Consider the following 56244-nt stretch of genomic DNA (forward strand, 5'->3'; position numbering starts at 1 on the left):
GGGATGGTGAACCCCTGCCCTTTGGCGGCTTCCCAGATGGTCCAGCCTTCGGGCACGGTGACGTCTTCGCCGTTCAGGTTGAAGGTGACGGTCTTGTTTGGGCTTGCGTCAAGCATGGCTCTGTCTCCCCTCAGATTTCGTCAGCGAAATGTTTCATGACCAGACGGATCGGGTTCGGGGCCGCCTGCCCCAGACCGCAGATCGAGGCATCGCCCATGACCTGACACAGATCTTCCAGCAGGTCCTGATCCCACTTGTCGGCCTGCATCAGCTTGACCGCCTTTTCGCAGCCCGCCCGGCAGGGGGTGCACTGGCCGCAGCTTTCATCCTCGAAGAACCGCAGCATGTTCAGCGCCGCATCGCGGGCAGTGTCCTGATCGGACAGAACCACCACGGCGGCAGAGCCGATGAAGGTGCCATGCGGTTGCAGCGTGTCGAAATCCAGCGGGATGTCGTCCATCGACGCTGGCAACAGGCCCGAGGACGGACCGCCCGGCTGGTACGCCTTGAAGGTCTGACCTTCAGCCATGCCTCCGGCGGCCTCGATCACGTCCAGAATGGTCGATCCGGCAGGCAGCAGGTGGACACCCGGCTTCGCCACCCGGCCCGAGACCGAATAGCTGCGCAGGCCTTTACGGCCATTCTTTACGGTGCTGTTCAGGCATTCCGGCCCCTCACGGCACACTTTCGTGACCCAATAGAGCGTCTCGACATTGTGCACGAGCGTCGGACGGTTAAAGACCCCAACCTGCGCCACGAACGGAGGACGATGACGCGGCAGGCCTTTCTTGCCTTCGATCGACTCGATCATCGCGGATTCTTCGCCGCAGATGTAAGCACCGGCCCCCCGGCGCAGGTCGATATAGCCGGATTCAACGATCCCGGCCTGTTCCAGCGCCGCTATCTCACGCCGCAGAATTTCCAGCACCGCCGGGTATTCATCGCGCATATAGATAAAGCAGGTTTCCGCCTCGACCGCCCATGCGGCGATCAACATGCCCTCAAGGAAAACGTGCGGCGTGCGTTCCAGATAGTAGCGGTCCTTGAACGTACCGGGTTCGCCCTCATCGCCGTTGACGGCCAGATAGCGGGGTCCTTCGTTCATCCGCACAAAGCCCCATTTCTTGCCCGATGGGAAGCCAGCACCACCCAGGCCGCGCAGGCCCGAGGACAGGACGTCTTCCTGCACTTTCTCCCAGTCACTGCCCTCGCGCAGCTCTTTCAGCTTGGCGTAGCCGCCATTCGCCTCATAGGCGGTAAAGGCTTCGTAATCGGGCAGATGCGCGTAGGTGTCACCGGCGGCAATCGCGACCTGCACCTTTTCGGGGGTCGCATGGTCGATATGGTTGTGGCCGATCTCCAAAACCGGCGCCGTATCGCAGCGACCCATACAGGGCGCGCGCAGCACCCGGACCCGCGAGGCGTCCAGACCATCCTCCAGCGCCTTCTGCAACTGCTGGGCACCTGCCATCTCGCAGGACAGGGAATCGCAGACGCGGATCGTCAGCGCGGGCGGCGGCGCCTCATCCTCTTTCACGACGTCGAAATGGGCGTAGAAGGTGGCGGTCTCGTAAATCTCGGCCTGACCGATCCGCATCTCGACCGCCAGGGCGGCGATGTGGTCGGCGCTGATATGGCCGTGTGCGTCCTGAATCAAATGAAGGAATTCGATCAGCAGATCGCGGCGGCGCGGGCGGTCGCCCAGCAGGCGTGCGATTTCGGCCTGCGCCTCATCCGTGAACTGCCGGCCCTTGGGCGTGTGCCGCCCCTTGCCTTTACCTGACTTCCAGACGCCCTTGGGTGCGCCCGATGGCTTGGTATCTAATGGTGCCATGATGCCCTCCGATTGAGGTTCGGTCTCTCATCAGACCAGCATATCGTCAAATCGCTTGTCGCAATCGCACGATAACGACAGCTTATCACCGCAAAGACGTCACCACCGCACGCAAAGCTTCGACCGTGGGCAGTTCGGGGTCACGTGCAAGCGTCGCCAGACAAATCGGTTTGCTGACAATCGGATCAACCAACGGCAGCACCTTTGTGCCCTTAAGATCGCCCAGCGCCCGGACCAGAACGCGGGGGACAACAGTCGCCGCCAACCCCTCGCGCGCCATGACCATCGAGGCGGTAAAGCCGCTGGTTTCCGCAACCACATGCGGATGCAGGCCCTGTTCGGCGAAAATCCGTTCAAGGATGCGCCGGTTCTGCATCTGCGGCTCAAGCAGGCTGATCGGAAAATCGGCAACCCGCGCCCAGGGGATCGGGCCGGCTTCCTTGGTCATGTGGGACGGGATCAGCAGCACATAGGTTTCCTCGTACAATGGCTGGACCTGCCGCAGATCAGTGCCGATGCTGTCACCATATGTGATACCCGCGTCCAGACTGCCCTCATCCAGCCGATGCTGAATGGCGGTCGCAGACATGGTTTCAATGCGCGTCACGATGCGCGGATGCGCCTGTTGCAACCGTTTGATCAGCCGACCGGTGAAAGCAATCGCCGTCGGGATCACGCCGAGGATCAGGGTCCCCGTAATCTCACCCTTCGAGGCAAGCACCTGCTGCTCCAGCGCCTTGGTGTCGTCAAGGATACGCCGCGCGCGCTGAACGATCATCTCACCCTCTTCGGTCAGGCCCTGAAACCGGTTGGCCCGGCGGACGATGGATACACCCAACCGGTCTTCGAGGTTGCGGATGCGCATCGAGAAGGCAGGCTGCGAAATCCCGCATTCCTCGGCCGCCTTGGCAAAATGACGATGCCGCGCGAGGGCGCTGAGCAGTTGGAGGTCGCGGATTTCGATCATGCCTCGGTTTCTTTTTTCAGTCAGAAGCGCAGAGTAGCGCGTTTACAGCCCTGTGAAAGCTCTTGTTGCACCTGCGCGCGCCGAAAAATCGCAATTTCCCCAGTCGAAGCGAACACGTTATCCTACCCGAAGTGGTCATGATGCAAGGAGGAGGTCAATGGCTAGAAAGTACATCAGCTTGGTACCGCGCTTTTGGGCAGTGGCGATTTTCCTGACCTTTGCCTCAGGAGGAGATGCGATGGCACAACAGACCGACAATTCCGCAGCAAAAAACCTGTCCCGGCAGGCCGTTGAAATGTGGGCAGCAGAGTCCTCAATTGACGAGTCAATATTCGCCGAAGGGTATCAAAACCACCAAGCGCCCTTGGCGACCGGAGGCACCGGGAGTATCGATTTAGCCACTTGGGCCAGCATAGTCGCGGAAAATCACAAAGCCTTTCCCGACCTGAAAGTCGAAATTTTTGCACAGATCGCCGAAGGCGACCGCGTATCCACCCATTGGCGTTTCTATGGGACACAGAAGGGGACTTACCTGGGCCAGCCTGCCACTGGCGATACAGTCAACTGGACCGGCGTTCAGATCGATCGCATCGCCGCTGGAAAGATTGCGGAAAGCTGGGTTGTCTGGGACTACTTCACACTACGGCACGAGTTGGGTCTTGGGGGCTAGCGCCAAAGCTTTGTTAACCCGGGCGCACGTAATGCTCAGGTATTAAACAAAAAGTGCATCACATCGCCATCCTTGACGATGTAGCCCTTGCCCTCGGCCCGCATCTTGCCGGCTTCTTTCGCGCCCTGCTCGCCATTGGCGGTGATGTAGTCGTCATAGGCGATGGTTTCGGCGCGGATGAAGCCTTTTTCGAAATCCCCGTGGATCACACCGGCGGCCTGCGGCGCGGCGGTGCCGGTGCGGATGGTCCAGGCACGGGCCTCTTTCGGGCCGACGGTGAAATAGGTTTCAAGCTTCAGCAGGTCGTAACCGGCGCGGATGAGGCGGTCGAGGCCGGGTTCTTCCAGCCCCATCTCCTCAAGGAACATCTGGGCTTCGTCGTCTTCCAGCAGGCTGATCTCTTCTTCGATCTTGGCGCTGATGATGACGTGGGCATTGCCCTGCGCGGCGGCCATCTCGGCGACTTTGGCCGAGTATTCGTTGCCGTCGACGGCCTCTTCCTCGGATACGTTGCAGACATAGAGCACCGGCTTGGTGGTCAGCAGCTGCAGCATCTTCCACGCTTTCGCATCCTCGTCGGACACTTCGACCAGACGCGCGGGTTTGCCGTTTTCCAGCATCACCTGCGCCTCGGCCAGCAGACGGTCCTGTTGCGCGGCCTCCTTGTCGTTGCCCTTCAGCTTGCGCACCAGATTGGCGCGGCGCTTTTCGATGCTTTCCAGATCGGCCAGCATCAGCTCGGTTTCGATGGTGTCGGCATCGGCCACCGGGTCGACGCGGCCATCCACATGGGTCACATCGCCATCTTCGAAGCAGCGCAGCACATGGGCAATCGCGTCGGTCTCGCGGATATTGGCCAGAAACTGGTTGCCCAGACCTTCGCCCTTGGAGGCACCTTTCACCAGACCGGCAATATCCACAAAGGTCATGCGTGTCGGGATAGTCTGTTTGGACGCAGCAATCGCCGCCAGCTTGTCCAGCCGGTCGTCAGGAACAGCCACATCGCCCACATTCGGTTCGATGGTGCAGAACGGGAAATTTGCCGCCTGCGCGGCTGCGGTCTTGGTCAGCGCATTGAACAGGGTCGACTTGCCCACATTCGGCAGACCCACGATTCCCATTTTAAAGCCCATTGCGGCCTCCTGAAGCGATACGACGGCGTCTTCTATGCACGTCGGGGAAAATGCGCAACCCGGCCTGCCAAAATGCCCGAGTCGCTTTTGCAACATCACAGCACCGTTATGACATTTGCACTTGCGTGAGTTGTGATTGCTGCTCAAAGCTTACCAAGTAACAAGTGCCGCTTATGCAACGACAAAGAAGTCCTATGAAATCACTGTTTGTTTCCGTCGCCCTTTTCCTTGCAGCAACATCCGTACAGGCTCAGTCCGTCATATTTGGCGCAGGCTATGCGGATTTTTCCAACGGCAATGGCGACGACGAGGCGATATTTTCGCTGGAATACCAACACCGCCCCTTCTACGAGGCAACTCGTTTCAACGCGACATGGGGCGCAGCGCTGACCGTGGATGCCGCTGGAGACACTCATATCGGCGCGGGCTTGATCGGCATCTATTCCTTTTCGGATCGCTGGTTCGCCGAGCTCAGTTTTATGCCGGGCTACTACAATGCCGCAAATGACGACAACGATCTGGGCGGCAATTTCCAGATCCGCAGCCTTCTGGGCGTCGGCTACACGCTGGACAGCGGTAACAGCATCTCGCTGGCCCTTACCCATAAATCCAACGCCAGCACCGAAAGCTTCAACCCGGGTGTGAACTCGCTGTTCCTGCGGTATCACTACGGGTTCTGAGGCAATCTGACCCTGCGGGATTGATTTCCGGTCAAAGTTTCTGCACATCAGGTTCAAACCTGACTGCAAGGACATCCGATGACCCGTATCGACGCCAAATTCGCAGCCCTGAAAGCCGAAGGCAAAAAGGCCTTTGTCGCCTATGTGATGGCCGGTGATCCCGACTATGAAACCTCGCTCGAGGTTGTCAAAGGCCTGCCGGGCGCGGGCGTGGATGTGATCGAACTGGGCCTGCCCTTCACCGATCCGATGGCGGACGGCCCGACAATCCAGCTGGCCGGGCAGCGGGCCCTGGATGGGGGCATGACCCTGCAGCGCACACTCGATCTGGCCCGCGCCTTTCGCGAGACCGACGACACCACGCCGATTGTTCTGATGGGCTATTTCAACCCGATTTACAGCCGCGGGGTCGATCAGTTTCTTGACGACGCCAAGGCCGCTGGCATCGACGGGCTGATCGTGGTCGACCTGCCGCCCGAAGAAGACGCGGAACTCTGCCTGCCTGCTCAGGCCGCCGGTCTGAACTTCATCCGACTGGCCACACCGACCACGGATGACAACCGCCTGCCGCGCGTGCTGCAAAATACCTCGGGCTTCGTGTACTACGTCTCGATCACCGGGATCACCGGAGCCGCCGAGGCGCAGGCCACAAATGTCGGCCCCGAGGTTGCCCGGATCAAAGCCAAGACCGACCTGCCGGTCATCGTGGGCTTCGGCATCAACACGCCCGAGAAATCGCGGGCCATCGCCAGCGTCGCGGACGGGTCGGTCGTGGGATCGGCCATCGTCAGCCAGATCGGCGCGGGCAAACCGGTGGCCGAGGTTCTGGATTTCGTCAAAACGCTCGCCGACGGGGCGCATTCGGCCTGAACCGGAAAGGCTGAGGATGCCCGTCATCACCACCATCGAAGACCTCCGGCAGATATATGAACGCCGCGTGCCGCGGATGTTCTATGACTACGCGGAAAGCGGCAGCTGGACCGAGCAGACGTTCCGCGAAAACAGTTCGGACTTCGAGAAAATCCGCCTGCGCCAGCGGGTTGCCGTGGACATGTCGGGGCGGTCGACCGCGTCGCAGATGATCGGCGAAGATGTCTCAATGCCCGTGGCGCTTGCCCCTGTCGGCCTGACCGGCATGCAGCACGCGGATGGTGAGATGAAGGCCGCGAAGGCGGCCGAGGATTTTGGCGTGCCTTTCACGCTGTCCACCATGTCGATAAACTCGATCGAGGATGTGGCGGACCACACCGAAAGACCCTTCTGGTTTCAGCTCTACACCATGAAGGACGCAGATTATGTCAGCCGCCTGATCCAACGTGCCAAGGATGCGAACTGCTCGGCCCTAGTGATCACGCTGGACCTGCAAATCCTGGGTCAACGCCACAAGGACCTGAAAAACGGCCTGTCCGCCCCGCCCAAACTGACGCCCAGGACCATCGCGAACCTGATGACCAAATGGGCCTGGGGCATCGAGATGCTGCGGGCGCAGCGGCGCGAATTCGGAAACATCGTCGGCCATGTCGATGGCATTTCGGATGCCTCATCTCTGGGGGCCTGGACTGCCGAACAGTTCGATCCCAGACTCGACTGGAACAAGGTCGGAAAGCTGATGGAGGAATGGGGCGGCAAGGTGATCCTGAAAGGTATTCTTGACGCCGAAGACGCCAAAATGGCCGTCAAACTGGGCGCGGACGCCATCGTTGTGTCAAACCACGGCGGGCGGCAGCTGGACGGGGCGCTCAGTTCGATCCGCATGCTGCCCGAGATCATGGATGCGGTTGGCGGCGATATTGAAGTGCACCTCGACAGCGGAATTCGCTCGGGACAGGACGTTCTCAAAGCCTTGGCGCTGGGGGCCAAAGGCACCTATATCGGGCGCGCCTTTGTCTATGGACTGGGCGCGATGGGGCAGAAGGGCGTGACCACCGCGCTGGATGTTATTCAAAAAGAACTGGATACCACGATGGCCCTGTGCGGTGAACGCTCGGTTGGCGATCTGGGTCGCCACAACCTGCTGGTGCCCAAAGATTTCGGCGGTCGCTGGCAAGACTGACAATCTGGATTGGGGGCGCTGCCCCCGCCGCCCTGCGGGCGACTCCCCCGGGATATTTTTGGCCAGATGAAGCAGGGGATCCTTTATTCATCTGGCTCTAAACATCCCGGAGCGCGAGGCAGAGCCTCGCAAAAAACCTAAGCGGTCAAAAACCCCTTTCCAAACCGAATGAATCAAGCTAAGGACGCGGCTTCACGCGGGCATACAGCCTTGGAGGATGCCCGCCCTAACATTGGAGAATTATCATGGCTGGAGAGATTCCTGATCTCGTAGCTCTGGAACGGACGGGGACAGGCAAGGGCGCCGCTCGTCAGGCACGCCGCGACGGCATGGTTCCGGGCATTGTGTTTGGTGGCGACAAAGACCCGCTGCCGATCCAGATCCCGTTCAACGTTCTGTTCAAGCGTCTGAAAGCGGGCCGGTTCAAGTCGACCCTTTGGAACCTGAAGGTCGAAGGCCACGAAGACGTCCGCGTCATCTGCCGTGACGTTCAGCGTGACGTCGTCAAAGACCTGCCGACCCACCTGGACCTGATGCGCCTGCGCCGGACCACCAAGATCGCACTGTTCATTCCCGTTGAGTTCATCAACGAAGAAGCAGCCCCCGGCATCAAGAAGGGCGGCGTTCTGACCGTTGTCCGCCCCGAGGTCGAACTGATGTGCACCGCCGGCGATATCCCCGAGAAGATCACCGTTGATCTGACCGGTATGGAAATCAACGACGTTGTCACCATCTCGTCCGTTGACCTGCCCGGCGGCACCAAGCCGACCATTGATCGTGACTTCGTGATCGCCAACGTCTCGGCCCCCACCGGCCTGTCGTCCAGTGACGATGAAGAAGGTGAAGAGGGTGAAGTCGCTGCCGATGAAGTTGAAGTCATCGGTCAGGACGAAGCTGAAGAATAAGTTCGGACTGCATCCGGATTGGGAAACGGGGTTCCAACGGAGCCCCGTTTTTCTTTTCCCGCCTTCGGGCTGGAATTTTCGGACAAAACCGTGCAATCACGGCGCAACGCGACGCAAAGGCTGGACGATGAAACTGTTTGTCGGATTGGGAAATCCCGGATCGAAATACGCCCGCAACCGGCACAATATCGGCTTCATGGCTGTGGACCGGATTGCCCAAGATCACGGGTTCGGCCCCTGGAAATCCAAGTTTCAGGCAGAGATTGCCGAGGGCCGTCTGGGCAGCGACAAGGTCCTGCTGATCAAACCGCAGACCTTCATGAACCGATCCGGCCAGTCCGTGGGTGAGGCGATGCGATTTTACAAGCTGGACTCCACCGACGTCACGGTGTTTCACGACGAACTGGACCTCGCCCCCGGCAAGGTGCGGGTCAAGGCGGGTGGCGGTCATGCGGGGCATAACGGGTTGCGGTCGATCCATGACCATATCAGCCCGGCCTATGATCGCGTCCGGCTGGGGATCGGGCATCCGGGTCGGAAAGAAATGGTTTCGCCCTATGTATTAAGCGACTTTGCCAAAGCCGATGCAGACTGGCTGGACGATGTGCTGCGCGGCGTGTCTGACGGGGCCGCCTATCTGGCCGACGGCGATGGCGGCAAGTTCATGAATGCGGTCGCCCTGCGCACCGCCCCGCCGAGATCGTCCAAAACACCGGCGAAACCGGACCCTCAGGCTCAACCAGCCCAGGAACAGGCAGACTCGGCCCCGGACAGCCGGTCAGCCATGCAAAAGCTGCTGGACAAGTTCAAATAGGTCAAAACCTGCGCTTCCGTAACGTTGCAATTGCGGTTTCCGGACCCGCGCGCCAATCTTCCTGCGAGGGAGGCATTGCATGAGAACAATGTTCAAGTGGCTGCTGCGCATCGTTCTTGCGCTGGTGCTGGCTGCCGTTGTGGTCGGCGTCTGGAAACGCGAAGAGATTCAGCGGTTGATGGCCGTGAACTCGCTGTTTGCGCCTGACAAGATCGTCAACAATTTCTCGCATATGGACGATGCCTTCCTGACGGTCACCCTGCCGCGCGGGGATGGACCCACGTGGGAATTGCCCTATGGCCCCGGCTTTGACTTGCCGGATGGTGCCGATTCATGGATTGACGAGCGTGCCGTGACCTCTCTGCTGGTGCTTCAGGATGGCGAGATCCGGTTCGAAGAATATTACCTCGGCACCGGCCCCGATGACCGGCGGATTTCCTGGTCTGTCGCCAAGAGCTATCTGTCGGCCCTGTTCGGCATCCTGATGGAGGACGGCGCGATTGCGTCCCTGGACGACCCGGTCGTGCAATATGCCCCGGAACTGAAGGGCACCGCCTATGACACAGCCACACTCCGCAACGTGCTGAACATGGCCAGCGGCGTGACCTTTGACGAGGATTATCTGGACTATAACTCGGACATCAATCGCATGGGTCGCGTTGTCGCGCTGGGTGGCGAACTGGATGATTTCGCCGCATCGCTGCGAGAAACTTTCGCGCCACCGGGAGAGGTCTGGCAATACGTGTCCATCGATACTCATGTGCTCAGCATGGTGATCCGGGATGCGACCGGGCGTAGCATGGCCGATCTGCTGACCGAAAAGATCATAGAACCGCTGGGGCTGGAGCAGGACGGGTACTATATCACCGACGGCGCGGGCGTTGCCTTTGTGCTGGGCGGCCTGAACTTCACCACCCGCGACTTCGCGCGGTTCGGGCAGATGATCCTGCAGAACGGCACGCGGGATGGGCAGCAGATCGTACCGGCAGACTGGATTACCGATTCCACCTGGCCCAGCGCCCCGACCGAACCCGGAGAAATCGGATATGGCTATCAATGGTATGTGCCGGTCGGCGCGCATGAGGGCGAGTTTCTGGCCCGCGGAATCTACGGCCAGCATATCTATTTCGATCAGGCGCGCGGCGTTCTGGTCGTGACCACGGGCGCTGACCGGCAGTTTCGTGACCCCGGAATCCGCGAGCTGAACATCGAAATGTTCCGCAAAATCGCGCAAAGCCTGTAAAGTGCCCTTATGCAAAAGCAAGACAGCATCAATGTTCTGGGCGGCGTTCTGGCCCCCTGCTCGCGCGATCCGCTGACCGGGTTCTTCCGGGACGGGGCCTGCAATACCTGCCCCGAAGATCAGGGCAGCCACACCGTCTGCGCGGTCATGACGGCCGAGTTTCTGGCGTATTCGAAATATGTTGGAAACGACCTGAGCACCCCACGCCCCGAGTTCGACTTTCCCGGCCTGAAACCCGGCGACAGCTGGTGCCTGTGTGCGGCCCGGTTTCTGCAGGCCCATGACGAAGGCTGCGCCCCAAAGGTGCATCTGGAGGCCACGCATCAACGCGCGCTAGAAATCGTTCCGCTAAAGCTGTTGCGCCAGCACGCGGCGGAAGGCTGAGTCTGCGCGGATCAAAAGGCCATCTGCCAGGTCAGGCTGACCGAATAGCTTTCAAAGCCGCTTTCGCCGATGCCGTCATAGAACAGATCAGCCGCCAGAGAACTGGTGTTTTCCAACCGATAGTCAAAGCCCAGATCGACGCGCCCACGGGCGGTGTCGCCGATAGGGGCGACGCCCGGTGCGGTTCCTGTGCCCGATGTACTGCTCCAGATCCCCGACAGACCGCCGGTCAGCTGCATCTGCCCGCGTTTCACGGCAATCGGATGGCTGAAATCCATGCCGAGACGGGCGGTGGTCAGGCTGAAATCCTGCTGCGGGATCAGATTCCCGAGGCTGTCCGTGTAAGCCTCCTGATCATCGCTGGCGTAGCTGACATCGAGCAGCGGCATCAGCGTCAGATCGCCCTGCTGCAACTCGCCGGTCACGCGGGACTGAATCAGCCAGCGGTCACTGTCGAAACTGTCCTCATACGTGCCAAAGGGCGAAATGTCGTTGTCGGCCTGCCCGTACAGCACGCGGCCTTCGAAAAACACCGGCTGGCTGGGAAGTTTGGCAACCACGTAAGGCCCGACCAGCCAGCCCGTTCCGTCCACGCTGGCTGCGCCGTTATCCGTTTCCGCATAATCGATCTGCAACATCGCGCCGATCAACAGGTTCTGGTTTATGCGCCGGTGTGTGCCCAAAACCGCAAGCGCGTAGGAGGTATCGAAATCGTCCTGCGAGCTCCAGTTACCCGTCAGGTTGAACCACACAGGGAATGAAGGATCGCTGGCAAAATTCAGATACCCCGCCCCTTGCGTCACCGTGGATTCGAACGCGCCGGTGCCCGAGTTCTGCAGGAACCGTGTTAGTTCGGGCTGGTTCGTGACAAGGCTGTTGGCCCGGGCGTTCTGAAAGGCCTGGATCAGTTGCTGCGTGTTCACCACCGCCTGCACCGTGCTGACCGTATTGGACGCGAGGTTTGTATTGCCGGCGGCATCGGTGAAAACACCCGCCGGAACAAAAAGTTCGATGGTTCCGTTGTTCTGAGGCGTCAGCGTCGCCACATAATTCGACCCCGATCCGGACAGGATGGCCGTGGCATTGGTGACCGAAAGATCGCTTGCGGTGAAATCCGTGCTGGGTTCACTCAGGGTGATCGTCGCCTCAAACGTCCTGCTTCCGGTCGCTGTCAATGGCCCGATCGTCGCCGTGGGCTGCGTTGTGTCCACGATGACCCGGGTGTTGATGAACTGCGTGCTCGTGACCCCGGACAACGCGAATTCATACTGGAACAGCGGTCCGCCGACCGTTTCGCGCGCGGTGAAAACGATGCCGATGTAATCGTCCGCCGCATAGGTGGAATCCGCGCCGTTCTGGCTGATAATCGTCGGGTCCAGATAGCCAAGGCTGGTCAAAACCGCCGGAGTTACCGCAGCGCCCGGCGTGCTCGCATTGCTGAAATAGAACGACCCGCCCGGAAACGCACCGGGAGAGCCCAGTGAAATAAACGCGGTCGAGATGCCCGCGTTGTTGCTGACCGCCGCAGGTCCGCCGCTGGGCGTCGAAATAGGTGTGAAGGGGATAAAGCCATCAAGGGCCGAAGCCTCTTTGCTGCTGCCCATCAGACCGGCAGCAACCACACAGAAAAGGTACAAAACCCTGCGCATAACGGACCAAACCATTCATACCTCCTACTGCACCGATCAGATGCGACACGTCAGGGCGCTCCGACTGCGCGGCCCCCGAAACAGCAACACCTTGCGTTCCCCTAAAATGGAAACTCCCCTGATCCGGCTGGTGAGAACAGCCGGTTAACGGAACGTTAATAAAATTCCAAAGCGCTGTATAGAAGGGCGTGTGATTCAACCGGTGGGTGCAGTTTGATCGCCGCAGTACCGGCGTTGGTCAGACAGGTGCAAGCTGGCGCGATACTGCCAAGTTTTTAAGGCTCGAACCGCCTGAAACAGCGCACTACCGACCGCGCCAAAGGGGTGTCTGTGCAACCCGGAACACCAAGTTTCGACCGCGATTAAGCGCTTTATCGCAACAGTCCGCCTAAAAAGCCGTCACTGAGCACTCAAAGGAAACCCAAGCTCAGATTGCGAAAAAGGCGGCAGCCGATTCCTCGGGCTGCCGCCTGCACCTTACCTGGTACCGATGCCCTCGGGTCAGTCGATCACGCGACCCTCGGTATCGGACATGTCAAAGTTCAGATACTTCGCAACCGTCTGCACGTCCTTGTCGCCCCGCCCGCACATGTTCATGCAGATCAGGTGATCCTTCGGCAGGTCGGGCGCGATTTTCATGACATGCGCCAGCGCATGGCAGGGTTCCAGCGCCGGGATGATGCCTTCGGTGGCACAGCACAGCTGGAACGCCTCGAGTGCCTCTTTGTCTGTGATCGAGACATACTGGGCGCGGCCAACGTCGTTCAGCCAGGAATGCTCCGGCCCGATGCCGGGATAGTCCAGCCCGGCGGAAATCGAATAGCCTTCGAGGATCTGCCCGTCGTCATCCTGCAGCAGGTAGGTGCGGTTGCCATGCAGCACGCCGGGACGGCCACCGGTCAGTGAGGCGCAATGTTCCATCTTCTCGTTCACGCCCTTGCCGCCAGCCTCAACGCCGATGATGTTGACCGATTTGTCGTCGAGGAACGGGTAGAACAGGCCCATGGCGTTCGAGCCGCCGCCGATAGCCGCGATTATCGTGTCGGGCAGACGTCCTTCGGCCTTGTGCATCTGCTCCTTGGCTTCCTTGCCGATGATCGACTGGAAGTCGCGCACCATCGCCGGATACGGGTGCGGACCAGCCACGGTACCGATGCAGTAGAACGTGTCGCGTACGTTGGTCACCCAGTCACGCAGCGCGTCGTTCATGGCGTCTTTCAACGTGCCACGGCCGCTCGTTACCGGGATCACCTCGGCCCCCAGCAGGCGCATACGGAACACGTTGGGCGCCTGACGCTGCACGTCATGCGCGCCCATATAGACCACGCATTTCAGGCCGAACTTGGCACAGACGGTGGCTGTGGCCACGCCGTGCTGACCTGCTCCGGTCTCGGCAATGATGCGGGTCTTGCCCATGCGCCGCGCCAGAATGATCTGTCCCAGCACGTTGTTGATCTTATGCGCGCCGGTGTGGTTCAGTTCATCGCGTTTCAGATAGATTTTCGCGCCGCCCAGGTGCTCGGTCAGGCGTTCGGCGTAATACAGCGGCGAGGGGCGGCCCACGTAATTCGCCCACAGATCGTCCATCTCGGCCCAGAAGGTGGGATCGTCCTTGGCCTTCTCATATTCCTCTTCCAGCGACAGGATCAGCGGCATCAGCGTTTCGCTGACAAAGCGCCCGCCGAAGATGCCGAAACGGCCCTGTTCGTCAGGGCCGGACATGAAGGAATTGAAAAGATCGTTGGCCATGGGTGTCTCCCTCGTCGTACCCGTTGTTCATAGGAGGTGGCGCGCGGATTTGCCATGGCAAAACGCATCACTCGGCGGCCTGAGTTTGCAGCCGCCACATATTCAACGCCTGCTGCGTAGTCGGGATGCCAACGCAGGAAAAGTGACAGAACCGGTTGATATACGCCAAACGCGACGAGGCCTGGACCACACGCCGATGCGGGCCGGACTGGGCAAAGGTCAGCATCGCCTCGGCGTCCTGCCAGACGGAGAGGGAAAAATACAGGCCGTCATGCGGGAAGACGCTGGCGTGATGGCACAGCGGGTCGCCGCGGGCCTGTCGCAAGGCCTGCCCGGCGCGCCAGAAAAATTCCGGCGCATAATACCAGTGTTTCAGAGAAACGCCGCCAATTGCCGCCAGCATGGTCCATCCCCTTTATCGGGGATACGCTGTGCGGACCGGATCAGATCACCGAAGCGCGTCTGCAAAACCGTGGATGAGCGCGGCATCCTTGACGCCCGGCGCACATTCCACGCCCGAAGAAACATCGACCTGCCGCGCGCCGGTCATCCGCACAGCCTCGGCAACGTTTTCAGGGGTAAGCCCACCGGCCAGCATCCACGGACGCCGCCAGTATTTCCGCCCGGCCAGCAGCCGCCAGTCAAAGGCCAGCCCGTTGCCGCCCGGCAATTCGGAATTGCGGGGCGGTTTGGCGTCGATCAGCAACTGATCGGCGGTTTCAGAATAAAGATCGATGGCGGCCAGATCCTCGGCCTCGGCGACGCCGATGGCCTTCATCACCGGCAGGCCGAACCTGTCGCGAACCTCCGCCACACGATCGGGGCTTTCTTGGCCATGAAGCTGCAACATGTCCAGCGGGACGGCGGACAGGATGCGATCCAATTCTTCGTCCGTTGCATTCACGGTCAGCGCCACCTTGGCGATGCCGGCGGGCACAAGGTGGGCGAGTTCCGATGCGGCCGCAACCTCAAGATGCCGGGGCGATTTCGGGAAAAAGACAAAACCGACATAGCCTGCCCCCGCCTCGGCGGCAGCGCGCACATGTTCTGCGGCGGTCAGGCCGCAAATCTTGAACCTTGTATCGGACATTGGGGTGCCTTAGCTGGCTTCGTCCAGAATGGCCAGAACTTCGTCTTTGCCTTGGTTCTGCTTTTTCTTGAGCTTCTTGACCTCGCGCTCAAGCTTGCGGACCTCGCCCTTGTTGACGTTGGCATCGCGGCGGTGCTTGTGTTCGCGCAGCCATTCCCACAGGAAGCCGATAACGAGCCCGGCAACAACGCCCCCCAGAACCACCAGAAACAGCGGCAGCGTCGTGTTCAGGTTAAAGCCCAGCAGTTCGGACAGGGCGTCGGGCATCAGTTTCAGCTCGACCGCTTCAAGATTGGCCAGCGAAATCGAAACCAGAACGATCCCGAGGACCGCCAGAAAAGCATATCGAATGTAACGCATCATGACGTCAGGCTTTACCGTTCAATCGGTCCCGAAGCAACTTGCCGGTCTTGAAAAACGGAACACATTTTTCCTCGACCTGCACGGTCTCGCCGGTGCGCGGATTGCGCCCGACACGGGCATCGCGCTTTTTCACCGAAAACGCCCCGAACCCGCGCAGTTCCACCCGGTCACCGCGGGCCATGGCATCCGTGACTTCTTCAAAAACGGTGTTCACGATTCGCTCGACATCGCGCTGATAGAGATGCGGATTTTCGTCGGCGATTTTCTGAATCAGTTCTGAACGAATCATGCGTGATACCCTCCCAGGCGACCGGTGTGACTTGTCTACTGTTCTGACAGTATAGGAAAAAAGCCGGATTGGGGGAACGGAGGTTCTGGGCCGCGAGGGTTCATTTTACGGCAATCTCACGCGAATTTTTGCCCGTAACCCGCGTTTCCACACTTAATGCGCGAACGACAGCGCGATTAAGCCGGGTATTTGGAACATATTGATTCGCAACAAAAACGGCCCCGCACTGTTGTGCGAGGCCGAAAAGCTTGGCTGAGTGCGCCCCGGGTTTAGTCGCCCGATTTCAGCGCTGCACCCAGGATATCGCCCAGCGATGCGCCCGAGTCGGAGGAGCCGTACTGTTCCACGGCCTCTTTCTCTTCGGCGATCTCGCGTGCCTTGATCGACAGGCCCAGACGGCGGGTCTTGCTGTCGACATTGGTGACGCGGACGTCGACCTTGTCACCGGTCGAGAAACGCTCGGGGCGCTGTTCGGCACGGTCACGGCTCAGGTCCGAACGACGGATGAACGACTTCATGCCTTCGTACTCGACCTCGATGCCGCCATCTTCGATTGCGGTCACTTCGACGGTGATGACCGAACCACGTTTCACGCCGCCCACGGCTTCGGCGAACTTGTCACCGCCCAGGGCTTTGATCGACAGCGAGATACGCTCTTTTTCCACGTCCACTTCCGAGACAACCGCCTGAACGACGTCGCCTTTGCGGTAGTTCTGGATCGCATCTTCGCCACGCTCGTCCCAGGACAGGTCGGACAGGTGAACCATGCCGTCGATGTCGCCGTCGAGGCCAATGAACAGACCGAATTCGGTGATGTTCTTGACTTCGCCCTCGACCTCGGTGCCCTCGGGGTGGGTTTCTGCAAACACTTCCCACGGGTTGCGCATGGTCTGCTTCAGGCCCAGAGACACGCGACGCTTGGCGCCGTCGATTTCCAGAACCATGACGTCGACTTCCTGGCTGGTCGAAACGATCTTGCCGGGGTGGACGTTTTTCTTGGTCCAGGACATCTCGGACACGTGCACCAGACCTTCGACACCGGCTTCCAGCTCGACGAACGCGCCGTAGTCGGTGATGTTGGTGACGCGACCCTGATGGACCGAGCCCAGCGGGTATTTCGCAGCAACCAGATCCCACGGATCTTCCTGCAGCTGCTTCATGCCCAGGCTGATGCGGTGGGTTTCCTTGTTGATCTTGATGACCTGAACCTTGATGGTTTCGCCGATCGTCAGGATCTCGGATGGGTGGTTCACACGGCGCCATGCCATGTCGGTGACGTGCAGCAGGCCGTCAACGCCGCCCAGGTCAACAAATGCACCGTATTCGGTGATGTTCTTGACGACACCCTCGACGGTCTGACCTTCGGACAGGTTGCCGATAACTTCGGCGCGCTGTTCGGCGCGCGATTCTTCCAGGATTGCGCGGCGCGACACAACGATGTTGCCACGGCGGCGGTCCATTTTCAGGATCTGGAACGGCTGCTTCAGGCCCATCAGCGGGCCAGCGTCGCGCACGGGGCGGACGTCAACCTGCGAGCCGGGCAGGAACGCAACTGCGCCACCCAGATCGACGGTGAAGCCACCTTTGACGCGGCCAAAGATTGCACCTTCGACGCGCTGGTCGTCGGCATATGCTTTTTCCAGACGGTCCCATGCCTCTTCACGGCGGGCCATCTCACGCGAGATGACGGCTTCGCCACGGGCGTTTTCTGCTGCGCGCAGGTAAACTTCGACCTCGTCACCGACAGTGATTTCAGGGGCTTCGCCGGGATTTGCGAATTCTTTCAGATCAACGCGGCCTTCCATTTTGTAGCCGACGTCGATGATGGCCTGTCCGGCTTCAATCGCCAGAACCTTGCCTTTGACAACAGAACCCTCTTCGGGTGTGTCCATTTCGAAGCTTTCATTCAGGAGGGCTTCGAATTCCTCCATGGATGCGTTAGCCATGTGGCGTTGTTTTCCTTTACATACGTTTTTGCTGGCCGAGCGGTTGTCTCCGCCGGTCTTGTTTCATGGTGCCTGACTGCGTGATCCGGAACGCGCCCGAGCTAACAAACACAAAGGGCCGAGGTGACCCGGCCCTGCTCAGATACGTCATCCGGACGTTGACCGCCCTTGTTCAGACAGCGCGCGTATAGGCGGATTCCCTGGCCGGTGCAAGCAGAAAGCCGGTTTTTAAAGGGGATTGGCATCACCCGACATGTTTCAGCGCGCTTTCGCGGCCCAAACCTGCGCATCCTTCTGCAGCATCGCGCGTTCAATTTCATCGAGCCGCGAAATCGCGGCATCGGGATTGCTGGGGCCACCTGCCCTGCTCCAGACTTTCAGGGCGGATTCCGGGCTCCACGGCAAACAGGCCGAGGCCAGCCAAACCCGCAGGTCGCGGGGCAGCGCATCAAAGGCCCGCATCCTCGACCCGCCGCGACGGCGAGTTTTCATCGACGTTCTGAGGTTCCGCCCGGATGTTCTGCTACGCATGGCGACCCCGGGCCGACATGGGCATGGCCGTTGCTGGCAGCCAAGTGAGTGCGCGGGTTTCGATTTGAATTGCGGGTTTCATTGTATGTTATCTCATAACAAATCAAAACCCGGACACAAGACCCCTTTTTGGCCACCCGTTGGGAAACGCCGGACCACCGCGTTTTGCCGTCGAAATCCGTCAACCCGGGCGCGCTTCGGAAAAATAGTGTAGGCTGGGCCGCATTTGGGGGAAATGACATGACAATTTACCAAAGCCCATTGCCACCTGTTGCATTGACATCAAAGACAATCACCCAACGTGTGTTTGATGGAATCGCGCTGGACAGACCGGTCCTGATCGATGGTCCCACGGGGCGGGAAATGACGGGTGCAGAGTTCGTCTCGGCGGTCAAGCGATTTGCGGGCGGCTTGGCCGCACAGGGGTTCGGGCCCGGCTGCCGCATCGCCCTGATGGCTCCGAACATGCCGGAATATGCCGTTGTTTTTCACGGGATCTGCTGGGCCGGTGGCACCATCACTACGATCAATCCCACCTACACCGCGCCCGAAGTGACCCAGCAACTGACAGATGCCGATGCGGAACTGCTGGTCACGATCGCACCGTTTTACGATCTGGCCACGGCAGCGGTACAGGGCACCAAAGTCCGGCAGATCGTCGTGATCGGCGACGCGCCCGAAGGGGCGGCGGCACTGGCCGATTTCATGGGTCCGCCGCAAGAGGATCAGGTGCCGGTCGATATCGAAAACCACATCGCCGTCCTGCCCTATTCCTCGGGCACAACCGGCCTGCCCAAGGGCGTCATGCTGACCCATCGCAATCTGGTGGCGAATACGGATCAGGTGATGGGGTACGCAGCGCTGGAACCGCATGAAACCACCGTTGCGTTCCTGCCGTTCTTTCACATCTTCGGGCTGCAGGTCGTGATGAACCTGTATCTGGCCGCCGGGGGCTGTGTTGTGACCATCCCGCGCTTTGATCTGGAGATGTATCTGGACCTGTGCAGCCGCTACAAAACCCCCAAGCTGTGGGTCGTGCCGCCGGTTGCGCTGGCGCTGGCCAAACATCCGCTGGTGGATAAGTTCGATCTGAGCGCGACAAAGCAATTGCTGAGCGGCGCGGCGCCCATGGGCGGCGACATCTCGGATGCCGTGGCCGAACGGCTGAACCTGCGCGCGGTGCAAGGCTACGGGATGACCGAGCTTGCCCCGGTCAGCCATCTGACCCCGCCCGATGCGGACAAAAGCGGATCGTCCGGTGTCACCGCGCCAAGCACGGAATGCCGGATCGTCAACCCTGAAACCTTGGAAGACGTAGCCGTCGGGGAAGAAGGTGAACTATGGGTGCGCGGCCCGCAGACCATGAAGGGTTATCTGAACAATCCCGAAGCCACGGCGGAAACCCTGCTTCCCGATGGCTGGCTGCGCACCGGTGATATCGCCCGGATCGATGCCGACGGGTTCATGTTCATCACCGACCGGCTGAAAGAACTGATCAAATACAAGGCCTTTCAGGTCGCCCCTGCCGAGTTGGAGGCGCAGCTTGTGACTCACCCGGCCATCTCGGACGCCGCAGTGGTCGGCAAACCCGACCCCGAGGCCGGAGAGTTGCCGATGGCCTTTGTCGTCCCCACCCCGGATCAGGAACTGCCGCCTCTTGAGGATTTGCAGGGCTTTCTGGCCGAGCGTCTGGCCCATTACAAACAGGTCCACGTTGTCGAGGTTGTTGACGAAATCCCCAAATCCCCGTCGGGCAAAATCCTCAGACGGTTCCTGCGGGACAGGCTGGCGTCCGGATAGGCACCAGGCTTGGGTGTACGTCAACGTCCCCGGTCAAAGCGTGCTGCGGTTCGGTGCTGTTTCCTGCGCCGAACCGCTGTGTCTGAGCCCGTTCAAAACACGCCCCGCACAAAGCGCAGGGAACTCTAGAACAGCTGCAAATCCTTCTTGCCGCTTTCGATTTCGGCAAAGTTGGGCATGTTCTGGATCTCCACCGGCTCCGGTTTCACGCCCGGCATGGCGACTGTCGGTTTCGCCGCCGTCGCCATGACGAAAGCCGGTTGTTTCAACTCGCCCCGGATATCGCGCAGCAGCGTTTTGTGATCCGGCATCGCTTGGACGATCTGCGCAAGATCCGCTTTCGCGTGCTTCATCCCCTGCGCCCAGATTGCTTTCTTGAGCGGCCGCAGGCGATCGCGAATACCGGTCCCGTACCCTGTGTCATAGGACTGCTTGCCCAACAGAACCGTCTGATAAACGCGGTGGTCGAACAGGGTTGCGAACTCGACATCATGCTGCATCGGCAGGCGGTGCTGCCACAGTTCCAGGTTCTCGGCCAACCGGTCCGGTATCTTCATCTGGGTGCGCGCGTCGATCCAATACGGGTCATCCGTGCGGTTGCCCAGCCGGTAGTGCAAACAGATGAATTCGAGCACCTCGTTATAGAGCTTGTCCATCTGCCGGTTATATCTGTCCCGCAGCGACGGCTCGATGTCTTTGGTGGGCAGGTGCTCGGCAAACCAGCGCACTGCGTGATCCACCATGTGGATCGCCGTACTTTCCAGCGGTTCAATGAACCCGCCGGACAGACCGATCGCCACGCAGTTCTTGACCCAGGCATTGCGCACACGCCCGACGCGCATCGGAATTACGCGCGGCGTTGCACCCTTGCCGCTTTCGCCCAGCCACTCAAGATATTCATCCGCCGCCTGATCATTCGTGCGATGGGCCGAGGAATACACATAGCCGGTCCCCACACGATTGTAGAGCGGCACCCGCCATGTCCAACCTGCGCCAAGCGCGGTGGACCGTGTCAGGCTTTCGATCTTTCGCGGATTGGGATGCTCGATCTGCAACGCCATGGCGCGGTCGTTGGGCAGGTAATCCGAGTAGTCCAAAAACGGCTCACCCAGCGCCTGATTGATGATCAACCCACGGAAGCCGGTGCAATCCACCACCATTTCGATGTCATGGCGGCCGGCACGCTCCAACATCAGATGGCTGACATTGCCCTGTTCGTCCAGTTCGACCGCCTGCACCTCATCCCGGATATGCTCGACACCGCGCCCGGTGCAGACCTTGGTGAGCATGCCCGCAAACTTCACCGCGTCCAGATGATACGCATAGCCAAATCGCTGTTCGAATTCGGGCTGACCCAACTGCCGCGCGCCCTTGCACATACGGCCCAGATGATCGTGTGGTGAGATGGATTGGGTGAAATCCCGATCCCCGTTGCCGAAGCGCAGGAAAAACTCGGCGGCCTCCAGCCCCTCGACCATCTGGCCGTGGGCAAAGGGGTTCACATAATCGATGCGATTGCCCTTGGCGTCCTTGTTCCAGTTGCAGAACTTCACCCCAAGTTTGAACGAGGCGTTGGTCTCGCGGAAAAAGTCCCGCTCGGAAATGCCTGCCTGACGGATCGTGACCGGCATACGCGGCACGGTGGCCTCGCCCACACCCACGGTGGCGATATTGGGGCTTTCGATCAGGCAGATTTGCGGGCGGTCATTGGGCCCTGACGTTCGGGAAAACACCATGTCCAGGATCAGCGCGGTCATCCATCCAGCCGTGCCGCCACCAACGATGGTGATTTTGCTCAAACGATTACTCATGTGGTTCTGTCCCTGTTGGCTTGTGGGATTTTGCAGCTGCCTCCGCCTTTTCAGGGCTTGTGTCGCAGCTATCCCTTTTTTGCTTGCGGGGGACTATAACAGCTTTCCCGCGTCCAGCCAGAGCTTATGACGCCGCGGCATGCATCCGCATTTGTTGCGGGCTTGGCGCTTGCAAAAGACAAGCCAAGCGCCGTTTGCGGGCGAGGGTCAGATTTCTTCGCCCTTCTTCAGAAGTTCCTCGATCAATTCGCGCTGCAGGTCCGTGCTGTCGCCCCCACCGAACTCTGCCGCGCCGCCGGAATAAAGCGTGCCGTAGGTCTTGGTGATGTTCACTGTCTGCGCCAGCCCCGAGATCAGTTGCTCCTTGTCCAGCCGGGACAGCGGGTGGATGAACGCAGCCCACACGGTGCCATTTGCGATCGCGTAACGCGCGTCCAGGGTGCTGTCGAAATTCGCCTGCATCATCCGGCGCATTTCGTCGGCGGTCAGGTCCTCGGAACTGCGGATCGGCACCATGGCCCGCATACGGTCCGCATTTGCGTCGGCAATGACCAGAACGGGAATGTCCGCGACCGTCATTTCAAACCCCGGCCCGCGGGGCTGGGCCTCGGGGTCGAGGGCGAAGATGATCTTGCCCAGACGCTCATACGTCATCGGAGGTTCAGCCTCCGGGGCCTCCTGCGCGGCCAGACCACCGGCCAGAAAAATCAGGAAAAAGGCTAGTCGGATCATGGCGTCGCTCCTGCAGGTTGCCCGTTTACCATAGGCGTCACGCTGCCCACTGGCTAAACAAAGCTTGGTGAGGCGTATTTCCAGAAAAGACGGAATTTCGAACGATCTGCAACATTTGCCGATGTTCCTGCGATAGCCCGTTCAGAACCGTCCCCCTAGCTTTGTTTCACCGGCTGGCAACCTGCCCGCCCGGAACCCGAACACGGAAGGAAACGCAATGAAATCTCTGGTCCTGACCACCCTGATCGCAACCTTGCCCCTGATCGCAGCCCCGGCTTTTGCGGCGGACGAAATCAACGTCTCAAACGGGATCTCTGCCGCCGGTGCGCCGCTGGCGGCCCATGGCGTCGATCTGGTGGCGCTGGTCACAAACGGCAACCCGGTCGAAGGCTTTGCCAACCACTCAGCCACCTATGACGGCGCTTCGTACTACTTCACCAGCGCCGAAAACCGCGAGGCGTTCGAGGCCAACCCCGCCGCCTATCTGCCCCAGCATGGCGGGTTCTGTTCCTTTGGCGTGTCGGTCGGCAAGAAGTTCGACGGCGACCCGGATCAATACCTGATCGCGGACGGCAAGCTGTATCTGTTCCTGAACGGCGAAACCCGCGCGGCCTTCCTGAAGGATGTCACCGGCACCGCGAAAACCGCCGACGACCAGTGGGCCAACATTAAGAGCATTGCCGTCGGCGAGTTGTAATCGCCTTACGAAACACCCGCGGCGTCACGGCGTCGCGGGTTTTGCTTTTTCGATGATCTCAATCGCCGTGGCCAGCGCCGCTTCGATGCTCAGGTCCGACGTATCCAGCAGCACGGCATCCTCTGCTGGTTTCATCGGCGCAGTGCTGCGTTGGGCATCGCGGGCATCGCGCTCGCGCACATCTGCCAGCACCTGATCGCGGCTCACATCTGCGCCCTTAGCGCTGAGTTCCAGAAACCGCCGTTCCGCCCGAACCTCGGCGCTGGCGGTGACAAACAGCTTCACCTCGGCCCCCGGGCAGATCACGGTGCCGATGTCGCGCCCATCCAGAACGGCCCCGCCTTCCCGCCTTGCAAAAGCGCGCTGAAAATCGACCAGCGCCGCGCGCACCTCGGGGATAACGGCAACCCGAGACGCTGCCTGAGCGATCTCGGCCGTGCGCAGGTCGCCTTGTTCCAGTTCTTCGGGCGTCAGGGACTGCGCCGCCTCAACCGCATCAACCCCGTTCAGCGTCCGCCGCCCGACCGCTCGATAGAGCAGCCCAGTGTCCAGATGGGCAAAGCCAAAATGCGCGGCAACACCTTTTGAAATCGTCCCTTTGCCCGCCGCAGCCGGACCGTCAATGGCGACCGTAAAGCTCACGTGCGTTCGACCTTTGCGCCCAGCGACGCCATCAGGGGCTCGAAGATCGGGAAAGAGGTCGCAATCGGACCGCCGTCATCGACCGAGACCGGGGTTTTCGCACCCATGCCCATCACCATGAACGACATGGCGATGCGGTGATCCAGAAAGCTTTCACAGGTTCCGCCGCCGGGAACCCCGCCGATGCCAAGGCCATTGACCGACCACCAGTCTTCGCCTTCATCCACGCTCACACCATTCGCGCGCAGCCCGCGCGCCATCGCGTCGATCCGGTCGCTTTCCTTGACGCGCAGCTCTTTCACGCCGCCCATCATCGTCGTGCCTGTGGCATTGGCTGCAACCACCGACAAAACCGGATATTCGTCGATCATCGAAGCGGCGCGGTCCGGCGGCACGGTGATGCCCTTCATATCGGGCGAATACTTGGCACGCAGGTCGGCCACCGGTTCACCGCCCTCTTCGCGTTCGTTTTCATAGGTCAGGTCGGCCCCCATCTCGCGCAGCGTGGCAAACAGCCCCGCGCGGGTCGGGTTCAGGCCGATGCCGGGCACCAGCACGTCCGAACCGGGCGTGATCAGCGCCGCACAGACCGGGAAGGCCGCGCTGGACGGGTCGCGCGGAACGGCAATCACCTGCGGTTTCAACTCGGGCTGACCGGTCAGAGTGATCACGCGGCCCTCATCGGTGTCCTCAACCGTGATTTCGGCGCCGAAACCGGCCAGCATCCGCTCGGAATGATCGCGGGTCGCCTCTTTTTCAACAACAACGGTCTGGCCCGGCGCATTCAGACCGGCGAGCAGCACGGCAGATTTCACTTGCGCCGAGGGCACCGGAACCACGTAGCGCACCGGAACCGGGTCCGCCGCGCCGACGATGGTCATCGGCAGCCGCCCGCCCTCGCGGCCCACCGCTTGCGCCCCGAACAGCGCCAATGGATCGGTCACGCGCGCCATCGGGCGCTTGTTCAGACTGGCATCGCCGGTGAAGGTCGCTGTGATCGGGCTGGTCGCCATTGCGCCCATGATCAGCCGCACGCCAGTGCCCGAGTTGCCACAGTCGATGACCTGATCGGGCTCGGCAAAGCCGCCGACGCCGACGCCAAGCACCGTCCATTCCCCGCCACCGTGATCGGTGACTTCGGCCCCAAAGGCGCGCATGGCTTTGGCGGTGTCCAAGACATCCTCACCTTCCAACAGGCCCGAGATTTTCGTCTCACCCACCGCCATCGCGCCCAGAATCAGCGACCGGTGCGAGATCGACTTGTCCCCCGGCACCTCGGCCGTGCCGGTCAGCGGGCCGCAAGGATGCGAGGTCATCGGGATGGGCGTGCCGTGTCCGGACATGAGGGCTCCTGTTTTCGCTATCAGTTCAGGGCGGATTAGCGAATTGGGGCCGGTTGGTCCAGCCGCAATCAGCCGGTGCGGCGGAAGGTCAGGTAGTGTGGCCTGCGCCCTTCGCGCAGCGCCTTCTGTTCGTAGCGGGTGGAAATCCAATCCTCCCACGGCTCGCGCCAATCGGCGGGGCGCTCTGCCAGCCATTCAAAGCCCGTGCGTGGAACCTCTTCCAGCGTCTGGCGGACATAGTCGGGAATATCGGTGGCTATCCGGAAAATCGAACCCGGTTTCAGGACCCGTGCCAGAGGCTCCAGATGTTCCGGGGTCACAAACCGGCGGCGGTGGTGCCGCTTTTTGGGCCAGGGATCAGGGTAAAGCAGAAAGGCGCGCGAGATGCTGGCATCCGGCAGAACATCAAACAGATCCCGCGCGTCGCCGGGGTGCACGGCCAGATTCTCAACCCCTGCCCGGCGAATTTTGCCCAGAAGCATGGCAACGCCGTTGATATAAGGTTCCGCCCCGATGATGCCGATGTCAGGGTTGCTTTCGGCCTGATGTACCAGATGCTCGCCACCGCCAAAGCCGACCTCAAGCCAAACGGGCTTGCCGCCGAACAGACCGTTCAGATCAAGCGGCATACGTTCGGGGTTGGCGTCCCAATCGACATCACCGGGCGACAGCGCGGCGAGGTCTTCGTCCAGATAGGTCTTCTGGCTCTGTTTCAGGGTCTTTCCCTTGAAACGGCCATAGAAGTTTCTGCGGGGGCGTTGGGGCGTCTGGGTGCTCATGATCGTGCCCATACTGCGCAGTCCGTACAGAAGCAAGAGGACGGCAAAGCCGGTTCACCCGGCGAGCCGCCCCCACAATCTCCGGAATCGGGCGCGCCCGTCAGGGCGCACCTTTGGATCACTCGCGTCAGACCGCCGCTTTCAGCGCATCGATCAGATCGGTGCGTTCCCAGCTAAAGCCACCGTCCGCATCCGGTTCGCGGCCAAAATGGCCATAGGCTGCGGTGCGCTGGTAGATAGGTTTGTTCAGTTGCAGATGCTCGCGAATGCCGCGCGGGGTCAGGTCCATCACCTGACCGACGGCCTTTTCGATGGCTGCATCCGCGACCTGGCCGGTGCCGTGCGTTTCAGCATAGATCGACAATGGCTTGGACACACCAATCGCATAGCTCAGCTGGATGGTGCAGCGTTCCGCCATACCCGCAGCAACCACGTTCTTGGCCAGATAGCGCGCGGCATAGGCCGCCGAGCGGTCCACCTTGGTCGGGTCTTTGCCCGAGAATGCACCGCCGCCATGAGGCGCGGCACCGCCATAGGTGTCCACGATGATCTTGCGCCCGGTCAGGCCGGCATCGCCATCCGGGCCGCCGATCACGAATTTACCGGTCGGGTTCACATGCCATTCCGTCTCAGCCGACAGCCACCCATCGGGCAGAGTTTCCGTGATATAGGGCTCGACGATGGCGCGGATGTCATCCGATGTCAGCGCCTCATCCAGATGCTGGGTCGACAGCACGATCGAGCTGACACCCACCGGCTTGCCATCGCGGTAGATCACCGACAGCTGAGACTTCGCGTCCGGGCCCAAAGCGGGTTCTGTTCCGTTCTTGCGCACCTCGGCCAGACGGCGCAGGATCGCGTGGGAATACTGGATCGGCGCGGGCATCAGCGCAGGCGTCTCGGTGGTCGCGTATCCGAACATGATACCCTGATCACCGGCCCCTTCGTCCTTGTTGTCTGACGCATCCACACCCTGAGCGATATGGGCGGATTGTTCGTGCAGCAGGTTCGTCACCTCGACCGTCTGGTGGTGAAACTTGTCCTGCTCGTACCCGATATCCTTGATGCAGGCGCGCGTGATCTCGTCGATGCGCCCCATGTAATCGTGCAGTTTTTCCTGATCCGACAGGCCGACCTCACCCCCGATCACAACCCGGTCGGTCGTGGCAAAGGTTTCACACGCAACGCGGGCTTCGGGCTCTTCGCTTAGGAATGCGTCAAGTACGGCGTCGGAAATTCGGTCGCAGACCTTATCCGGGTGGCCCTCGGAAACGGATTCCGAAGTAAAAATGTAGTTCTGTCGGGACATAAAAGTGCTCCATTAAGATTTCTCTGCCACGCCAGGAAGCCGTTGTGACAGGCATAGGCCCGGATACGCGCACAGCGGGACAGGGTCAATCGGTAATTGCGCTATGCGCGGCGGGTGGTGCGCCAGAGCGCCGCAAACAGGACCAATAGAACCACGAACACAGGACTGTCCCCGATGCGGGAATAAAGTGTCGCGCGCTGTGGCAAAGGCAGGGAGGCATCCACATACCCCGCCTGCCCAAGCGGCAACTGGGCCGTGATCCGCCCCAAGGGATCGATCATTGCCGAAACCCCGGTATTGGCAGAGCGCATCATCGGCACGCCCTGTTCGATTGCCCGCATCTGCGCCTGCGCCAGATGCTGATAGGGCCCCGACCGGGTTCCGAACCAGGCGTCATTGGTGATCTGCACCAGAAAATCGGCGCGCCCGGATGCGCGATTTACGTCCTGCGTAAACACGGCCTCATAGCAGATCAGCGGCAAGGCCCGACCCAGAACGCCCGCGTCAATCAATTCAGGCCCCGGCCCGGCGCTGAACCCGTTGCCGGAGGTTGCGGCAAGGCCGAAAATCCCGAACCGGGCCATCAGGTCGCCCAGCGGCACGTATTCGCCAAACGGGGCCAGATGATGCTTGTCGTATAACGCCTGCTGCTGGCCCGTCTCATCCAGATAGACAAGCGAGTTGTAAATGCGCGGCCCCTCGCTCCGCTGGATACCCAGCATGACCGGCGTACCCTGCGCGGCCTCGGCAATGGCCCCAAGATACGGTTGGGCGCTGTCCAGCCACGCAGGCACCGAGGTTTCGGGCCAGACGATCAGATCGGGTCTGGGTTGGGCCGCAGTGAATTCGATCTGCCGCGCGAAAAACAGCGGCGCGAAATCCGGGTGCCATTTCTGGTGCTGCGGCGCATTCGGTTGCACCAGACGGACGATGTGATCGCCCTCGACAACCGGAGGACGGGATGCGGCGTAACCAAAGGCCAGAACCGCTGTGCCCAGAGAAAAGGCGATGGAACCGATCCTGGTCTTCGCGCCAGCGCTTTCTGAAAAAACCGCGCCTAACGGCAAGGTCGCGCCAAGCGTCAGCGTGCCCAACCCATAGGGTCCGACCAGCGATAGCAACTGGGCGACCGGCGAATTCACCCAGATCTGTGCCAGACCGGCCCAGGGGAAGCCGGTCAGGATATATCCCCGCGCAAACTCGGCCAAGGACAAGGCAACTGCCAACAAGACGCCCTGACGAAGAGCCGATGCGTTCGGCCACCGCGACAGCCAAAAGGCCAGCGCCCAGAACAACGCCAGCCCGCCTGCCATGAAAACCAGCGCAAAAGGGGCCATCCACGCGTGCCGCTCGGCGTCGACCTGAAACGGTTCGATGATCCAGCTCAGCGCGTGGGCAAAATACCCGGTGGCGAAAAACCACCCGATCCAGGCCGCCCGCCCGCGAGTTTCGCTGGCAAGGAACAGGGGCGCGATCAGGATCAGGGCGACCAGAGTCGCCGCCCAATAGCCAAACGGGGCCAGACCAAATGCGCCCAGCGCGCCCAGCAGCCCTGCCAAAACAAGCCTCAGGCCAAAGGGCCAGCCCCGGGCAGGGTTCATGCAGCGATATCCGGCAGCATGACGCGCAGCCGCTTGATCCGGCGCGGGTCGGCGTCGATCACTTCGAACTCGGCCCCTTCGGGATGGCAGACCACCTCACCGCGTGCGGGCACGCGGCCGGACAGCATGAAGACCAGACCGCCCAGCGTGTCGATCTCTTCCTCGTCCACATCTTCGTGGCTGGTCAGAGAGCGCCCGATCTCAGCCTCGAAATCCTCAAGCGGGACGCGGGCCTGAACAACGTAGCATCCCGGCTTTTCCTGCACCCAAAGCTGATCTTCGTCGGCGTCGTGTTCGTCGGCAATCTCGCCCACGACCTGTTCGATCAGGTCTTCGATCGTCAGCAGACCGTCCACACCGCCATATTCATCGATCACCAAAGCCATATGCCGACGCTCGGTCTGCATCTTGGTCAGCAGAACACCGATCGGCATCGAGGGCGGCACAAACAGCAAGGTGCGCAGCATCGGCACCAAATCGAACTCGGTCGATCCGCCATTGAACCCATGCGTCAGCGCGAAATCCTTGAGGTGTACAAAGCCCAACGGCGTGTCCAGCGTGCCCTCATACACCGGGATACGCGACAGGCCGCTTTCACGAAACAGCTGAGCCAGTTCATCCTTGGCGACTGTCGAGGGCACCGACACGATTTCCGCGGTCGGGATGGCAACATCTTCGACCCGCATGCGGCGCAGGTTGATCATGCCACGGGGTTGCGCGCTTAGGGCTTCATGGCCGTTGGCCAGCTCGGTCTTGTCCTCGTCCGAGCCCGAAAACGCATCAAAAATTCGGGAAAAGAAACCGCTGTTCTCTTCTATGTCGTCGTTGCCGTCCTGTGGTTGCGCGCTTTGCGCCGCCCTAGAACTGCCGTCTGTATCGCCCATTTTCCTGTTCCAACTAATCGGGTGAAATTACCCGTTTCATATCCTATATGGGTCATCAATACCCATTTTGCCAAGTATCTTGACCTCGACCGCCTCCATCAGCGTGGCGTCGGGGTCGCGAATGTGATCATAGCCCAACAAGTGCAACGTTCCGTGAACAAGCAAATGGAGCACGTGATCGTCCATGGATTTGCCCGCCTCCGCCGCCTCGCGCGCGCATGTGTCATAGGCAATCGCAATGTCGCCCAAAGGGATTTCGCCGGTGAAATCCGGCTGCGGGATCGGCGGTACTTGTCCGGCCTCTTCGGAGGCCAGGTCTTCGGCGGGCCAGCTGAGAACGTTTGTCGGCGCGGGTTTGTCGCGAAACTCGGCATTCAGTTCGGCGATGCGGGCATCGTCACAGCCCAAAACGCTGACCTCACACAGATCCGGGTCCAGCCCGCAATGCTGCAACACAGCGCTGATCGCCTGCAGCGACAGCGGTTCCAGCCCCGTCCAGCGCGGGTCTTCGACAGTTAACTCCAGATTCATGACGCCATTCCAAAACCCCGGATGCGGGCTCTGAAATCAACCTGTTTCGCGGCCCGAGTCGGCCTCATACGCTTCGATGATGGCGGCGACAAGCGGGTGGCGCACCACATCTTTCGAAGTGAAGTAGTTGAAACTGATGTTGGGGATCGTTTTCAGCAATCGCTCGGCATCGGCCAGCCCCGACTGAACGCCGCGCGGCAGATCGACCTGAGACCTGTCGCCGGTGATCACCATGCGGCTGCCCTCGCCCAGACGGGTCAGGAACATCTTCATCTGCATGGTGGTGGCATTCTGCGCCTCGTCCAGCACCACAAAGGCATTGGCCAGAGTTCGCCCGCGCATAAAGGCCAGCGGCGCAATCTCGATGCGTTTTTCTTCGATCAGCTTGGCGAGTTGCTTGCCGGGCAGAAAATCATTCAGCGCATCGTAAAGCGGCTGCATGTAGGGATCGACCTTGTCCTTCATGTCGCCTGGCAGATAGCCCAGCTTTTCACCGGCCTCGACGGCGGGGCGGCTGAGGATGATCCGGTCCACATGCCCACCGATGAACATCGAGACGCCAACGGCCACCGCCAGATAGGTCTTACCGGTCCCCGCCGGGCCAATGCCAAAGGCCAGTTCGTTGTTGAACAGCGACTGAACATAAGCCTTTTGCGCATCCGTCCGGGGTTCGACGAGCTTCTTACGCGTCTTGATCTCGACCGTGCCGCCTTTGAACATCTCAAGCTGATCGCCGTCGCGGCTGCCGGTTCCCTTCTCGGAATCGCCCATCCGAAGCTCGCGGTCGACATCCGCAGCCTCGACCTCGCGCCCGCCTTCCAGACGGGTGTACAGCGCCTGCAGGACATCAATCGCCTGTTTCTGGGCGTGTTCTTCCCCCATCACCACCAGTTGATTGCCCCGGCGGATGATCTGAACGGAAAGCTTCTGTTCGATGTCAGCCAGATTGCGGTCGTATTCGCCACAAAGATCAATCAACAGTCGGTTGTCGGGAAACTCTACAAATGCCTCATGTTGCGGCATCTCGTCTTGCGGTGGGGTCAGGGCACCGATGGCCAATCCGTTCTCCTGTCTTGGCGTTTCAACCTGAGCGTAGACAACAAAACTTGGTGGGCGCAAGGCACAGTTTTAAAAAATATGGTGTAGACGACAAATCGGACAACAGGTGCCGGAAACCGGCATGATTCCCGGGATTGGTCAGAACGTGTAGTTCAGCCCGAAACGCAGCCCGCGGTAGTTGGGCGTGGATTTTGTCGAAAAGCCCGATTCGAACTGGACTACCTGGGATTCGAACTGCACGTATTCGTATTCGCCCGTTATCGACCAGTTTTCATTCAGCCGATGCTCGGCCCCGATGCTGGCCGAAAATCCATTGCGCGTGTCGGAATCGCGAAAGGCCTGAAACGTGGGCCCTGACCCAAAGCTGTTGGTTGTTTCGACATCCCCGCGCACATAGCCGATGGTCACAAAATAAAGAATGCTCTTGCTGCGATTCGTCACGCCGCTTCGCAGCCGCAGGGACAGCACATCCGAAACCCGGGATCCGCCCCGCACGGGGGTGCCGCTGACTTGCGTTGCAACATCATCCTCGAGCGATCCGAAATCGTACCCAATCTCAACGCCGTAAACATAGTCGCGCCCGCCGAAAAACGGCAAAATCCCGCGCCAGCCGCCGCGAATACCGCCGTAATTCCCGGTCAGGTCCTGTTCGCCAATCGCGAAGGTTCCGGCGGGCGTGTTGAGCCCGAAACGGTCATCACTGCCAAAGCCATAAGCACCGCTTACTCCAAGATAAAAGGCGCTGACATCACTGCCGATACGGTTGGGACTGACCACGTCGGGGTCTGTGACGGTTCCTGTCAGGTCTCCGGCAAAGGTGGCACTGGCAAAGAAAGTCACCACCGAAGCCACCGGTACCGCGCGCAGGACCTTCGACAAGCTGAGTCTTTCCATAATTGTCACTCGCACCCTCCATCGCTTTCACCCTGAAACGGATCAGCGCAGACCGAAACCTAACAAGCGCAAAACCACGCCCGGAACAAGACTGGCTACCCTCGGAACATAGTTCCAAAGGATAAATCAAGGGTAAATTTCAGAAACAAACACCAACGATGGTATCTGAAACGCGGTTAAAGGCGGGATTAAATCAGTGCGCCTGCAAGCGAATTTGCACCGGATTCAGTGATGCGCACGTGCCTCAGATCACCGGCCGCAATGTCCGGGCCGGTGACATGAACCGAATGCAGATATTCTGACTTTCCAACCATCTGACCCGGCAATCGGCCCGGCTTTTCAAACAGAACCTTGACATTCCGACCCACCATCGCGTCCTGAATTTCCCTTTGATGCCGGGTGATCAATGCCTGCAAACGCTGCAGGCGCTCGTCTGCCGCCGAGGGATCAACCTGCGCGCGCTCTGCCGCCGGGGTTCCCGGGCGTGTCGAGTATTTGAAGGAATAGGCATAGCCGTATTTGACCTGCTCGACCAAATCCAGCGTGGCTTGGAAATCCGCCTCGGTTTCCTCGGGGAAGCCGACGATGAAATCGCCAGACATGACAATATCCGGCCGCGCGGCGCGGATGCGTTCGATCAGGCGCAGATAGCTGTCTGCCGTGTGACTGCGGTTCATCCGCTTCAGAATCCTGTCCGAGCCTGACTGAACCGGCAAATGCAGATAAGGCATCAGCTTTTCACAAGTCCCATGCGCCTCGATCAGATCATCCGCCATGTCGTTGGGGTGCGAGGTGGTAAAGCGGATACGTTCCAGCCCGTCCACCTTGTTCAACTCCCAGATCAGACCGGCCAGAGTCATATCCCCGTTCGGTCCCGCCCCGTGATAGGCGTTGACATTCTGGCCCAGCAGAGTGATCTCGCGCACGCCGCGTTCAACCAGATCGCGCGCCTCGCGCAGAATGCGGTCGGCGGGGCGGCTGACCTCGGCACCCCGTGTATAAGGCACCACGCAGAAGGCGCAGAACTTGTCGCAGCCTTCCTGCACGGTCAGGAACGCGGTCGGGCCACGTTTGGCTTTGGGACGGTTCCTGAGCTTCTCGAACTTGTCCTCTTCGGGGAAATCCGTATCCAGCGCCTTTTTGCCCGTCCGGGTCTTGGCCTCCATCTCGGGCAGGCGGTGATAGCTTTGCGGGCCGACCACCAGATCGACCAGAGGCTGCCGGCGCATGATCTCTTCACCCTCGGCCTGCGCGACGCAACCGGCAACGCCGATCTTCAGGTCGGGCTTTTCGGCCTTAAGACCTTTGAAACGGCCCAGTTCGGAATAGACCTTTTCCGCCGCCTTTTCCCGGATATGGCAGGTGTTCAGCAGGATCATATCCGCATCGTCTGCGGATTTGGTTTCCACATAACCCTGACCGCCAAGCGCTTCGGCCATACGCTCGCTGTCATATACATTCATCTGACAGCCATAGGTCTTGATAAACAGCTTCTTCGGTTCGGACATTTGGCAGGCCTTTGCATTCGCTGGATCGGCGTCATCTATATGCAACGAACGCCGCTTGCAATGGTGGCGCAATTACCCGAATTTGGCGGCAGTTTCCAGCAAGGCGGCACCGAAAACAGGCGATGCAGTACGAATCCCCCGACCATTTTCTGAACACCGGCAAGGCGGCGCTGGCAAAGGGCCCCGTCGCCCTGATTTTCGCCGAGGATGATACCGAGGTCGAAGGCACCCTGCGCCATCACCTGAAGCTTGGCTTCAAATCGGTGATCGCGTTTATGCCCGAAGAGTTGGAATTGGACCTGGCGCTTGAGGGCCAGGTTCATCGCGTCACCCTGAAATGCGCGCCGCGTTCGGTGGTGTTCGAGACGATCAACCGGATCATCGCCTCGGCCCCCGGCATCTGGATGTATTACTGCTACAACGCCGAATACCTGTTCTTTCCCTTTTGCGAGACCCGCAGCATTGGCGAGTTGCTGGCATTTCACAGTGAAGAGCGCCGGAACGCGATGCTCAGCCATGTGGTCGATCTGTATGCGGACGATCTGGGCGCCTTCCCGAACGGCGTTGCCCCCGATCGCGCTATGATGGACAGCACCGGGTATTATGCACACACGCGCCACGACGCCTCAGGCCAACCGCTGGACCGGCAGCTTGATATGTCCGGCGGTCTGCGCTGGCGGTTCGAAAACCACATTCCTTACGAACGTCGCCGCATCGACAGGATCGCCGTGTTCAAGGCGCAAAAGGGCCTGACCCTGTTGCCGGATCACACGTTCAACGACCCAGAATACAACACCTATTCCTGCCCGTGGCATAACAACATGACAGCGGCGATATGTTCCTTCCGCGCGGCCAAGGCATTGAAACGAAACGCAGGCTCGACCTTCGACATCCCGACCTTCCGCTGGCGCAACTCGATCCCCTTCGACTGGAACTCGCGGCAATTGCTCAATTTGGGCCTGATCGAACCCGGTCAATGGTTCTGATCCGCACTTCATCTGGCCAAAAATATCCCGGGGGAGTCGCGGCCTGCCGCGACGGGGGCAGCGCCCCCAAGTCACCGCCGCAGCAAAACCGGAAACCAATCCTCGCGCAGACGCTGGCCCGGCACCATCTCATGCCCCGGAAACGGCGGTGAGGTGCGCCCCGGGCGTTCGGCATAGCGCGCGTCGTCCCCGACCAGACGCAGCGAAAACGCCCTGCGGCGTCTGTCAGACTGGTTGCCGCGCGCACCGTGCAGGGTGCGATAGTTGAACGCAACGGCATCGCCGGGTTCCATTTCGAACTCAACAACCCTCATCCCCTCGGCATCCGGGTCGGGAACGGGGATGTACTGGCCTTCATCCGGAAAGAACCCTTCCTCGGACACCCAGCGCGTCGGCAGCACCTCTTTCTCCCAGCGGTGCGATCCGGCAACGCAGCGCAGGGTCGCCTGTTTCACGGGGTCCAACGGAGACCAGAAGCTGATCGTTTGCTGGCCCTCGACAAAGTAATACGGCCCGTCCTGATGCCAAGGCGTGGCCATGGATGTGCCCGGCTCTTTGACCAGAACATGGTCGTGAAACATCTGCACGGTCTGCGACTGCATCAGGTCCGCCGCAACTTCGGCTGCGGGTGAGGTCTGGATCACATCGCGAAACTGGGGGATACGGGTCCAGTTGCAGTAATCATCAAAGAACCGGCCGGTTTCGCCCTGTTTCTTGTTTTCCGACGCATAAGGCCCGGGATCGGCCATATTCGCAGCCACCCCGTCACGCAACTGGTCCACGTGATCCGCAAACAAACCTTTGATCAGAACAACTCCGTCGGTCTGGAAGGTGTCGATCATGTCAGCGGAAACGAGCGGATGTGGCATTGGGCTCTCCTTGAGGTGTCCGCCTCAGTTTGCGTCGGAACATATCTTCTGTTCAAATCATATCTCGCAAAGCTATAATTAACTTCATGTTATATATTTCCTTGCGCCAGTATGAATATGTCTGCGCCATCGGGCGCTATGGCAGCTTGTCGGCGGCGGCCCAAAACCTGAACGTTTCACAGCCGGCCCTGTCGACCGCGCTGACCCGGGTCGAATCGCTTTTGGGCTATCCGTTGTTCATCCGTCGGCGCGGGGCTGCGATGGCATTGACCCCGCAAGGCCGCAGGTTCATCGAACGGGCCGAGGATGTTCTGAAATCCGCGGCGCGAATCGAGGCGTCGGACACAGCCGAACAAGGCGCGAAACATCTGCGGCTCGGCTGTTTCACGGATCTGGCCCCGTTTCATCTGGCCTCGGCCCTTCGGCACCTGCGGGCGTCGCTGCTCAATGTGGCGACCTCCTACAAAGTCGGACCGTTTGAAAACCTCTTGCAAGACCTGATCGACGGTCAGGTCGACATCGCAATAACCTACGATCTTGGCATGGATGCCGGATTTCCCGAACGACCCTGTTCGAGAACCGCGCAGGCGCGATCCTGTCACCCGACCATGCACTGGCAAAGCGCGGGCAGGTCACATTGTCGGAACTGGAGCACCACCCGCTGATCCTGTCGAACGAAGGCCTGTCGGCGCAGCATATTCTGGCCCTGTTCCGCCGAAACGGGCTGAACCCGCGGGTTGCCCACAGAGCGGCGTCATTGGAGATTCAGCGCAGTCTGGCCGCCCATGGCGAAGGGGTGGGAATCAGCTACGCCAACCCGCCCGGCAACCTCAGCTATGACACCAAACCGCTGGTCAGGCTGCCCATCACCGACACGGACGCGACCGAAGCCGTTGTCCTTGCCCGTCACGGCACAGGGCCAACGGACAAGACACTTGCCATGGCCGAGCGTGTTTTGATGGAAAACCTGACGGCAGAGCGCGCTATTTCGTCCGGCGCAGCCGGATAACAACATCCACCGACGCGATCTCGACCCCTTCGGGCGCTTCCGGAAGGCGCTGAATGACCAGCTCTTCCGACGGCGCATCGCTGAGACGGCCCTCATCTTCCCAGAAGAAATGCGGATGATCGTGGGTGTTGGTGTCAAAATAGCTTTTCGAGCCATCCACCGTGATCTCTTGCAGGACACCTGCGTCGCAGAAAGCACGCAGCGTGTTGTAGACCGTCGCCAGCGAAACCGCGTCGCCGTTGGATTTGGCGGACTCGAACAGGCTTTCCGCCGTCACATGACGATGGCGGCCATCGCCCACCAAAAGCTCGGCCAGGGCCACGCGCTGCCGCGTGGGGCGTAATCCGGCGTTGACCAACCAGTCTGTCGCGATGTCCCGGCTCTGAGGTGTCATGGGTCCGATACCTGTTGCTGTTGTCCTTATATATAGGGGAGGCCAGTGACGAATTTCAAATGAAATTCATTCGCAAAGAATGTCGTACGCACAACATGATGTGGCGCGCTGCTCTTGCAGGCCCTTGCAAACGGGTGCTAGACGAGGCCAGATTACACGAACGGACCCCTGGCAGGAGAGGCGGCAGAATGGCCCAATTCCCGAGCAGCTTTGACAAGGACGATCTGCTGAAATGCGCGCGCGGCGAATTATTCGGCCCCGGCAACGCGCAGTTACCCGCCCCGCCGATGCTGATGATGGATCGGATTACCGAGGTGTCCGCCGATGGTGGTGCGCACGGCAAAGGCCATATTCTGGCCGAGTTCGACATCACCCCCGACCTGTGGTTCTTCGAATGCCATTTCCCCGGCAACCCGATCATGCCGGGCTGTCTGGGCCTTGACGGTCTGTGGCAACTGACCGGTTTCAACCTGGGCTGGCGCGGCTGGCAGGGGCGCGGCATGGCCGTGGGGGTTGGCGAGGTCAAGCTGACCGGCATGGTCCGCCCTGACCGCAAAATGCTGACTTACAAAATTGATTTCAAGAAGGCGATCCAGACCCGCCGCCTGACTATGGGTGTGGCGGATGGTATCGTCGAAGCGGACGGTGAATTGATTTACGACGTCAAAGACATGAAAGTCGTCCTGTCTGACGCCTGAGGCAGACCGGCCCGAAACAAGGAGCACGCATATGCGTCGAGTAGTTGTCACCGGTTTGGGGATCGTCTCCTCCATCGGGAACAATGCCCAAGAGGTTCTGGCCTCGCTCAAGGCCGGCAAGTCCGGCATTGAGGCAAATGAGCAAATGGTCGAACACGGCTTTCGCAGCCAGATCGCCGGATCGCTCAAGATCGATGTGGCCGAGCACGTGGACAAGCGCACCTTGCGCTTCATGGGCCCCGGTGCCGCCTATGCCCATATCGCCATGAGCCAGGCGATTGCCGATTCCGGGCTGAGCGAAGATCAGGTCGTGAACCCGCGCACCGGTCTGGTGGCCGGGTCCGGTGGCCCGTCGACCAGCGCCATGCTGACCGCGCATCAGACGGTGCTGAAAACCGGTGCAACCAAGCGGATCGGCCCCTTCGCGGTGCCGAAATGCATGTGTTCGACGATTTCGGCGAACCTTGCGACCGCGTTCAAGATCAAGGGTATCAACTATTCGATCACCTCGGCCTGCTCGACCTCGCTGCATTGCATCGGCAACGCGGCGGAACAGATCATGCTGGGCAAGCAGGATGTGATGTTCGCTGGCGGCGGCGAGGAACTGGACTGGACCCTGTCCTGCCTGTTCGACGCGATGGGTGCGATGTCGTCGAAATATAATGACACACCCGACAAGGCCTCGCGCGCATTCGACGAAAACCGCGACGGGTTCGTGATCTCGGGCGGCGGCGGCATTGTCGTGTTGGAGGATCTGGATCACGCCTTGGCACGCGGCGCGAAAATCTATGCTGAGGTCACCGGATATGCCGCGACCTCGGACGGCCATGACATGGTCGCCCCATCCGGCGAAGGCGGCGAGCGCGCGATGCGCCTGGCCCTGTCCACGGTCCCCGAGGGCCGCAAGGTCGGCTATATCAACGCCCACGGCACCTCGACCCCGGTCGGCGATGTGGGTGAGGTTGAGGCCGTGCGCCGCATCTTCGGCGAGGGCAACGTGCCGCCAATTTCATCGACCAAGTCGATGACCGGTCACGCGCAGGGCGCGGCGGGCGCGCTGGAAGCGATCTTCTGTCTGCTCATGCTGGACAATGATTTCATTACACCGTCGATCAATGTCGACACATTAGCCGAAGGCATCCTGCCCGGTGAAATTGCCACTCATGTGGTCGAAAATGCAGGCCTGGACAGCGTGATGACCAACAGCTTCGGCTTTGGCGGCACCAACGGCTCCATGGTTCTGTCCAAGTATAACGGGTGAATACGATGTCGGAAGTTATGAAAGGTAAGCGCGGCCTCATCATGGGCGTGGCCAACGACCGCTCGATTGCCTGGGGTATTGCAAAAGCCATGCACGAGGCGGGCGCGGAACTGGCCTTCACCTATCAGGGTGAGGCCTTTGGCAAGCGGCTGGAGCCGCTGGCCCAGAGCCTTGGCAGCGATTTCATGGTGGATGCGGATGTCACCGACGACGCCTCGCTGGATCGCGCCTTTGGAGAACTCGCTGAACGCTGGCCCACCATCGACTTTGTGGTGCACGCGATTGCGTATTCGGACAAATCCGAACTGACAGGCCGTTTTCTGAACACCACCCGCGCCAATTTCAAGCATTCGCTGGATGTGTCGGCCTATTCCTTCATCGAGGTTGCGCGCCGCGCATATCCGATGATGAAAGACAATGGCGGCTCGCTGCTGACGCTGACTTATGCAGGTTCGAACCGGGTGGTCCCGAACTACAACGTCATGGGCGTGGCCAAGGCAGCGCTGGAATCGGCGACCCGTTATCTGGCCAACGATCTTGGCCCGGATGGCATCCGCGTGAACGCTATCTCGCCCGGACCGATGAAAACGCTTGCCGGTGCCGCCATCGGCGGCGCGCGCAGGACCTACAAGTTCTGCGACCAGAACGCACCGATGCGTTCGAACGCGACATTGGAAGCCGTCGGCGGCACTGCCGTCTACCTCGCCTCGGATGCCGGAGCCTTTACGTCGGGCGAGATCATTCGCGTCGATGGCGGCTTCCATGTGCTGGGAATGCCACAGCCCGATTTCATGTGACCCCATCTTTCCCTGCCGCCGCCAAGATTTAACCATCTTTCGGCGGCAGGAATACGGGCATGAGCAAGCTAGACCAAATCATTGCCAACAGCCCCCGCGCGTCGCAAGTCCGGCGCAGGCAGGGTTTCCTCAGCCAGCGCGCGCGTGTCCTTCTGCTGACGCTTACATCGCTTTTGCTGGTGTTTATCTTCTACACCCAGCCGCAAGTGCGTGCCGCAATCGATACCTTACTGGGTTAAGACACGGGCCGCCTGAACGGCCCGGCCCCTGCTTCAGTTGATCGAAACCACTTCGATATCGAAAATCAGATCCTGCCCGGCCAGCGGGTGGTTTGCATCCAGCGTCACCGTTGCCTCGTTCACATCAACCACGGTCACCGGCAACGCCTGACCATCGGGTGTCTGCATCTGCAACTGGGTTCCGGGCTCAAGCGGGATGTCATCCGGGATGCCCTCGCGCGGGATATCCTGCCGCATCCCCGGATTGATCGGGCCATAGGCATCGACACAGGCGATTTCTACCCGCTTCTTGTCGCCAACGGCCAAACCGGGCATGGCGCTGTCCAGACCGGAAATGATCTGACCCGACCCCACCACAAACTCCAGTGGATCGCGCCCGTCCGAACTGTCAAAGACATTCCCGTCCAGCAGTGTCCCGGTGTAATGGATGCGAACAGTGTCGCCCTGTTTGATTTCGCTCATGCTGGCCTCCGGCTTTAAAAGAAATGAACGGCCAACCCTAAGGGCTGGCGTCATTATGTAAACCCTCGGCCTTTTCATGCGCCGCTTTCCTGTGCAAATCTGCGCGCAAATAAGGGGAGAGGGCAGATGGCCATCAAAACATGTGTATTCGACGCCTATGGAACGCTTTTCGACGTCGCCGCCGCGGCGCGTCAGGCAGCGACCGAACCGGGTTTCGAAGCCCTGCGGGACAAATGGCCCGAGGTCGCAGGCCACTGGCGTCTGAAACAGCTGCAATACACCTGGCTGCGCGCGGTGGCCGATGCCCATGCCGATTTCTGGGACGTCACGCAGAACGGGCTGGATTGGGCGCTCGAGGCCGCGGGCCTGCAAGGCGACGCAGCTTTGCGCCAGCGATTGCTGGACCTCTACTGGGAACTGCAGGCTTACCCCGAGGTCCCCGCCATGCTGAAAGCCCTGAAAGACGGCGGGCTGCAGACGGCCATCTTGTCGAACGGGTCCCCCCCGATGCTGGATGGCGCGGTGCAGTCGGCGGGCATCGGCGATGTGTTGGACGATGTTCTGTCGGTCGAAAGCGTCGGGGTCTTCAAGCCACATGCGCGCGTCTACGATCTGGTGCAGGACCGGTTCGGCGGCACCCGGGACGAGGTTCTGTTCGTCAGCTCAAACGGATGGGACGCCGCCGGGGCCAGCGGCTATGGCTTTGTCACCGCATGGGTCAACCGGGCGGGTGAACCGATGGACCGGCTGCCCTGGACGCCAGCCCATGTCCTGTCCGACCTGACCACGATCCCCAAACTGGCAGGGCTGTAATGGCGGATTTCACGACCTCGGACGGCAAACGCCTTTACTTCGAGACCGCCGGAGACGGGCCGCCGGTCCTTTGCCTTGCCGGGCTGACGCGAAACAGCCGGGATTTCGATTTCGTCGCGCCGCATCTGCCCGGCGTGACCCTGATCCGCATGGATTACCGGGGGCGCGGGTTATCGGACTACGATCCCGACCACATGAACTACAACATTCTGCGGGAATCCCAAGACGCGATCGAGTTGCTGGACCACCTTGGCATTGACCGCGTGACCCTTCTGGGCACCTCGCGCGGGGGGCTCATCGCGATGGCGCTGGCCGCCAGCCACCCGGATCGGCTGGCCGGTGTCATTCTGAACGATGTGGGGCCGGTGATCGAACCTGAAGGCATCGCCAAGATCATGGAATATGTCGGCATCCAGCCGACTGCCAATTCCTATGACGAAGCCGCGCAAACACTGAAAAAAGTGATGGAGCCGCAGTTCCCCGGTGTGCCGCTGGAAGTATGGCGCAAATTCGCGGAAAACCAGAACAAATCCGAACAAGGCAGCCTGCGCCTGCGCTACGACACCGCCTTGCGCACCGCGCTGATCGAACAGGCCGCTGCCCAAGAAACGCCGGACCTATGGCCGCTATTCGACGCCCTGCGCGACATCCCCACCGGCGTGATCCGGGGGGCGAACTCGGATGTCCTAGGCAAGGAAACGCTGACCCAAATGCAAACCCGCCACCCCGCCCTTATATCAGCCGAGGTGCCGGATCGCGGACATGTTCCCTTTCTGGACGAACCCCAATCTTTGGACGTCATTCGCAAGGTTCTGAACGCGACATGAGCAGCATTGAATTGATCGAGGCCGCAGCCCACCGGCTGCAGGGCCATGTCAGGGAAACACCCCTGCTGTCCTCTCCGTTTCTGGACAAGATCGCGGGCCGCCGGGTTCTGGTCAAACCCGAATGCCTGCAGCACACGGGCAGTTTCAAGTTTCGCGGCGCATGGTCTGCCATTTCCGCCCTGAGCGATGCCGACCGTCAGCGCGGTGTGATCGCCTATTCCTCGGGCAACCACGCACAGGGCGTGGCGCTGGCGGCGTCGAAACACGGCATCCCGTCGGTCATCATCATGCCCTCGGACGCCCCCAAGCTAAAGATCGAGAACACCAAGGCCCTCGGCGGCGAGGTGGTTCTGTACGACCGGGCATCGGAAAGCCGCGAGGAGATTGGCGAGACGCTGGCGGCCGAACGCGGCCTGACCCTGATCCGCCCCTATGACGAACCGCAGGTGATCGCCGGACAGGGCACCACCGGTCTGGAGATTTCGCGTCAGGCATCGGAACTGAGCGTGACCAAGGCCGACGTACTGGTCTGTTGCGGCGGCGGCGGTCTGACCTCGGGCATCGCTCTGGCGCTGGAAAAACATGCCCCCGGCCTGCGCCCCCGCACCTGCGAGCCCGAGGGGTTTGACGATGTCAAACGCTCACTCGCCTCGGGCCATATCGAGAACAACACTGCGACCTCGGGCAATATCTGCGACGCGATCCTGACGCCGCAGCCGGGGGACATCACCTTTCCGATCCTGAAACGTCTCTGCGGTCCGGGGTTGGCGGTTTCGGAAGAAGAGGCCTTGCGGGCAATGGCACTGGCTTTCCTGCGCCTCAAGATCGTGCTGGAACCCGGCGGCGCGGTGGCGCTGGCCTCGGCCCTGTTCCGCAGGGATGACATTTCAGGGGACACGGTGATCGCGGTTGCCTCGGGCGGCAATACCGACCCTGACATCTTTGCCAAAGCGCTGGAATTCCTGACCTGACAGTCAGGCCGCAACTGTGCAAGTTTCCGTTGTGACAACAAGGACTTATGCTATGAAATGCGCTGATCTCGGCAATGTGCAGCTTCATTACCGTATCGACGGCACCCCGGACGGTGCCCCGGTGGTTTTCGCCAATTCTCTGGGCACCGATCTGCGGCTGTGGGATGCCGTCCTGCCCCACCTGCCCGCGGGTCTGCGCATCATCCGGTACGACAAACGCGGGCACGGCCTGTCATCGGCCCCGCCCGCGCCCTATTCGATGGGCGCGCTGGTCAAGGATGCCGAGGCGCTGCTGGATCACCTTGAAGTACGCGACTGCGTCTTTGTCGGGCTGTCCATCGGTGGCCTGATTGCGCAGGGCCTGGCCGTGAAACGCATGGACCAGATTCGCGCATTAGTGCTGTCGAACACAGCCGCCAAGATCGGCACCCCGCCCATCTGGCAACAGCGCATGGATGCGGTGCGCGCGGGCGGGATCGAAGCACTGGCCGATACCACGATGGAACGCTGGTTCTCGCGCGATTTCCGCGCCAAACCGGACCATCTTCCGTGGCGCAACATGATGGTGCGCCAGCCGATCGACGGCTATCTGGGCTGTTGCGCAGCGATCTCGGGAACCGATTTCTACACCCCGACCAGCGGCCTGCGTCTGCCGGTTTTGGGCATTGCGGGCAGCGAGGATGGCTCGACCCCGCCCGATCTGGTACGAGAGACCATCGACCTGATCCCCGGTTCCAGATTCGAACTGATGCGCCGGGCGGGCCACTTGCCTTGCGTCGAAAAACCAGCCGAATACGCGGCGCTGCTGCAGCGCTTTCTCAGCGATATCGGACATATCTGAAGGAGCATCACGATGGCGGATTTCCTTTTGATCCACGGTTCATGCCACGGCGCCTGGTGCTGGCGCGATCTGACCCCGGCGCTGCAGGCCCTGGGCCATACGGCGCGCTCGATTGACATGCCCAGCCACGGCTCGGACCCAACACCAATCCCAGAGGTCACGCTTGACAGTTGCCGCGACGCGATACTGGCCGCGTCAAAGCCCGAGACGGTGATTGTCGGCCATTCCTGGGGCGGCTACCCGGTCAGCGCCGCCGCCGAAGCGCAGCCCAATGCCATGCGCGCGCTGATCTACCTCAGCGCCTATGTCCCGCGTGACGGCCTGTCGATGGCCGATATGCGCAGGCGCGGACCCCGGCAAACCATTGTGGACGCGGTCGAGAAATCCTCGGATGGCCTGTCCTATACCGTCCGGCCCGATTGTGTGCAGGCGCTGTTCTATCACGATTGCGCGCCCGAAATCCTGCCCTTCGCCTTTGCCCGCCTGTGCCCGCAGGCGATCCGCCCGCAGGAAACGCCCTTGCCCCTGACAAAGCGGTTCGACCGCGTGCCAAAGGCCTATGTCCAGACCACGGATGACCGGACCGTTCCGCCCGAATACCAGCAAGAGATGAGCAAGGGTATTCCGGCGCATCTGCGCTACAGCATCGACAGCTCGCACTCGTCCTTCTTTTCGCATCCGCAACGGCTGGCAGAGATCCTGACCGAGATCGAAACTGCGCTGTGACCAGACGTCACTCGCTGCGTGCCTCAGGAATTCTTTGCCAAAGCCGCCGTGATCGCTAGGGTCGGCGCATCGGTTCAATCCAGCGGTTTCCATGCGTCTGCCTTTCGCCTTTGTTCTTTGTACGGTCATGATCGACGCGATGGGCATCGGCCTTGTGATGCCGATCATGCCGCAGCTTATTGTCGAGGTTCAGGGCGGCACACTCGCCAGTGCCGCGATATGGGGCGGCGTCCTCAGCACCGCCTTTGCCGCCATGCAATTCGTCTTTGGCCCTGTGTTGGGCAACCTTTCCGATGCCTATGGCCGCCGCGCCGTCCTGCTGGTGTCGCTCTTTGTCATGGCGCTGGATTACGTGGTCATGGCAATCGCCGGCAGCATCTGGCTTTTGCTGATCGGGCGCATTGTCGGAGGGATCACCGCAGCCACACATTCAACCGCCGCCGCCTTCATGGCGGATGTGTCGAAACCCCAGGACAAGGCCGCGAATTTCGGCCTGCTGGGGGCCGCGTTCGGTGTTGGGTTCGTCCTTGGCCCGGTCATTGGCGGCCTGCTCAGCGAATACGGAACCCGCGCCCCGTTCTGGGCCGCTGCCGCCCTGTCAGCGCTGACCTTCGCTGCCGGTCTGCTGGTCATGCCCGAAACCGTCACCGACAAAACCCGGCGCGCCTTCAGTTTGCGGCGTGCCAACCCGGTGAATTCCCTGCGCGCCGTGGCCGCCCTGCCCGGCATCCGACCGCTGCTGGGGGTCTATTTCCTGTATTCCGTGTCGATCTACGTCTACCCGGCGATCTGGTCCTATTTCACGACCGAGCGTTTCGGCTGGTCGCCGCAGATGATCGGGCTGTCGCTGGGAGTCTACGGCATCGGCATGGCCGCCGTGCAGGGCGGGCTGATCCGTCCTGCCACCCGCTATCTGGGCGAACGGGTCACGATCATTTACGGCATGGTGTTCGAGGTCATCAGCTTTATCCTGCTGGCCTTCATAACCAACGGAACCATCGCCCTGCTGCTGATCCCCATCACCGCGCTCGGGGCGGTGATCACGCCCGCGCTGCAGGCGATGATGTCACGCGCGACGCCGGATTCTCAGCAAGGCGAGTTACAGGGCGTTCTGGCCGCGCTTCATGCATTGTCCATGGTCATCTCGCCGCTTGTGATGACCAGCGTCTTCGCGTGGTTCATCCGGCCTGACACCGCGCTCTACCTTCCGGGTGCGCCGTTCCTGCTGGCTTTGGTCCTGATGCTGGTGGGGTTTGCCCTATTTCTGCGATCCCGGCCTGTCGTAGCGTAACAACGACATATGAATGGCGTTTTCCACCTTGCGAGGCAGCATTTCCCGCGCCACCGTGGGCCAAACGGGAGCAAAGTCCAACATGCAAAGAATAAAAGCCGCAGTGTGCCGCGCCTTCGCCGAGCCGCTGGTCATCGAAGAGGTCCAACTGGCCGCCCCCGGCACCGGAGAGGTCGAAGTGACGCTGGACGCCGTGGCCATCTGCCATTCGGATATCTCTTACGCCGATGGCGCATGGGGCGGGTTTCTGCCCGCCGTCTACGGCCATGAAGCCGCCGGTGTCATCAGTGCCGTTGGCGACGCAGCCGGCGGCTTCAAGGTTGGCGACGCGGTTGTGGTGACCCTGATCCGCGCCTGTGGTTCGTGCCCGTCCTGCGCGGGCGGCCAGCCGACGATCTGCGAAACGCCCTATGACGCCATCAACGGGCCCCTGCGCACCGGTGGCGGGGAACCGCTGGAACAGGCGATGGCCTGCGGCGCTTTTGCGGAAAAGGTCGTGGTCAGCCATCGCCAGATCGTCAAAATCCCCGACACGATGCCCAAGGACGTCGCCAGCCTGCTGTCCTGCGGTGTGATCACCGGGGTCGGCGCGGCTGTGAATGCAGCGAACCTGCGGCCCGGTCAGGACGTGGTTGTCATCGGCGCAGGCGGTGTCGGGCTGAACGCCATTCAGGGCGCGCGCATCGCAGGCGCCCGCCGGATCGTCGCCGTGGACATGACCGAGGAAAAGCTGGACATCGCCCAGGAATTCGGCGCGACCCACGGCGTTCTCGCCAACCAGAAAGAGCCATGGAAGGTCGCCTACAAGGCGCTGGGCGGGCGCGGGGCGGATGCGGTTCTGATCACCGTCGGCGCTATTCCGGCCTATGAACAGGCCCCTCGCTATCTGGGGCGCGGCGGCAAGGCGGTGATGATCGGAATGCCCCACTCGGGGGATGAGGCCACTTATGAACCGGTGGTTCTGGCGGCTCTGGGCCAAGGCCTTGTCGGATCGAAAATGGGCGATGTGGTCATTCAGCGCGACATCCCGTGGATGATCGACCTGTACGAACAGGGGCGTCTGAAACTGGACGAGTTGATCTCGGGCCGCTGGTCGCTGGATCAGATCAACGAGGCGATTGCGGACACCAAGACCGGATCGGCCAAACGCAACGTCATCATTTTCGACAAGCGCTGAGCCGTCAGGCAGGAGGGTCAGGGATGAAACTGCAGGATCTCGACATCATCGTCACCGCCCCTCCGGCCCCCGGCTGGGGCGGGCGCTATTGGATATTGGTCAAGGTGACCACCGACACCGGCATCACCGGCTGGGGCGAATGTTACGCGTCCTCAGTGGGGCCCGACGCCATGCGCCACGTGATCCGCGATGTGTTCGAACGGCACATGCTGGGCGAAAACCCCGAAAACATCGAGCTGATGTTCCGCCGCGCCTATTCCAGCGGCTTCACCCAACGCCCCGATCTGACGGTGATGGGGGCGTTTTCGGGGCTGGAAATCGCCTGTTGGGACATCCTCGGCAAAGACCGCGACCGCCCGGTCTATGCGCTGCTGGGCGGAAAAATGAATGATCGCATCCGCGCCTATTCGTACCTCTACCCCCTGCCCCAGCATAACCTGACCGACTTCTGGACCTCGCCGGATCAGGCGGGCGAAACCGCCGCCGTGCTTGTCCGGCGCGGATTTACGGCGGTCAAATTCGACCCTGCTGGTCCGTACACGATCCGGGGCGGGCATATGCCTGCGATGTCCGATATCTCGATGTCCGTGGCCTTCTGCAAAGCCATCCGCGAGGCTGTGGGCGACAAGGCCGACCTGCTGTTCGGAACGCATGGCCAGTTCAACACCGCCGGCGCGATCCGTTTGGGTCAGGCGCTGGAGCCCTACTCGCCGCTTTGGTTTGAAGAACCCACGCCGCCGGACATGATCGAAGACATGGCCCGCGTTGCGCGCAACGTTCGCATTCCCGTCGCCACCGGCGAGCGCATGACCACCAAGGCCGAGTTTGGAGCGGTTCTGCGCGCCGGTGCCGCCGAGATTCTGCAACCTGCTTTGGGCCGCGCGGGCGGGATATGGGAGATGAAAAAGGTCGCTGCAATGGCCGAGGTGTTCAACGCCCAGATGGCCCCGCACCTGTATGCCGGGCCGGTGGAATGGGCGGCGAATGTCCATCTGGCGGCGTCGATCCCGAACCTGTTGCTGCTTGAGACGATTGAAACGCCGTTCCACGATCAGCTTATCAAGGGCGCGATCCGGGTCGAGGATGGGTTCGTAACCCCGCCAACCGCGCCCGGGCTGGGGATCGACGTGGACGAGGCGCTGGCCCGCGCTCATCCCTATACCGGCGACGGGCTGCACCTGCAGATGCAGGAGGACCCATGCGATTATGTCAACGGCAATGCCTTTCAGGGCGGCGCCCCGGCTGTGGACGAATAAGCTGACCCGATCGAGCCGGTGGGGATAGGCCTGCCGTTACGGCATAAGTGCGAAGATATGGTCCGGGTTCTGCGCTCTGCTAATTCGACACATACCCGGCGATCACCTGCAGCAGCTTGAAGGCTGTTGCGGCATCGTTTTCGACCACCGCAAGGAATTCTTCCTCACCGATCCGCAGACAGGACAGGTCGGTTTCGGCCACCATACTCAGCGCGCGCGGCTCTTTCCGGATCAGGCCCAATTCGCCCACCAAAGCACCGGGGCCGACCTTGATGATCAACTGGTCCGGCTCGTCCGCGTGCGGAAGGTACAAACCGGCCTCGCCTTCCAGAACCACATAGGCCCCATCCGTTGGCTGATCGTCCTTCAGGAACACGACCTGCCCGGCGCTGGCTTCGAACCAGCGCGCACCAAAGGCAAGCAGGCGCAACTGCCTGCGGTCCAGCCCGGAAAACAACGGCGTCTGTTCCAGCGCCCGCAGCTTGCGCGCGAGGTCGGTCGAGGCGGCGCTGTCCTCTTCCACGTCTTTTGGTCCTTCATCCGACACCACCCGACCCTGCCGGATTTCGACGAACATGTCGAATACCTCGGGGCTGTCGAAGTGGTCGTTCAGGTAGATCACGGTCGTCTCTGGCAGCAACTCGCGCAGGTTCTTGTACACGGCGACCTGGGTTTGCATGTCATAACTGGCCAGCGCGTTTTCCAGCAGCAGGATGTCCGGTTTCTTGACCGTCGCACGGGTAAACGCCAATGGCTCGGCAAAAACCGCGGGCAGGTTTTGCCCGCCCAAGGCCACCGGGATGTCGTAGATCAGCTGCACCACCAGCGGGCGCGCACCGTTTTCGGCCAGTACATCCACGATCAGCTTGCGCGCCTCATCCGACCGCGACGCGCCGATATCGCTGATTTTGCCGAACAGCGCGTTTTCCATCACCGTCAGACCGGGGGCAAACCGATCCGGGTCGAGCGGTTCGTAAATGTCACGCAAGCGCTCCAGCAGCTTTTCCGAATGGCTTTGACGCAACTGCAGAATCCGGTCTTTCAACTCGTCCGTGAAGGCCGGACCGATCTGTTCGGCCGAGATCGCCAAGGGCACCGCCAGCAGATTGGCAAGCTGATCGTCGTCCAGCCCGGCGGCGCCTTCTTTGCGGGTCCGCTGGACCAGTTCGACGGCGGTTTCGTAGACCCGCGCCTCCAGCCCCAGCTTACGGAACAGCGGATGATCGGTGCCATCCAACCCGAAGATCTGGCGCAGCATGTCAATCACATCGCGGGTCAGCGCGATCAGGGTTTCGTCCAGCCCCAACTCGCGCAATTGCCCCAGAAAGACGGTCTGCTGGGCCAGCACCTCTTGCGTGACCGGCACGCGCGGGGTGGCAAACAGCAGGTTTTCGGCCACGGGCAATGCCGGGTTATAGACGTCGCGGTCAAAGACCAACGCCTGCTGCTCCAGCCCCGCCTTTTGAACGGCCTGCTGCACCAAGGGCCGCAGCTCGACCAGTTTCTGCGCCAGATCCGGGTGTTCGCCCGGATCAAAAACCTGCTCGGCCCCGCGTTGGAACAGGGCCGCACCGGACCCCATGCCGTCGATCAGTTGCACCCACCAGTCGCGCAGCGCCTTGGCGCTGTCGAGGCCGACCAGATTGGGATCCAGCCACTCGGTCTGAAACGGGTCGGCGCTGTTCCCGGCTCTCAGCGTTTCGGGGAACCCCGGATCGTCTGTTGCGCCTTCGACCGGTTTGAACCGCATCGGCATCATGACGTTGTCGCCCAGCGAGCCCTGAAACATCACCGGCCGGGACGAGGCATAGCCGATGCGCGACGCCACTACCGCCTGATGTAAGCTCGCCAGATTGTGCCCGCCGATTTCGACACGGCCGGCGCTTGGCAGAATCTCACGCGTCAGCAGCTCCGCCACGGCACGCCGATCCTCTTCGCTGGGCGCGGCGATGCCGATGGTCTGACCGCTTGGGAAGGTCAGGTTCAGGTCATCCAGAACCTGATTGCCATCCATATCGCGGACCGAGACGCCATCCAGCACGATGTCCCCATTCAGGCGGGGGCGGTCTTCGGGCTCACCTTCGAACAGGTTTTCGTCCTGCATGCCTGCCGGGGCAAAGCGCTCGATCACCACATCCCAGCGCAGCGACATGTCCTGCGTCTGGTTGTAATAGGTCAGCAGTTCCTTCCACGGCGAGCTCAGGTCTTTATACGCGGCCAACGCCGCCACCAGCGCCCCTAGCGAGACCGAGCCCTGCAGCACCAGCAGACCGCCGACCAGATAGAACATGAAGGGCGTCAGTTGCGAAATGAAGTTGTTGATAAACTTCATAAAGAACTTCTTCTGGTAAATCTCGAACCGGATACCGAACAGCCGCCCCAACTGGTCCGAGACCAGCGCCCGCCGGTACCGCCAGCCGCCATTGCCGCGCAGGGTTGCGGCCCCGGCGGCGTTTTCGCCGATCTGCGCGGCCAGAACCCGCACCTCCTGAATGCGTTTCTTGTTCAGCAGGTTGATCTGCCGCTGCAGGCGCGGGATCAGCCAGGCCTGAACCGGGATCAACGCGACGGCGGCCAGACCGAACCAGACGCTTTGCAGGAACAGGAAGGACAGGATCGTGATCATCTGCCCCGCCTGCAAAACCGGCTGGCTGATCGCGTCGCCCATCAGCCCGCCCATCGGCTCGCTTTCGGCGGTGACCATCGAGACCAGTTCGCCCTGGCTGACCCGTTCGAAATACGGCTGCGGAAAGCGCAGGGCGCGGCTTATCAGCTGATAGCGGAAGCGGCGCAGCATACGTTCGCTCAGCACACCTTTCATGGTGTTGATGCGCATCTTCATCAGGCCATGGCCCAGCACCGCCCCCAGAAAAGCAAAGCACAGGATGATCAGAAACGTCGTCTGCGGCAGGCTGAAGCCCCAGACATTGACGATACTGCTGGTGGCACCGATCGCGTCGTTGATGATGCGTTTGGGCAGTTCCAGTGTCAGGTAGAGCAGCGGAAACAACGTCGACGTCACGGCCAGCAGGATCAGCTGGTCGCGTTTGGAGTATTTCCAGATGAACCGAAAAATCGTGCGTTCTATGGAACCCGCCCCTGCTTTTGATCAATGGTTCGAATTTGGTTTAATGCGCGCAAAGTGAACAGCCCGAAGTTACCGTAATCCAACCGAAATGCGCAAATTATTTTGAACCTGAAAAAATCTTCACCTTGTGTGAACTAGTTCATTTGCGCGACCGTGTTTTAGCGCATAGTGTCTAATCTGGGACGATATCGGGAGAATGCTGTTGACGGCCAGTATTGGCGCTGTGTTTCTTATGCTCTGCCTTTTGCAGATAAAGCATATGTTTGCCGACTTCTACCTACAGACACCAAAGATGCTCGCCGGGCGTGGCGAGTATTTTCACGTGGGCCGCGCGCAACATGCTGCCGTGCATGTTGTGGGGTCGATCATCGTTTTCCTGCTGTTCGGCGCGCCGCTGTCCTTCGTCCTGATCATCGCGGCGCTGGAGTGGATCATTCACTTCAACATCGATTTTGCCAAGGCCAGCTATTCCGACAAAAACAAACTGCAGCCGAACCAGCCCGCATTCTGGCGGGCCGCCGGGCTGGATCAGTTGATGCACAACCTGACCTATGTCGCCATGGTCTGGGCCTGGGTGACATTCGCAACCTGAACGCAGCCTTGCGTCAGGCAACGTGCTGCAACGCGCTTTCCCGATAAATCGCCAGCCACAACCGGTCCAGCGCATCGATTTTCCGGGGGTCAAACCGGTGTCCGGCCTCCCAATACCGGCCCGATGGAACATAGTAGCCAAGTTCGGCTTCCATTGTCAGTGCTGCGCCCATTCCTTGCGTGGGCATTAGCCGGGGCGCTGTCAGTTTTTCCTTTCGCGCCGAGGGGAAAACCAGCCGGCTCTCCCCTTTGGACAACCGCACTACGCGGCATCCTTGTGCCGCGGCAATCAGGCCCAGCCGCGCCGATTTGGCCTCGAGCGAGCGCAGGGTTATGTCGTCGCGCAGCGGGTCAGCGCTGCCCGAGCCATAGAAATGTGTCCGGCCAGTCGCCGTGTAGACCATATCGCAGCCAAAAAAGGCCAGAACCGCAGGCCGCAATGCGGACAGGGCCCAATAGCCTGTGGTAAAGGCCATCGTACCGCCCGCATAAACAAAGCCGCCATATTCGTTCTGGCGCGGCACATATTCGTCCGCGCTGACGATACGCTGCCCGTTCACGGGCGTTTTGGGGCGTTTCTCTGCCGGAAAATCCTCGGGGTGGATCAGAACATCCCAGTCCGCGCGGATACGCCAGGCATTGTTGATCGCGACGATATGCGTGAAAGGCGCACGGCCCCAATCCCGCGCATCAAGTGCCGAAGGCGCGCTTCCTAGGATCAGAACTTTGTTCTGCGGGTCGGTCATCACGGGTCCGGCTTTTTGCACGTCCCGTGACACCTAGCGCAATTCAGGGTCCCGGCTAGCCCAGCACAGAAAAACTGCTTTCTTCATTGATGGGCCGCTTGCGCGAATAGAAGCCGACATCGATTGTCCGCTTGATATAGGGCAGTTCGAACTGCAACGGCTGCGCATCGTGATCCCCACCACCCTCGCAATAATTGATCAAGGCAGCCATCATCTTGCCCGCAATCGGCGCATTCTTGTACTGGTTCCCGCTGGTGCCGCAGGCCATGTAAAACCCCGGCAGGCTGGATTTGTCGTAGATCGGAATCCAGTCGGACGAGGCGTCATACAGATCGACCACCCCACGCGTTTTGGACGGAATACCGAGGCTGGGCACACGTTGCGCGTAGCGCATTGCCTGTGTGGTCCACTGATCGGTGAAGTCGTGGTTGTAATGGACATCATCCTCGCACCACTGATGCGGGTCGCATTCCGGGTCTTCCGAGCCGACGAGGATGTGATTGCCATGCTCAGGGCGGCAGTAGCAGGCGATGTCGCTGTCCGAGACGATGGTGCCGTCATTTTCAAAGTCGAACCCCTCGGGCGCGGGCACGTGAACGACTTCCTGACGCAAGGGGCGGGTCTCGATGGTCATGTCGTCCAGAACACCTGCCATCTTGTTGACGATCGCCGATCCGGGGCCCGCGACATTCACAACCACCTTGGCGTGGATTTCCTCGCCCGAGGCCAGTTTGACCCCCGAAACCCTGCCGTCTTCGGTCAGAATCTCGACCACTTCAACCCCGGTGCGCACCTCGGCCCCGTGCTGTTTCGCGGCATCCATCAGGTTCTGCGCCGACAATGCCGGATCGGTGACATAGCCCGCCTGCGGCCAGAACACGCCGCCCGCCATCTTGCGGCCGTTCGTCTGGCCAAACTCCGGATCGTCCATGCGCCGTGCGGGGGCGAAGCTGTCCATGGAATAGACGGGCAGACGCTCGGTGATCTTCTCGGGCAACCATTCTTCGAACGGGCAATCCAGATCGGCGCTGTTGTGCATATGCTTTTCCAGCAGCCCGTTGGCCTCGGTCTTCATGACCAGACACCCGGTTTCGCGGAACTGCGCCAGATTGGCATTCTCTGGCAGGCCCAGATAGTCGGCCCAGTCGCGCCAGTAGTGATAGCCTTCCCACGCAAAAGCGGTGCCGTCGAAGGTCGAGTAATGCATGCGGATGATCGCGCAGGACCCGGCGGTCGAGCCGTGGCCAACCTGGCTGTTCCGGTCCAGCGACAGGGTTTTCCATCCGGCTTTGGCCATTTCGAACGCAATGGCGGCCCCGATCACGCCGGTGCCGATGATGATGGCGTCTGGTTGGCTCATAACGATTCTCCTTTCCAGTAGCGCAGGGAATATGCGCTGAATTCTTCCACTTCTTCGGGTTTGGCTTCGACGCCGGTAAAGGCGTAAAGATAGTGCGGCACCATCGAGATCCGATTGGCAATCGGTTCGTTCAGTTGCGCCAGATCGTATCCGATCTGCATGTAATACAGCACGCGGGCGCGGGTTTCGGCCTCGACCTCGGAATAGCCATATCGTGCGAACATGGCATGCAGCGCCTGCAACCGCCGCGCGTCCGACTGATCCAGTGCCCGCCGCACCTTGCCCGATTTGCGCGCCCAGTCACGGATGGCAAAGTCCAGCGCGGTGTCGAAAAGTTCCGTGTTCACCACGCAGCGATGCACGTTGCAGACGGCTGCCGTAATCGTCTCTGCCGGTGCCTTGGCCTGGGCGATCAGGGCCGCCGTGTTTGTCGCCTGCCAGCGCGCCAGCAGCGCGTCCAGAAGCTCCTGCCGGGACTTGAAATACCAATAGAAAGACGACCGCGACACCGCCATCCGCTCGGCCAGATTCAGCACCTTGATTTGATCGATCCCATCCGAGATCAGAACATCCATCGCCACGTTCAGCCAGTCATCGCGCGTGACCTTGATGTTTCCGACCAGCGGCTCGGCCTTGGGATCGTCCCGGTGCAGGATCGGTTTGGTGTTCATTCAACTCTCCGGTGGCGCGCCGCCCTCGGCGGAGCGGCGCGCGATAAAGTCATGCAGGGCCCCCAAACGGTCGCTGTCGCCGGGCGGGGCTTTGAAGTTGCTCAGGATGTCCTTCCAGACGCCGGTTGCGCGGTGATTGGCATCGACCGACCCGCGCTCGGTCCAGGTGCCGAAATTGGCGTAATCGTGCACATGCGGCTCGTAGAATTCGGTATTGTAGCGCTCCATCGTCTGGCTCGAGGCGAAGAAATGCCCGCTGGGCTCGACCTCGCGCAGCGCCGTGTCAAACCCGATCTCGGCGGTTCCGGCCTGCGCCCCGGCGCAAAGTTCGGCCACCATGTTCAGCACCTCGGCGTCGCAGACCAGCTTTTCGAAGGACACGGTCAGCCCGCCCTCCAGCCACCCGGCTGAATGGATGATCACGGTCGCACCAGCCATCAGACAGCCCCACAGGCCAAACTGGTTTTCGTTGGCTGCCTGCACATCGTTGATATTCGCCGCCGAGCCCGCCGCCGATCGCCACGGCAGGCCCAGATGGCGGGCGAGTTGCCCCGCCGCCAGCGACGCCTGGAAATGCGAGGGCGTCCCAAAGGCCGGTGCCCCCGATTTCATGTCCACATTGCTGGTGAAGGTCCCATAACAGACCGGCGCGCCCGGACCTGCCAGTTGCGTCAGGGTCAGCGCCGCCAGTGCCTCGGTATGGGACAGCGTAATCGCCCCGGCCACAGTGATCGGAGCCATCGCCCCCATCAGCGTGAACGGCGTGATGATCGACATCTGGCCATGACGCGCGAAATCGATCAGCCCCTGCGCCATCGGGATATCCAGCGTGCGCGGGCTGTTGGTATTGATGATCGTGTAAGCATGCGGGTTGGCGCGGAATTCATCGTCGGACAGGCCCCGCGCGGTCGACAGCATCTCGAAGCAGTCCATCACCTGCGGCGTCCCGCGCGAGAAGAAGAACGGGAACTTGTCCGTCAACTCCATCTGCGCCCTGGTCGTGAAGTAGTGGCGCAGATTGGTCGGCACGTCCTGCGGCTCGACCTGCGGCGAGATCATCTGGAACACGTCGAAATGATGGGTGAGTTTCAGGAACTCCAGATAGTCCTGCCCCGTCGCCGGGCGGCGCCCACGCTCAAGGTCGGTGGCATTAGGAGCCCCGGCCCCGGGCTGGAAGACAAGGCTGCCGAGTTCCAGCGTAAAGTCGCGCGCTCTCGCCCCGGCACGACAGTTGATCGATTTGGGGGCAGAGGCGACCGCAGCCTCGACCAGATCGCGCCC

General features: G+C 60.9%; 56 protein-coding genes, 1 pseudogene and 1 riboswitch (2 of these 58 running past the window's edge). Of the genes and pseudogenes, 25 read left to right on the forward strand and 32 right to left on the reverse strand.

Translation table 11 applies throughout. From position 1 onward, the window contains the following. From fdhF to ACR0K1_RS16795, 3 genes are all read right to left on the reverse strand, one after another. Window positions 1-116: the 5' portion of a formate dehydrogenase subunit alpha gene (gene fdhF, locus ACR0K1_RS16785; RefSeq protein WP_480851327.1), read on the reverse strand. The gene continues 2668 nt to the left of window position 1, outside the view; 116 of the gene's 2784 nt are visible here — the first part of the coding sequence; the start codon lies at window positions 114-116; its stop codon lies off the left edge, out of view. 14 nt (window positions 117-130) lie between these two features. Continuing rightward, the gene (locus tag ACR0K1_RS16790) at window positions 131-1834 is read right to left on the reverse strand and encodes an NAD(P)H-dependent oxidoreductase subunit E (protein ID WP_480851328.1); all 1704 of its coding nucleotides are present in this window, start codon (window positions 1832-1834) and stop codon (window positions 131-133) included. 85 nt (window positions 1835-1919) lie between these two features. Beyond that, a complete protein-coding gene (locus tag ACR0K1_RS16795; protein ID WP_480615349.1) occupies window positions 1920-2801 on the reverse strand; it encodes a LysR family transcriptional regulator in 882 nt (293 codons plus the stop codon). Window positions 2802-2958: 157 nt separating this feature from the next. On the opposite strand from ACR0K1_RS16795, the gene ACR0K1_RS16800 reads away from it, so the two are divergent. Beyond that, window positions 2959-3471 carry an ester cyclase gene (locus tag ACR0K1_RS16800; protein ID WP_480851329.1) on the forward strand — a complete coding sequence of 171 codons (513 nt, stop codon included), beginning with the start codon at window positions 2959-2961 and terminating at the stop codon, window positions 3469-3471. Between the two features lie 35 nt (window positions 3472-3506). Here ACR0K1_RS16800 and ychF read toward each other — a convergent pair whose 3' ends face one another. Further along, a complete protein-coding gene (gene ychF / locus ACR0K1_RS16805; protein WP_480851330.1) occupies window positions 3507-4604 on the reverse strand; it encodes a redox-regulated ATPase YchF in 1098 nt (365 codons plus the stop codon). 194 nt (window positions 4605-4798) lie between these two features. On the opposite strand from ychF, the gene ACR0K1_RS16810 reads away from it, so the two are divergent. The 7 genes from ACR0K1_RS16810 (at window position 4799) to ACR0K1_RS16840 (ending at window position 10683) form a co-directional block, all read left to right on the forward strand. Continuing rightward, window positions 4799-5284 carry an acyloxyacyl hydrolase gene (locus tag ACR0K1_RS16810; protein WP_480615355.1) on the forward strand — a complete coding sequence of 162 codons (486 nt, stop codon included), beginning with the start codon at window positions 4799-4801 and terminating at the stop codon, window positions 5282-5284. Window positions 5285-5362: 78 nt separating this feature from the next. After that, window positions 5363-6154: a tryptophan synthase subunit alpha gene (trpA, locus tag ACR0K1_RS16815; RefSeq protein ID WP_480851331.1), complete on the forward strand. Its 792-nt coding sequence runs from the start codon at window positions 5363-5365 to the stop codon at window positions 6152-6154. A gap of 16 nt (window positions 6155-6170) precedes the next feature. Further along, the gene (locus ACR0K1_RS16820; protein WP_480615359.1) at window positions 6171-7337 is read left to right on the forward strand and encodes an alpha-hydroxy acid oxidase; all 1167 of its coding nucleotides are present in this window, start codon (window positions 6171-6173) and stop codon (window positions 7335-7337) included. A gap of 245 nt (window positions 7338-7582) precedes the next feature. Next, window positions 7583-8242 (forward strand): 50S ribosomal protein L25/general stress protein Ctc, encoded by a 660-nt coding sequence (locus tag ACR0K1_RS16825; RefSeq protein WP_480615361.1) that lies wholly within the window; start codon window positions 7583-7585, stop codon window positions 8240-8242. 127 nt (window positions 8243-8369) lie between these two features. Beyond that, entirely contained in the window at window positions 8370-9056 is a 687-nt protein-coding gene (pth, locus tag ACR0K1_RS16830; protein ID WP_480615363.1) for an aminoacyl-tRNA hydrolase, read from the forward strand. 79 nt (window positions 9057-9135) lie between these two features. Next, entirely contained in the window at window positions 9136-10299 is a 1164-nt protein-coding gene (locus ACR0K1_RS16835) for a serine hydrolase domain-containing protein (RefSeq protein ID WP_480851332.1), read from the forward strand. A gap of 9 nt (window positions 10300-10308) precedes the next feature. Further along, window positions 10309-10683, forward strand: coding sequence for a DUF2237 family protein (locus ACR0K1_RS16840; protein ID WP_480615365.1), 375 nt, complete (start codon window positions 10309-10311; stop codon window positions 10681-10683). Between the two features lie 11 nt (window positions 10684-10694). Here ACR0K1_RS16840 and ACR0K1_RS16845 read toward each other — a convergent pair whose 3' ends face one another. The 8 genes from ACR0K1_RS16845 to ACR0K1_RS16880 all read right to left on the reverse strand — a co-directional run bounded on the left by ACR0K1_RS16845 (window position 10695) and on the right by ACR0K1_RS16880 (window position 18300). Continuing rightward, the gene (locus ACR0K1_RS16845) at window positions 10695-12347 is read right to left on the reverse strand and encodes an Ig-like domain-containing protein (RefSeq protein ID WP_480851333.1); all 1653 of its coding nucleotides are present in this window, start codon (window positions 12345-12347) and stop codon (window positions 10695-10697) included. A 486-nt stretch (window positions 12348-12833) separates the two neighbouring features. Next, window positions 12834-14081: a tryptophan synthase subunit beta gene (gene trpB / locus ACR0K1_RS16850; protein WP_480615368.1), complete on the reverse strand. Its 1248-nt coding sequence runs from the start codon at window positions 14079-14081 to the stop codon at window positions 12834-12836. A gap of 67 nt (window positions 14082-14148) precedes the next feature. After that, on the reverse strand, window positions 14149-14484 hold the full coding sequence (locus tag ACR0K1_RS16855; protein WP_480615370.1) for a hypothetical protein: 336 nt from the start codon (window positions 14482-14484) through the stop codon (window positions 14149-14151). 45 nt (window positions 14485-14529) lie between these two features. Beyond that, entirely contained in the window at window positions 14530-15171 is a 642-nt protein-coding gene (locus ACR0K1_RS16860; protein ID WP_480615372.1) for a phosphoribosylanthranilate isomerase, read from the reverse strand. 9 nt (window positions 15172-15180) lie between these two features. Continuing rightward, complete coding sequence (locus ACR0K1_RS16865) at window positions 15181-15531, reverse strand: lipopolysaccharide assembly protein LapA domain-containing protein (protein ID WP_480615374.1); 351 nt, start codon at window positions 15529-15531, stop codon at window positions 15181-15183. Between the two features lie 7 nt (window positions 15532-15538). Continuing rightward, a complete protein-coding gene (gene ihfB, locus ACR0K1_RS16870) occupies window positions 15539-15823 on the reverse strand; it encodes an integration host factor subunit beta (protein WP_050603110.1) in 285 nt (94 codons plus the stop codon). 269 nt (window positions 15824-16092) lie between these two features. Further along, window positions 16093-17769: a 30S ribosomal protein S1 gene (rpsA, locus tag ACR0K1_RS16875; RefSeq protein ID WP_480615376.1), complete on the reverse strand. Its 1677-nt coding sequence runs from the start codon at window positions 17767-17769 to the stop codon at window positions 16093-16095. A 258-nt stretch (window positions 17770-18027) separates the two neighbouring features. Next, window positions 18028-18300: a DUF6525 family protein gene (locus tag ACR0K1_RS16880; protein WP_480615378.1), complete on the reverse strand. Its 273-nt coding sequence runs from the start codon at window positions 18298-18300 to the stop codon at window positions 18028-18030. A 240-nt stretch (window positions 18301-18540) separates the two neighbouring features. Between ACR0K1_RS16880 and ACR0K1_RS16885 the strand changes: the two genes are divergently transcribed. Next, complete coding sequence (locus ACR0K1_RS16885) at window positions 18541-20100, forward strand: AMP-binding protein (protein ID WP_480851334.1); 1560 nt, start codon at window positions 18541-18543, stop codon at window positions 20098-20100. Window positions 20101-20225: 125 nt separating this feature from the next. Here ACR0K1_RS16885 and ACR0K1_RS16890 read toward each other — a convergent pair whose 3' ends face one another. Both ACR0K1_RS16890 and ACR0K1_RS16895 read right to left on the reverse strand, forming a co-directional pair. Then, entirely contained in the window at window positions 20226-21911 is a 1686-nt protein-coding gene (locus tag ACR0K1_RS16890; RefSeq protein WP_480615381.1) for a tryptophan halogenase family protein, read from the reverse strand. Between the two features lie 207 nt (window positions 21912-22118). Then, window positions 22119-22643, reverse strand: coding sequence for a hypothetical protein (locus ACR0K1_RS16895; RefSeq protein ID WP_480615383.1), 525 nt, complete (start codon window positions 22641-22643; stop codon window positions 22119-22121). Between the two features lie 217 nt (window positions 22644-22860). On the opposite strand from ACR0K1_RS16895, the gene ACR0K1_RS16900 reads away from it, so the two are divergent. After that, a complete protein-coding gene (locus tag ACR0K1_RS16900) occupies window positions 22861-23340 on the forward strand; it encodes a YHS domain-containing (seleno)protein (protein ID WP_480615385.1) in 480 nt (159 codons plus the stop codon). Window positions 23341-23364: 24 nt separating this feature from the next. Here ACR0K1_RS16900 and ACR0K1_RS16905 read toward each other — a convergent pair whose 3' ends face one another. The 10 genes from ACR0K1_RS16905 to miaB all read right to left on the reverse strand — a co-directional run bounded on the left by ACR0K1_RS16905 (window position 23365) and on the right by miaB (window position 33890). After that, window positions 23365-23982, reverse strand: a complete 618-nt coding sequence (locus tag ACR0K1_RS16905; RefSeq protein WP_480615387.1) for a (d)CMP kinase — start codon at window positions 23980-23982, stop codon at window positions 23365-23367. Further along, complete coding sequence (aroA, locus tag ACR0K1_RS16910; protein ID WP_480851335.1) at window positions 23979-25325, reverse strand: 3-phosphoshikimate 1-carboxyvinyltransferase; 1347 nt, start codon at window positions 25323-25325, stop codon at window positions 23979-23981. The genes ACR0K1_RS16905 and aroA overlap by 4 nt, the downstream gene beginning before the upstream one ends. Window positions 25326-25393: 68 nt before the next feature. Continuing rightward, window positions 25394-26104 (reverse strand): tRNA (guanosine(46)-N7)-methyltransferase TrmB, encoded by a 711-nt coding sequence (gene trmB / locus ACR0K1_RS16915; RefSeq protein ID WP_480615391.1) that lies wholly within the window; start codon window positions 26102-26104, stop codon window positions 25394-25396. A gap of 127 nt (window positions 26105-26231) precedes the next feature. Beyond that, window positions 26232-27413 carry a methionine adenosyltransferase gene (gene metK, locus ACR0K1_RS16920; RefSeq protein ID WP_480615393.1) on the reverse strand — a complete coding sequence of 394 codons (1182 nt, stop codon included), beginning with the start codon at window positions 27411-27413 and terminating at the stop codon, window positions 26232-26234. Window positions 27414-27418: 5 nt separating this feature from the next. After that, window positions 27419-27467, reverse strand: a riboswitch (SAM-SAH riboswitch). Window positions 27468-27514: 47 nt separating this feature from the next. Further along, window positions 27515-29014, reverse strand: a complete 1500-nt coding sequence (gene lnt / locus ACR0K1_RS16925) for an apolipoprotein N-acyltransferase (RefSeq protein WP_480615395.1) — start codon at window positions 29012-29014, stop codon at window positions 27515-27517. Beyond that, window positions 29011-29898, reverse strand: coding sequence for a hemolysin family protein (locus ACR0K1_RS16930; RefSeq protein ID WP_480615397.1), 888 nt, complete (start codon window positions 29896-29898; stop codon window positions 29011-29013). Before ACR0K1_RS16930 ends, lnt begins: the two co-directional genes overlap by 4 nt. A 36-nt stretch (window positions 29899-29934) precedes the next feature. Next, a complete protein-coding gene (gene ybeY, locus ACR0K1_RS16935; protein ID WP_480851336.1) occupies window positions 29935-30429 on the reverse strand; it encodes an rRNA maturation RNase YbeY in 495 nt (164 codons plus the stop codon). Between the two features lie 36 nt (window positions 30430-30465). Further along, complete coding sequence (locus ACR0K1_RS16940; RefSeq protein ID WP_480615401.1) at window positions 30466-31488, reverse strand: PhoH family protein; 1023 nt, start codon at window positions 31486-31488, stop codon at window positions 30466-30468. Window positions 31489-31626: 138 nt separating this feature from the next. Further along, window positions 31627-32382 (reverse strand): outer membrane protein, encoded by a 756-nt coding sequence (locus ACR0K1_RS16945; protein ID WP_480851353.1) that lies wholly within the window; start codon window positions 32380-32382, stop codon window positions 31627-31629. 188 nt (window positions 32383-32570) lie between these two features. Then, a complete protein-coding gene (gene miaB / locus ACR0K1_RS16950; RefSeq protein WP_480615403.1) occupies window positions 32571-33890 on the reverse strand; it encodes a tRNA (N6-isopentenyl adenosine(37)-C2)-methylthiotransferase MiaB in 1320 nt (439 codons plus the stop codon). A 122-nt stretch (window positions 33891-34012) separates the two neighbouring features. Between miaB and ACR0K1_RS16955 the strand changes: the two genes are divergently transcribed. Further along, a complete protein-coding gene (locus tag ACR0K1_RS16955) occupies window positions 34013-34876 on the forward strand; it encodes a hypothetical protein (protein ID WP_480615405.1) in 864 nt (287 codons plus the stop codon). 71 nt (window positions 34877-34947) lie between these two features. Here the strand turns inward: ACR0K1_RS16955 and ACR0K1_RS16960 are convergent, their stop codons facing one another. Next, window positions 34948-35745, reverse strand: coding sequence for a phytanoyl-CoA dioxygenase family protein (locus ACR0K1_RS16960; protein ID WP_480615407.1), 798 nt, complete (start codon window positions 35743-35745; stop codon window positions 34948-34950). 86 nt (window positions 35746-35831) lie between these two features. On the opposite strand from ACR0K1_RS16960, the pseudogene ACR0K1_RS16965 reads away from it, so the two are divergent. Continuing rightward, a pseudogene (locus ACR0K1_RS16965) lies at window positions 35832-36754 on the forward strand (LysR family transcriptional regulator). On the opposite strand, the gene irrA reads toward ACR0K1_RS16965, so the two are convergent. After that, complete coding sequence (gene irrA, locus ACR0K1_RS16970) at window positions 36729-37148, reverse strand: iron response transcriptional regulator IrrA (protein WP_480615411.1); 420 nt, start codon at window positions 37146-37148, stop codon at window positions 36729-36731. The pseudogene ACR0K1_RS16965 and the gene irrA overlap by 26 nt on opposite strands. Window positions 37149-37336: 188 nt before the next feature. Here irrA and fabA point away from each other — a divergent pair, with 188 nt between their 5' ends. The 4 genes from fabA to ACR0K1_RS16990 are packed head-to-tail and all read left to right on the forward strand — an operon-like array spanning window position 37337 to window position 40143. Continuing rightward, complete coding sequence (gene fabA / locus ACR0K1_RS16975) at window positions 37337-37846, forward strand: bifunctional 3-hydroxydecanoyl-ACP dehydratase/trans-2-decenoyl-ACP isomerase (protein ID WP_480615413.1); 510 nt, start codon at window positions 37337-37339, stop codon at window positions 37844-37846. Window positions 37847-37877: 31 nt separating this feature from the next. After that, window positions 37878-39107 carry a beta-ketoacyl-ACP synthase I gene (gene fabB, locus ACR0K1_RS16980; protein WP_480615415.1) on the forward strand — a complete coding sequence of 410 codons (1230 nt, stop codon included), beginning with the start codon at window positions 37878-37880 and terminating at the stop codon, window positions 39105-39107. A gap of 5 nt (window positions 39108-39112) precedes the next feature. After that, complete coding sequence (locus ACR0K1_RS16985; RefSeq protein ID WP_480615417.1) at window positions 39113-39904, forward strand: enoyl-ACP reductase FabI; 792 nt, start codon at window positions 39113-39115, stop codon at window positions 39902-39904. A gap of 59 nt (window positions 39905-39963) precedes the next feature. Further along, window positions 39964-40143, forward strand: a complete 180-nt coding sequence (locus ACR0K1_RS16990) for a hypothetical protein (protein ID WP_480615419.1) — start codon at window positions 39964-39966, stop codon at window positions 40141-40143. Window positions 40144-40176: 33 nt separating this feature from the next. Here ACR0K1_RS16990 and ACR0K1_RS16995 read toward each other — a convergent pair whose 3' ends face one another. Beyond that, window positions 40177-40605: an FKBP-type peptidyl-prolyl cis-trans isomerase gene (locus ACR0K1_RS16995; RefSeq protein ID WP_480615421.1), complete on the reverse strand. Its 429-nt coding sequence runs from the start codon at window positions 40603-40605 to the stop codon at window positions 40177-40179. 126 nt (window positions 40606-40731) lie between these two features. Between ACR0K1_RS16995 and ACR0K1_RS17000 the strand changes: the two genes are divergently transcribed. The 8 genes from ACR0K1_RS17000 to ACR0K1_RS17035 all read left to right on the forward strand — a co-directional run bounded on the left by ACR0K1_RS17000 (window position 40732) and on the right by ACR0K1_RS17035 (window position 48507). Then, entirely contained in the window at window positions 40732-41418 is a 687-nt protein-coding gene (locus ACR0K1_RS17000) for a haloacid dehalogenase type II (protein WP_480851337.1), read from the forward strand. Continuing rightward, window positions 41418-42245, forward strand: a complete 828-nt coding sequence (locus ACR0K1_RS17005; RefSeq protein WP_480615425.1) for an alpha/beta fold hydrolase — start codon at window positions 41418-41420, stop codon at window positions 42243-42245. Before ACR0K1_RS17000 ends, ACR0K1_RS17005 begins: the two co-directional genes overlap by 1 nt. Beyond that, window positions 42242-43216, forward strand: coding sequence for a threonine ammonia-lyase (locus tag ACR0K1_RS17010; protein WP_480615427.1), 975 nt, complete (start codon window positions 42242-42244; stop codon window positions 43214-43216). Before ACR0K1_RS17005 ends, ACR0K1_RS17010 begins: the two co-directional genes overlap by 4 nt. A 52-nt stretch (window positions 43217-43268) precedes the next feature. Continuing rightward, window positions 43269-44057, forward strand: coding sequence for a 3-oxoadipate enol-lactonase (pcaD, locus tag ACR0K1_RS17015; protein ID WP_480851338.1), 789 nt, complete (start codon window positions 43269-43271; stop codon window positions 44055-44057). A gap of 12 nt (window positions 44058-44069) precedes the next feature. Then, window positions 44070-44783, forward strand: coding sequence for an alpha/beta fold hydrolase (locus ACR0K1_RS17020; RefSeq protein WP_480615431.1), 714 nt, complete (start codon window positions 44070-44072; stop codon window positions 44781-44783). A gap of 91 nt (window positions 44784-44874) precedes the next feature. Then, window positions 44875-46074 carry a TCR/Tet family MFS transporter gene (locus ACR0K1_RS17025; RefSeq protein WP_480851339.1) on the forward strand — a complete coding sequence of 400 codons (1200 nt, stop codon included), beginning with the start codon at window positions 44875-44877 and terminating at the stop codon, window positions 46072-46074. An 82-nt stretch (window positions 46075-46156) separates the two neighbouring features. Then, window positions 46157-47251 carry a Zn-dependent alcohol dehydrogenase gene (locus tag ACR0K1_RS17030; protein WP_480615435.1) on the forward strand — a complete coding sequence of 365 codons (1095 nt, stop codon included), beginning with the start codon at window positions 46157-46159 and terminating at the stop codon, window positions 47249-47251. A gap of 23 nt (window positions 47252-47274) precedes the next feature. Continuing rightward, on the forward strand, window positions 47275-48507 hold the full coding sequence (locus ACR0K1_RS17035; protein WP_480615437.1) for a mandelate racemase/muconate lactonizing enzyme family protein: 1233 nt from the start codon (window positions 47275-47277) through the stop codon (window positions 48505-48507). Between the two features lie 79 nt (window positions 48508-48586). Here ACR0K1_RS17035 and ACR0K1_RS17040 read toward each other — a convergent pair whose 3' ends face one another. Further along, window positions 48587-51583 (reverse strand): cyclic nucleotide-binding domain-containing protein, encoded by a 2997-nt coding sequence (locus ACR0K1_RS17040; protein ID WP_480851354.1) that lies wholly within the window; start codon window positions 51581-51583, stop codon window positions 48587-48589. Between the two features lie 208 nt (window positions 51584-51791). Between ACR0K1_RS17040 and ACR0K1_RS17045 the strand changes: the two genes are divergently transcribed. After that, window positions 51792-52187 carry a DUF3307 domain-containing protein gene (locus tag ACR0K1_RS17045; RefSeq protein ID WP_480851340.1) on the forward strand — a complete coding sequence of 132 codons (396 nt, stop codon included), beginning with the start codon at window positions 51792-51794 and terminating at the stop codon, window positions 52185-52187. Between the two features lie 13 nt (window positions 52188-52200). Here the strand turns inward: ACR0K1_RS17045 and ACR0K1_RS17050 are convergent, their stop codons facing one another. The 4 genes in view from ACR0K1_RS17050 to ACR0K1_RS17065 are tightly spaced (at most 55 nt apart) and all read right to left on the reverse strand, a layout consistent with a single transcriptional unit that may run on beyond the window. Beyond that, window positions 52201-52932, reverse strand: a complete 732-nt coding sequence (locus ACR0K1_RS17050; protein WP_480615441.1) for a hypothetical protein — start codon at window positions 52930-52932, stop codon at window positions 52201-52203. 55 nt (window positions 52933-52987) lie between these two features. Next, entirely contained in the window at window positions 52988-54292 is a 1305-nt protein-coding gene (locus ACR0K1_RS17055) for an NAD(P)/FAD-dependent oxidoreductase (protein ID WP_480851341.1), read from the reverse strand. Continuing rightward, on the reverse strand, window positions 54289-54963 hold the full coding sequence (locus tag ACR0K1_RS17060) for a TetR/AcrR family transcriptional regulator (protein ID WP_480615445.1): 675 nt from the start codon (window positions 54961-54963) through the stop codon (window positions 54289-54291). Before ACR0K1_RS17060 ends, ACR0K1_RS17055 begins: the two co-directional genes overlap by 4 nt. Then, window positions 54964-56244, reverse strand: partial view of a trimethylamine methyltransferase family protein gene (locus ACR0K1_RS17065; protein WP_480615447.1) — the 3' portion only. Its footprint extends 264 nt past the window's final position; only the last 1281 of its 1545 coding nucleotides appear in the window; its start codon lies off the right edge, out of view; the stop codon is at window positions 54964-54966.

Source organism: Ruegeria sp. F5 (genome assembly GCF_056533845.1).

Bases quoted from the DNA above. Each gene is read 5' to 3' on its own strand.
- ACR0K1_RS16790 (WP_480851328.1), bottom strand. From the start codon at position 1,834: ATGGCACCATTAGATACCAAGCCATCGGGCGCACCCAAGGGCGTCTGG.
- ACR0K1_RS16795 (WP_480615349.1), bottom strand. From the start codon at position 2,801: ATGATCGAAATCCGCGACCTCCAACTGCTCAGCGCCCTCGCGCGGCAT.
- ACR0K1_RS16800 (WP_480851329.1), top strand. From the start codon at position 2,959: ATGGCTAGAAAGTACATCAGCTTGGTACCGCGCTTTTGGGCAGTGGCG.
- ychF (WP_480851330.1), bottom strand. From the start codon at position 4,604: ATGGGCTTTAAAATGGGAATCGTGGGTCTGCCGAATGTGGGCAAGTCG.
- ACR0K1_RS16810 (WP_480615355.1), top strand. From the start codon at position 4,799: ATGAAATCACTGTTTGTTTCCGTCGCCCTTTTCCTTGCAGCAACATCC.
- trpA (WP_480851331.1), top strand. From the start codon at position 5,363: ATGACCCGTATCGACGCCAAATTCGCAGCCCTGAAAGCCGAAGGCAAA.
- ACR0K1_RS16820 (WP_480615359.1), top strand. From the start codon at position 6,171: ATGCCCGTCATCACCACCATCGAAGACCTCCGGCAGATATATGAACGC.
- ACR0K1_RS16825 (WP_480615361.1), top strand. From the start codon at position 7,583: ATGGCTGGAGAGATTCCTGATCTCGTAGCTCTGGAACGGACGGGGACA.
- pth (WP_480615363.1), top strand. From the start codon at position 8,370: ATGAAACTGTTTGTCGGATTGGGAAATCCCGGATCGAAATACGCCCGC.
- ACR0K1_RS16835 (WP_480851332.1), top strand. From the start codon at position 9,136: ATGAGAACAATGTTCAAGTGGCTGCTGCGCATCGTTCTTGCGCTGGTG.
- ACR0K1_RS16840 (WP_480615365.1), top strand. From the start codon at position 10,309: ATGCAAAAGCAAGACAGCATCAATGTTCTGGGCGGCGTTCTGGCCCCC.
- ACR0K1_RS16845 (WP_480851333.1), bottom strand. From the start codon at position 12,347: ATGGTTTGGTCCGTTATGCGCAGGGTTTTGTACCTTTTCTGTGTGGTT.
- trpB (WP_480615368.1), bottom strand. From the start codon at position 14,081: ATGGCCAACGATCTTTTCAATTCCTTCATGTCCGGCCCTGACGAACAG.
- ACR0K1_RS16855 (WP_480615370.1), bottom strand. From the start codon at position 14,484: ATGCTGGCGGCAATTGGCGGCGTTTCTCTGAAACACTGGTATTATGCG.
- ACR0K1_RS16860 (WP_480615372.1), bottom strand. From the start codon at position 15,171: ATGTCCGATACAAGGTTCAAGATTTGCGGCCTGACCGCCGCAGAACAT.
- ACR0K1_RS16865 (WP_480615374.1), bottom strand. From the start codon at position 15,531: ATGCGTTACATTCGATATGCTTTTCTGGCGGTCCTCGGGATCGTTCTG.
- ihfB (WP_050603110.1), bottom strand. From the start codon at position 15,823: ATGATTCGTTCAGAACTGATTCAGAAAATCGCCGACGAAAATCCGCAT.
- rpsA (WP_480615376.1), bottom strand. From the start codon at position 17,769: ATGGCTAACGCATCCATGGAGGAATTCGAAGCCCTCCTGAATGAAAGC.
- ACR0K1_RS16880 (WP_480615378.1), bottom strand. From the start codon at position 18,300: ATGCGTAGCAGAACATCCGGGCGGAACCTCAGAACGTCGATGAAAACT.
- ACR0K1_RS16885 (WP_480851334.1), top strand. From the start codon at position 18,541: ATGACAATTTACCAAAGCCCATTGCCACCTGTTGCATTGACATCAAAG.
- ACR0K1_RS16890 (WP_480615381.1), bottom strand. From the start codon at position 21,911: ATGAGTAATCGTTTGAGCAAAATCACCATCGTTGGTGGCGGCACGGCT.
- ACR0K1_RS16895 (WP_480615383.1), bottom strand. From the start codon at position 22,643: ATGATCCGACTAGCCTTTTTCCTGATTTTTCTGGCCGGTGGTCTGGCC.
- ACR0K1_RS16900 (WP_480615385.1), top strand. From the start codon at position 22,861: ATGAAATCTCTGGTCCTGACCACCCTGATCGCAACCTTGCCCCTGATC.
- aroA (WP_480851335.1), bottom strand. From the start codon at position 25,325: ATGTCCGGACACGGCACGCCCATCCCGATGACCTCGCATCCTTGCGGC.
- trmB (WP_480615391.1), bottom strand. From the start codon at position 26,104: ATGAGCACCCAGACGCCCCAACGCCCCCGCAGAAACTTCTATGGCCGT.
- metK (WP_480615393.1), bottom strand. From the start codon at position 27,413: ATGTCCCGACAGAACTACATTTTTACTTCGGAATCCGTTTCCGAGGGC.
- lnt (WP_480615395.1), bottom strand. From the start codon at position 29,014: ATGAACCCTGCCCGGGGCTGGCCCTTTGGCCTGAGGCTTGTTTTGGCA.
- ACR0K1_RS16930 (WP_480615397.1), bottom strand. From the start codon at position 29,898: ATGGGCGATACAGACGGCAGTTCTAGGGCGGCGCAAAGCGCGCAACCA.
- ybeY (WP_480851336.1), bottom strand. From the start codon at position 30,429: ATGAATCTGGAGTTAACTGTCGAAGACCCGCGCTGGACGGGGCTGGAA.
- ACR0K1_RS16945 (WP_480851353.1), bottom strand. From the start codon at position 32,382: ATGGAAAGACTCAGCTTGTCGAAGGTCCTGCGCGCGGTACCGGTGGCT.
- miaB (WP_480615403.1), bottom strand. From the start codon at position 33,890: ATGTCCGAACCGAAGAAGCTGTTTATCAAGACCTATGGCTGTCAGATG.
- ACR0K1_RS16955 (WP_480615405.1), top strand. From the start codon at position 34,013: ATGCAGTACGAATCCCCCGACCATTTTCTGAACACCGGCAAGGCGGCG.
- ACR0K1_RS16960 (WP_480615407.1), bottom strand. From the start codon at position 35,745: ATGCCACATCCGCTCGTTTCCGCTGACATGATCGACACCTTCCAGACC.
- irrA (WP_480615411.1), bottom strand. From the start codon at position 37,148: ATGACACCTCAGAGCCGGGACATCGCGACAGACTGGTTGGTCAACGCC.
- fabA (WP_480615413.1), top strand. From the start codon at position 37,337: ATGGCCCAATTCCCGAGCAGCTTTGACAAGGACGATCTGCTGAAATGC.
- fabB (WP_480615415.1), top strand. From the start codon at position 37,878: ATGCGTCGAGTAGTTGTCACCGGTTTGGGGATCGTCTCCTCCATCGGG.
- ACR0K1_RS16985 (WP_480615417.1), top strand. From the start codon at position 39,113: ATGTCGGAAGTTATGAAAGGTAAGCGCGGCCTCATCATGGGCGTGGCC.
- ACR0K1_RS16990 (WP_480615419.1), top strand. From the start codon at position 39,964: ATGAGCAAGCTAGACCAAATCATTGCCAACAGCCCCCGCGCGTCGCAA.
- ACR0K1_RS16995 (WP_480615421.1), bottom strand. From the start codon at position 40,605: ATGAGCGAAATCAAACAGGGCGACACTGTTCGCATCCATTACACCGGG.
- ACR0K1_RS17000 (WP_480851337.1), top strand. From the start codon at position 40,732: ATGGCCATCAAAACATGTGTATTCGACGCCTATGGAACGCTTTTCGAC.
- ACR0K1_RS17005 (WP_480615425.1), top strand. From the start codon at position 41,418: ATGGCGGATTTCACGACCTCGGACGGCAAACGCCTTTACTTCGAGACC.
- ACR0K1_RS17010 (WP_480615427.1), top strand. From the start codon at position 42,242: ATGAGCAGCATTGAATTGATCGAGGCCGCAGCCCACCGGCTGCAGGGC.
- pcaD (WP_480851338.1), top strand. From the start codon at position 43,269: ATGAAATGCGCTGATCTCGGCAATGTGCAGCTTCATTACCGTATCGAC.
- ACR0K1_RS17020 (WP_480615431.1), top strand. From the start codon at position 44,070: ATGGCGGATTTCCTTTTGATCCACGGTTCATGCCACGGCGCCTGGTGC.
- ACR0K1_RS17025 (WP_480851339.1), top strand. From the start codon at position 44,875: ATGCGTCTGCCTTTCGCCTTTGTTCTTTGTACGGTCATGATCGACGCG.
- ACR0K1_RS17030 (WP_480615435.1), top strand. From the start codon at position 46,157: ATGCAAAGAATAAAAGCCGCAGTGTGCCGCGCCTTCGCCGAGCCGCTG.
- ACR0K1_RS17035 (WP_480615437.1), top strand. From the start codon at position 47,275: ATGAAACTGCAGGATCTCGACATCATCGTCACCGCCCCTCCGGCCCCC.
- ACR0K1_RS17045 (WP_480851340.1), top strand. From the start codon at position 51,792: ATGCTGTTGACGGCCAGTATTGGCGCTGTGTTTCTTATGCTCTGCCTT.
- ACR0K1_RS17050 (WP_480615441.1), bottom strand. From the start codon at position 52,932: ATGACCGACCCGCAGAACAAAGTTCTGATCCTAGGAAGCGCGCCTTCG.
- ACR0K1_RS17055 (WP_480851341.1), bottom strand. From the start codon at position 54,292: ATGAGCCAACCAGACGCCATCATCATCGGCACCGGCGTGATCGGGGCC.
- ACR0K1_RS17060 (WP_480615445.1), bottom strand. From the start codon at position 54,963: ATGAACACCAAACCGATCCTGCACCGGGACGATCCCAAGGCCGAGCCG.